This window comes from Streptomyces sp. NPDC048172 (genome assembly GCF_043202595.1).
GTDB lineage: Bacteria > Actinomycetota > Actinomycetes > Streptomycetales > Streptomycetaceae > Streptomyces.
Genome location: NZ_JBIDAT010000001.1, coordinates 615,772 through 673,442, shown reverse-complemented (window position 1 = coordinate 673,442; position 57,671 = coordinate 615,772). Strand labels below are relative to the sequence as shown.

Here is a 57,671-nt window from a genome sequence, read left to right as displayed (position 1 = left end):
GACCTCGGTGAACGTGATCTCGTCACCGGCGAGTTCGATCTGCTCGCCGATGAACTCGCCGGGGTTGTCGAAGGCGTCGGCGGCGAAGTGGCCGATGTCGTCGGAGGCGATCAGCTGGATGGGCTTGTCCGGCTTGACCGGCAGCTCCATCACGCGCTCGCCCTCGGCGTCCGCGTAGCCGAGCAGGTTGTTCATGAAGAACACCGGGCGCAGGACGGTGGCCGGGATGCCGAGTGCGGCGATGTGCCGCTCGATCTCGGCCTTGGTCTCGAAGTGGTCGATGCCGGTGTCTCGTTCGGCTCCGCCCACCGAGCTGTACACGAGGTGTGCGATGCCGCTCGCCTTGGCCATGTCGGCCACGGCCTTGCCCTGGCGGACCTCGGCGGCGAGGGACTCCGGGTCCCAACCCAGCGGCTGCACGCTGTAGACGCCGTGCACGCCGGTCATGGCGCGGCGCAGGGACTCGGCGTCGTCCATGTCGCCCTGTACGAGTGCGGCGCCCCTGGCCTTGAGTTCGTGGGCCTCGGGCTTGTCGGGGTCGCGGACCAGGGCGTGTACGGTCCAGCCTCGGGAGAGCAGTTCGCGGGCGGTGGCGCCGCCCTGGTTCCCGGTGGCGCCGAGGACGAGGACGGTCTTGTTCTCACTCAACGTGGTGCTCCTTGGTAGCCGTTGCTAGCCGTTGAGGAGAGCCTTGAATATGAAGTGGGGTTTAAGTCAAGGCGATATGGCAGTTGGGTCGGCCGGACTGCCCTGACCACTGAGTTCGGAGTTCCTGGATGACAACCGAGGGCCGTGACCTCACCGCCGTCTGCCAGGCGGCGGAGAGCGGATATGTGCTGCGCGTCATGCGCGAGGGCAGCTCCGAGCCACTCGCTGAGAAGGACCTGTCGCACTGGCCGGACTGGCCGGTCTTCCCACCGGACGCCGCCGCCGCGGCAGGGTGCGAGCTCGTCATGCTCGGCTACATGATCTGGCCCGACACCGTCACCCCTGATTCCCTGATCGGATGGCACCGCGTCCCGGGCGAGCGGGCGTGGACGGCTCACGTCGCAAGCCCCAGTCAGCTGAGGGCGGCCGGGCTCTGAGGCTGTTGAAGCTGTTGAGGCTGTTGAAGCTGTTCAGAGGGGGGCGGGCTCCCGGTCGGCCTGGTCGAAGGGGGGATAGCTCTCGCCGCCCAGCCGGTCGGCCGCGTCGATGTAGTCGGCGAGCGCGTCGCGGGACTGGGCGAGCCTGGCCATCTGGTCGTCCAGTCGCCGCAGCCGGGACCGCATCGCGTCCAGCAGTTCGGGGCACCCCGGCAGCCGCGGGACCTCGCCGACCACGCAGGGCACCACGTACGCGATGTCCTCGGAGGACAGACCGGCGGCGAGCAGGTGCCGGATCTGTCCGACCCGCAGCACGGCGCTCTCGTCGTAGTTGCGGTAACCGTTCGCGCCGCGTTCCGCTTCCAGCAGGCCCTGGGCCTCGTAGTAGCGCAGTTGATGGGCGTTGACGCCCGTCCGACGGCTCAGCTCGCCGATCCGCATCGCGACCTCGCTTGACCTTGCTTGACCTTGCTTGCCCTTCATACCGGTATCAACGTTGACGATGCTGCCATGAGCGACAAGAGAGAAGCACCCGTTACCGTCGTCGGACTCGGCCTGATGGGCCAGGCGCTCGCCCGCGCGTTCCTCAGGGCCGGGCACCCCACGACCGTGTGGAACCGGACAGCCGCGAAGGCCGACCAGCTGGTGGCCGAGGGCGCGCGGCTGGCGCCGACGCTCGCCGAGGCCCTGAAGGCGAGTCCTCTGACGGTCGTCTGCGTCACCGACTACCCGGCCGTGCATGAACTGCTTGGTGTGGATGGTGTTCCGCTGGACGGCACGACGCTGGTCAACCTCACCTCGGGCGACTCGGCCCAGGCGCGGGAGGCTGCCCGTTGGGCCGAGCGGCGCGGCGCCCGTTATCTGGACGGCGCCATCATGGCCGTACCGCCCGCGATCGGGACCGCCGACGCGGTGATTCTGTGCAGCGGGCCGCAGGAGGACTTCGAGGCGCACAAGCCCGCGCTCGACGCGCTCGGCACCGCCACCTGCCTCGGTGCGGACCACGGACTGGCGTCGCTGTACGACGTGGCGGGCCTGGCCATGATGTGGAGTGTCCTGAACGCCTGGCTCCAGGGCACCGCCCTGCTCAGGACGGCCGGGGTCGACGCGGCGACGTACGCGCCGTTCGCGCGGCAGATGGCCGCCGCCGTGGCCGAATGGCTGCCGGGGCACGCCGAGCAGATCGACAGCGGTGCCTTCCCGGCCGATGTGGCGTCCCTGGAGACCCACGCCCGGTCGATGGAGCACCTGATCGAGGAGAGCGAGGCGGTGGGGGTCAACGCCGAGCTGCCGAAGCTGTTCAAGGCGATGGCCGACCGCTCGATCGCCGCCGGGCACGGCGGGGAGGAGTACGCCGTGCTGATCGACGAGTTCGGCAAGCCCCACCACGGCTGACCGAGCTCCACGCCGGGCACCACCTCCCGGCACGCACGCGGTGCGGCGGGCCGGGACCGGCGGGCGGTCAGGCGTCGACCGAGCCGTCGGGCGCCGACGGGGACATGGCGCCCGCGTACTCCCGTTCCCGTTCGATCTCCTGGGAGGTGTGGGCCATGCGGCCCGTCACGCGGCGCAGGATGGGCGGTGCGGTGATGGAGGTGACCACGGCCACCAGGACGACGACGGTGTACGAGGCGGTGTTGAGCACGCCGCTGCTCAGGCCCACCGAGGCGAGAACGATCTCCACCACGCCCCGCGCGTTGAGCCCCGCCCCGATGGCCACGGCTTCGTCGTGGCCGAGCTTTCCGGCTCTGGCTCCGGCGTAGCCGCCGATCAGCTTGGCCGCCATGGCGACGAGGACCGTGATCAGGGCGCCCGCGAGGACGGGGGGCTTCGCCAGCGCGGCCAGGTCGACCTGGAGTCCGGCGCTGACGAGGAACACCGGGGCCAGCACGGCCATCACGAAGGGCCGGATCGCGGCGAGGAACCGCCGGGCCTCCGGGCCCACTGTGCCGATGACGATGCCGCACAGGAAGGCGCCGAGGATCGGCTCCAGCCTCAGCGCGTGGGTGCCCGCGGCGGCCAGCAGGATCAGCAGGACCACGACCGCCACGCCGACGTCGTCGCGGCGCTCGGAACGCATGGCTCCGCGCAGCACCCTGGCGAGGACGGGACGTGCCAGGAACACGGTCAGCACGAGGACGAGCAGCAGACAGCCCACCGACTCGAACACGACCTGGGCGCGGAATCCCAGCGTCGCCATGGAGGAGACGATGGAGAGCAGCAGCCACCCGATGATGTCGCTGACGGCTGCCGCGCCGATGATGACCTGCCCGACGTCGCGGTGCATCAGTCTCATGTCCAGCAGGATCTTCGCGATGACGGGCAGCGCGCTGATCGCGATGGCCACGCCCATGAACAGGGCGAAGACCGGCCGTTCGGCGCGGTCGCCCAGCAGGGAGGTCGGGAGCAGGAAGCCCAGGGCGATCCCGACGGCCAGGGGGAAGAGGATGCTTCCCGCGCTCACCCAGGTGATGGCGGTTCTCCTGCGCTGGAAGAGCCGCAGGTCCATGTGGGCTCCGGTCATGCCGACCAGCAGCAGCACGCCCAGTTGCGAGACCGCGGCCAGCAGGTGGGACTGGCCGGGGTCCCGGGGCAGCAGCCAGTCGGTCACGGACGGCGCGATCCCGCCCAGCACGGACGGGCCGATGAGTACGCCCGCGACCAGCTCCCCCACGACCACGGGCATCTTCAGCCGCACCGCGAGCCGCCCGAAGGCGAGGGCCAGGATCAGCAGCAGACTGATCTGTAACAGGAAGACCAGCATCTGATGGTGGCCTATGGGTGACACGTCATCCCTTTCACGGGGCGGCGGCCGGGCGCAGCGCGGACACGACGCCCGTGAAGCGCCGCGCGGCGAATTCCGCCTCCTCCGAGGTCATCGTCAGTGGAGGCATCAGCACCACGGTGTCGGGCGTGTAGTGGACCAGCAGTTCCTGACGGCGGCACGCGGCCTCCAGACGGCGGCGGTCCGCCATCGGGAGCGGCCTGCCGTCGCCGTCCACCAGGTCGATCGCGACATACGCGCCGACGGCCCGGACTCCCCCGAACGCGGGCGCCCCGTCCAGCAGTCCGTCCAGACGGTCGCGGAGGAGACGGCCGAGGTCGCGCCCCCGGGCCACCAGGTCCTCGGACCGGTAGGCGCGGATCGCGGCGAGCGCCGCGGCGCAGGCCACCGGGTGGCCGTCCGTGGTGGACGCGTGGGCGAACACCGTGCTGTCGGTGTCGAACGCACGGTGGATCTCCTCGGTGGCCAGGACGGCGCCGAGCGCCGCGTATCCGGCGGTGATGCCTTTCGCGAGGCACATGAGGTCCGGCGAGACCCCCGAGAGGCCGGCCGCGAACATCTCGCCCATCCGCCCGAACCCCGTGAACGCCTCGTCGAAGATGAGGAGAATGCCGTTCTTCGTGCAGTACTCCCGTGCGGCGCGCAGATACGGGGTGGGGAGGGGCTGCCCGTTCAGCCCCTTCACCGGTTCCAGTATCAGTGCGGCGACGCGCTCCGGCCCGAGCTCGTCCAGGCGTGCGACGAGGTCGGCGCCGGACGCGTCGGCCTCCGGTTCCGGAAGGTGGTGGAACCCGTCGGGCATCGGCCCGTGGAGCCAGTGCATGATGCGCTGCCCGCTCGCCGCCATGGCCGCCATCGGGCTGCCGTGGTAGCTGTCGCGGAGCCCGACGACCAGGCGTCTGTCCCGGTGGCCGGTGTTCCGGTGGTAGGAGCGGGCCATCAGCACCGCGCTCTCGACCGCGGCGCCTCCCGTGTGGCAGAAGCGCACACGGTCGAGGCCGCGGGGCGCGATGTCGGCCAGCTCACCCGCCAGTTCGACGGTCACCGGAGCGGGCAGCTCCGAGCGCACCATGCAGACATAGGGCAGTTCGCGCGCCTGACGGGACATCGCTTCCACGATGTCGTCCCTGCCGTAGCCCAGCAGCACGTTGCCCACGCCCGCGCGGGCGTCGAGGGCACGACGGCCCGCGGCGTCGGTCAGCCAGGAGCCCTCTCCCCTGACCCACATGTCCTCGGGTCCGCTCCGGTCGAGGATCGTGGACGTGGGCGATGTCCCGTGCCAGAGGGCGTACGACTGCCGGTCCCATGTGCCTGGCTTCATGGCCATGCCTTCCCCGGTCTCCGGGCTACTTCACGGGTGCCTGGACCACGGCGCAGGTGAAAGTGTATCCACCGGTGCCTTGGATGAGAATCCCGTATTCTCCCGGTGCGAGGCGTTCCTCCATGTCCACCAGGTTCGCCAGCAGATCTCCCGCTCCGAGACAGCCGGTGTCGCAGTCGAGATAGTGCGGGTCGCCGCCGAGGACCTCTTCCATGGCGGGCCTGAACATGCCGTTCCGCATTCCCTGGGAGAGGCGGGGCAGCGCGCAGGCGCTGATGTCCTGAGGGCCGATGCCGGAGGCGCTCAGGGAGTGCCGGACGAGTTCGTGCAGCTTGGCGACGCCGAGCTTGACCATCCGTGCCGCCGCGCCGGACTCGCGGAACGCCGTGTTGGCGGGCCGGAGGTCGATGGGAGCGCCGTGCCCCAGCGGAACGGAGCTGAACTTCTCGTTCCCGCGCATCTGGGCCTCCCACTCGGCGTCGGTCACCTGGCCGAGCGAGAGGAGGTGGAGCAGGTCGTCGTCCCCTCCGGACCTGCCGAGCACGACCGCGGTCGCCGAGTCCGAGTAGACCGCGTCGTCGTCGCACGCCCAGCGGCTGAAGCCGGGCGGGCAGAACCGGTCCCCGCTCGTGACGAGGGCCGCGCCCGCCTCGGGGGTGGCGACCAGCCACTTGGCCGCGACCTGGAGGGCGACGGCTCCGCCGTTGCACAGCTGCTGGACGTTGATGGGCAGCCCTTCGAGCGCCCCGGAGTGGCGCGCGACGTAGTGCGCGGGCGACCACATGTCGAAGCCCTGGTGGTAGCTGAACGAATGGACCAGGCAGCTCATGGAGTTCGGGTCGATGCTGGTGCCCGCCAGTGCGTCCTTCGCGGCCAGCACCGCCATCTCGGGCGGCGAGATGTCGTCGGGCGCGACATGGAGCTCCGTGACACCGATGCGTTCGAGGTCCGTCGCGCTGAGCTCGCCCTCCGGGGGGCCCTCCTTCTCCGGCGGAAGCCACAGGCTCGCCGCCTTGACGCTCAGCCCCGGTACGGACTGCTGGTTCATCGCCGTCACTGATTCCTCACTCTCTCGTCCCGCTCGTGGATTCACGGGTTCCGCCCTGCCAGGAGAGCTCTCCGGTCCACCTTTCCGGAGCCGGTGAGCGGCAGGCTGTCGCGCAGGTGTATCTCGCCGGGCAGCATGTACTTGGGGATCTTCGTGACGAGCTGGTCGTGGCAGAGGCGGGGCGTGCACGCGTCGTCCGCGGGCACCACGAACGCCACCACGACCTTCTCGCCTGACTCGTTCTCGGCGGTGGTCACGTAGCTCTGCTTGACGTGCGCCACCTCGTTCATGAAGTGGGCGATCTCGCCGAGCTCGATCCGGAAGCCGTTGACCTTCACCTGGTCGTCGAGCCGTCCCTGGAAGACGACGTCGCCGTCCGCCCGGAAGTAGCCGCAGTCCCCGGTGTGGTAGAGCCGCACCTTGTCGCCGTCGAGTTCGTACTCGACGTACTTCTGAGCCGTCAGCTCCGGCATTCCCAGGTAGCCGGGGGAGAGCCCCGGGCCCGCCAGGCAGACCTCGCCGGTCTCGCCCGGGGCGCAGAGCGCGCCGTCGCGGACGAGGTACAGGTACGTGTTCTGCAGGGGCACTCCGATCGGCAGCGCCGAATCGCCCTGGACGGTCTCCCGCACGGGGTAGTACGTGGCGAAGACCGAGCACTCGGTCGGTCCGTAGACGCTGACGACCTTGCCGTCGCCGTAGTGGAGCCGCGCGCGCTCGATGTGCTTGAGGGAGTGCGCCTCGCCGCCGGTGAGGACCGTCCGCACGGTGTCGAAGACGTCCGGGGACTCGTCCACGATCACGTTGAAGAGCGCCGTCGTCACGAAGACGGCCGTGACGCCGTTCTCCCGTACGAGCCGCTTCAGTTCCGAGATCCGTATGTAGTCCGAGGGGTAGAGCACGGCGGTCCCGCCGTGCAGCAGCACTCCCCAGATCTCGAAGGCCGCCGCGTCGAAGAGGACGTTCGCGAGCTGCGGCACGACGGCGTTCTCGTCGAGGGCGACGTAGCAGGAGTTGAAGACCAGGCGGACGATGCCCTCGTGCCGGATCGGGACGCCCTTGGGGGACCCGGTCGAGCCGGAGGTGAAGACGATGTAGGCGAGCGAGTCCTGCGGGACCCGAAGGGAGGGGTTCCGCTCGTCCACGTCCAGCGTGGCGGGGTCGACGGGGATCACCGTCTTCCCCGCGAAGCGGGACGCCATCTCCTCGGGCGCGTCGGTCAGCAGCACGCCGCAGTCCGTCCGGCCGAGGATCCCGCTCAGGCGGTCGTCGGGCCAGCCGCGGTCGAAGGGGAGGTAGGTGGCACCGCACTTGATGACCGCCAGCATCGCGACGATCATCTCCGGCGAGCGCTTGACGCCCAGTCCCACGACGTCGCCCGCGCGCACGCCCGACTCGCTCAGGCGCGCGCTCAGGCTGTTGGCCAGGCCGTTGAGTTCGCGGTAGGTCACCCGGCGCTTCCGGTGGACGACGGCGACGGCGTCCGGCCGGCGGCCCGCCGCCTCCTCGAAGAGTTCCTTGAGGCTCTCCGCCGGATAGTCAGCCCCGGTCCTGTTGATCTTCTGGTGAATGGATAGCGCCTCTTGCGAAGCGGTGAGCTTCTCCATTCGGATTCCCCAGACGTGTGTTGACGATTCTTGTGACGTGCTCCGGGTGGCTGTCCACGAAGAAGTGCCCGCCGGGAACTTCGATCAGCTCGCAGTCGCGCCGGGTGAATCCGCTCCAGCCGCGCATGGTCGCCCGGTCGTCGATCGGGTCCGCGGGGCTGTAGAGGGCGGTGATGGGCACGTCCACCCCGGAGGCGTGGTGGTTCTCCCAGATCTCGGCGAGCCGGATCTCGCTGCGCATCGTCGGCAGGAACAGGCGCAGCATCCGCTCCTGCGCGAAGAGTTCCGCCGCCGTGCCGCCCATCTTCGCGACGGCGTCGGCGAACCCGCTCTCCGTCATCTCGTGCATGTACGGGCGTGCCTGCGGGACGTCCGGGCTCCGGCAGCCGGAGACGAACAGCCGGTGCGTCCGGCCCGGGAACCGGGCCGCCGCCAGCTGGCACAGCTCGTACGCCAGCCGCCCGCCGAAGCTGTGGCCGTAGAAGGCGTGGCGGCGGTGCAGGTACGGCGACAGCGCCTCGAAGACGTCGTCGACCAGGGGCTGCCAGCGGTCGTAGCGCGGTTCCTTCAGGCGGCGTCCCCTGCCGGGGAGGATCACGCACAGCAGTTCCACGTCGGGCGCCAGACCCTCGCCCCAGGCGCGGAACGTCTCGGGGCTGCCGCCCGCGTAGGGGAAGCAGAACAGGGTGGTCGAGGGCTCCGCCGCCGCCGGCTTGAGGGTCATCACCCACTTGTCGCCCGTCGCCGCCACGATGCCCCCTGCCAGTCCGCTGTCGGTCCGCTGCCAGTCCGCTGTCAGTCCGCCACGGCGTCGGCGGGTTCGCTGTTGCGCTGGATGCTGGCCGCGATGTCCGTCATCCGGCTGTCGGTGAACAGCTCGTCCGGGGGCAGGGAGTCCTCGCCGAAGTCCCGCTCCGCCCGCTCGATCAGCTTCACCGCGGTGAGTGAGGTGCCTCCGGCCTCGAAGAAGTCGTCGTCCCCCTTCTCCACCCGCAGTCCGAGTTGCCTGCACGCGTCGATGACCCAGGACAGCATTTTCTCCTGCGACATCTGGTCGCCGCCCGTCTCGCCCATGTGTTGTCTCTCCTAGTGCACCGGAAACCGGTAACCGTTGACCGTGCTCTCAGCAAAGCGATTGTGGCCGTACTTGTCTTCTCCGGACACCAGCACGCAGCCGTACTTGTCCAGGCTCGCCCGCGCCCCGAACTCGTGGAGTTCGTCGGAGTACGGGTAGACCTGGACCTGGGTCGGCAGATAGCGCGAGGCGAATCCGAGCCGCATCTGGTCGGTTGCTCCGCTGTGCGGGTGCGAGGCGTGCATGAGCGTCGACCAGAAGAGAATGAACTGCCCCTGGCGCATCACCTGGGAAACGGCCTTGGACTCGTCGGGGCGCCAGTCGGGGTCCTTCTGCAGCTGGCGGAAATCGTAACCGAAGAGGCCGCGCTTGACGCCGTCCTTGTCCTTCTGGTTGATGATTTCCGGGTCGTACTCCATCGTCTTCGACTCGTCGTAATTCATAGACGTGTGCGTGCCGGGGATGAACTGGAGGCAGCCGTTCTCCACCGAGGCCTCGGTGAAGGCGGTCCAGGCCGTGATCGTGCCGCCGAACTCGGCGTCCTCCGGCCACACGATGTGCGGGTGCTTCGCCCCGTCCACGCTGGAGAAGTTGTCCGCCTGGTGCCAGTCCGTCCCCTCGTCGCCCGGGTACTTCGGGAACAGCTCGGTCCGCCAGCAGAGCGTGTCGGGCCCGAGGAGGCTGCTCACCCGGTCCACGATCTCCGGCCGCGCGATGTGCTCGGCGAGGAAATCGACGTCGAGATGACGGTCGTAACTGGCCGCCAGGTTGGTGTTGCCGGATTCGGTCCTGCCTTCGCTGTAGATGGACGTCTTTGTCCTCAGCAGCTTCGGCCTGACCTGCCTGAGATTCTCTTCCATCTCCTCTTGGGGGTACAGATCGAACGGCCCAATGTAGCCATTCTGCTTGAACTGTTCCACCTCTTCAGCGGTCAGCGCGAATGATTTCGTACGAGCCATTTTCTCTCCTTGATCATGAATTCAGTCGACGCCGGAGATTCAGAAGAGGAACCAGGAAAAACGGTACCCACGCGCTCTCCCCGGCCACAACCCCTATTCTTCCCCGTGCAACCCCTACTCAGAATCCCGATTCCACCGCTTCCCCTGCTTCCACCTCTTCCAGCGCCGCCGAACGCTTCAGCTCCGCGAGCACGTCGTCCAGCACCGCGGGAAAGTGGTGCCGTATGTAGAAGTGGTCGCCCGGATAGTTGTGCAGACTGAAGCTGTCCGGGCCCGGTGCCCATGCCCGCCACCCCGCCATGTCGTCCGGGGCGGCGATGGCGTCACCGTCGCCCGCGAACGCGGCGACCGCACAGCGCAGCGGAACCGGCGGCCGCAGGCCGAGCCCCGTGTAGAGCCGGGCGTCCGTGCGGATCAGGGAGATGAAGGAGTCGAGCGTGGCCCGGTCCTGCTCGATCTGTCCTGGCAGGGCCTCGCCGCCGAGCTTGAGGTAGGCCGTGACGGGGTCGGCGAGCAGGTCCTCCGCCGTGCCGACCCAGTACGGGTGGTCCGGGGCGCCGATCCCGGACGGGCACAGCAACGCCGGTCCGCGGCGCGCGCGTTCCAGAGCCCGGCACACCTCGAACGCGTACCGCCCGCCCGCCGAATGTCCGAACAGCGCCGTCGGCCTGCTCCCGCAGATCCCGGCCAGCGCGTTCGCGGTCTGCCGGACCAGGCGCGACAGGTCCGTGACGGGCAGTTCGGCGGCGCGGGCCTCGCGCCCCGGCGGCTGGACGGCCAGCACCTCCACCCCCGTGGCGTCGGCCCACGGCTGGTAGAACGCGGGACCGCCGCCGGGGTGCGGCAGGCCGACCACGCACAGCGGCGCGTCCGGGTTCGGGGCGATGGGGACGATCCAGTCACTCATGAACGCCGCTCCTCGGCGGGACGGAACCCGGCGGCAGCCACCACGCGGCCGGCGAGGTCGCCGGTGTTCTGGCTGGCGAGGATCTCCAGGGTGGGCAGGTCGATGTCGAGCTGACGCCGCAGCGTGACGGCGAGTTCGGTGGCCAGGATCGAGTCGATCCCGAGGCGGGTCAGCGGCACGGACGGCGAGAGACGTTCCGGTTCGGTGCGCATGATGGTCGCGATCAGACCGGTGATCGCCTGGGTGGCCAGCTCCTGCGCGCCGTTCTCCTGGCTCGCCCGGAGCTGCTCGCGCAGCCCCGCGCCCGCCCCGTCCCGCTCCCCGGACGACGAGGTGATGAGGCCGGAGAACCGGGCGGCGGAGCTCGACGCGAACATCACCCCGGCGCGCTCCCAGTCGACGCGGGCGATCACCGCGCTGTGCGGGGTGTCGCCGGTCAGGAGCTGCCCCAGCCGGTCGAGCGCCTCGCCCGGCGGCATCGGCTCCAGCCCCAGGCTGGTGACGGACTCGCTGAGGCTGTCGCGGACGACGACACCGGTACCGGCGATGGCGCCCCAGGCGACGGAGAGCGCAGGCTGACCGCGGTCGCGCCGTCGGCGGGCCAGGGTCTCCAGGCACAGGTTGGCGGCGGCGTACGAGGCCTGCAGCCGGTTGCCGAACAGCGCGGAGACGGACGAGTAGAGGACGAAGTGGTCGAGGTCGCAGTCCACGGTCAGCTCGTCGAGGTACCGCGCGCCCAGCACCTTCGGCGCCAGGACGCCCTCGAACCGGTCACGGGTCTGCTCCCCGAGGGCGCCGTCGTCGTAGCGCGCCGCGCAGTGGAACACCCCGCGCAGCCCGTGCGGCGCGCACTCCCGGGCGTGGGCGACGACCCTGGCCATCGCCGCCCTGTCGGTGGTGTCCGCGGCCATGGCGGTGATCCGTGGGTGCTCCGGCGGCTCGGCGGGCGTACGGCGCCCGGTGACGACGACCTGCCCGGCGCCGTGCTCGGCGAGCCAGCGCGCGGTGGCGGCGCCGAAGCCCCCGGTTCCGCCGGTGACGAGGTAGGCGCCCTCCGGGTCGAACGCCGCCCGCTGGACGGGCGAGGGGATGTCGGTGGTGTCGATGACGAGCTTGCCGATGTGCGCGGACCGCTTGAGCCGGGTGAACGCCTCGTCGAGACCCGTCGCCGGGAGGACGGTGTGCGGCAGCGGCCCGATACGGCCGTCACCGGCCATCTCCGCGACCTCGCGCAGGGTCTGCCCGGCGCGCTCCGGGCGCCGCTCGATGAGCTGGGCCAGGTCCACGGCGAAGTAGGACAGCGTGTGGAGGAACGGGCGCAGCCGCAGTCCGGCGTCCTCGTACAGGTCCCGCTTGCCCAGCTCCACGAAACGCCCGTCGGGCGCGAGCAGCTCCAGGCACGCCGTGGCCGCCTCCCCGGTCAGGGAGTTGAGGACGATGTCCACTCCGCGCCCGCCGGTCAGCTCCCTGACCTGGTCGGCGAAGAACCCGGAGCGGGAGTCCAGCGCGTGCGCGGCGCCCCGGTCGAGCAGGAGCTGACGCTTCTCGGGCGTACCGGCCAGGGCGATCACCTTCACCCCGGCCAGGCGCGCGAGGGTCAGCGCCGCGAGGCCCACGCCCCCGGCGCCACCGGGCAGCAGCAGGGTCTCGCCCTCCGCCATGCCGGCGAGGACGTTGAGGCTGTAGTGCGCGGTGGCGTACACCAGCGGCAGGGTCGCCGCCTCGTGGACGTCGAGGCCCTCGGGGACCGGGACGGTGACGGCCGCCCGGGTCTTGACGTGCGTGGCCAGCGAGCCGGGCGCGATGGCCATCACGGCCTGGCCCTCGCGCAGTCCGGTGACGCCGGGACCGGTGCTGACGACCACTCCCGCGCACTCCTGGCCGATCAGGGGACCGGCGTTGACCCCGCCGCGCCAGTCGGCCTGCGCGGGCTCGATGGGCATCAGCCCGGTGGCCAGCATCACGTCCTTGTAGTTGAGCGCCGCAGCCCCGACCTCGATGACCACCTCGCCGGGGCCGGGCTCGGGCACCGGCACGGCGGCGGGCTCGAAATCCGGTGTCAGCGCGACGGTGCTGACCTGGAGCGCCGTCGCCTGCCCGGCCGGACGGCCGCGCGGCGCGGTGGCCGGGTCGGCGGACGGCTCGGCGGACGGCGTCAGCGGCCCGACGCGGGCCACGCGCACCTCGTCGGGGAAGACGGCGAACTCGTCCTCCCGGCCGGTGTCCTGGGTGAGCAGTTCGGCGACGCGACCGGCCTGCGCGGGGCGCAGCGACGGCTCGACGGCGATCCTGCTGAGAGCGATGCCGGACGCCTCGTTGCTGATCGTCCGTGCCGTGCCCCAGGCCGAGGCGGCGGCCGCGCCGCCCTCCCCCGCCGGGACCGGGTGCGCCAGGGCGCCGTTCGGCCCGGTGATGAGCGCGAGCCTCAGCCGTGCGCCGGGCGCCGTGGCCGTCAACTCCTCCCAGGCGAGCACCGCGTCGCGCAGGATCTGGCCCGCGTCCGCCCCCGCCGTCACCGGGTCGTCGTCGCCTTCGGAGAGCACCAGCGCGAGCGCCGTCGCCGGTTCCCCGTCCGCGGCCGGGCGTACCGCGTCCGCCCACCCGGCGGCCTCACCGGGGCCGACGGCCGTGGGGGCGGCGGCCCCGAGCGACCCGGCCAGCCGCCGCGCGAACTCCAGGCCGCCCCGGTCCGTCACGACCGTCCAGGCCGCGGGTGCGGCGTCGTCGGACGACGACTGCTCGGTGTCGTCCTCGTCCTCGTGCGCGAGGGGCTCCGAGGTGACCGTCCACGCGCCGAGCGGCGGCTGCGGGTGCCCCTCGATGAGGTGGACGCGCATGTCCTTCATGGTGAGCGCGACCGTGCCGTCCGGTGCGGCCAGCGTCACGTCCCACATGGCCTCACGCCCCGCCTCGGAGCGGCTGACGACGTGGATGACGCCTTCCGTGGGCAGCCGGGACCAGAGGGTGAGCGCGCCGAACTCGACGGGCATGAAGAGCATCGAGCCGTCGCGCACCGCCGCCAGCAGCGGGCTGCCCGCGTGGACCGCGACGTCGAGCAGCACGGGGTGGGCACCGTACGGCGGGGCGGGGGCGTTCATCTCGGCGGCGGGCGCTTCGGGCATCCGGTAGGCGCCGAGGAGCTCGCCGGTGCCGCCCGTCTCGTCGTATCGGAACCGCACGTCCGTCAGCGCGCGGAAGTCGGGTCCGTAGACGGTGCCCGCGCGGCTGGTCATCGCGTAGAACTCGTCCCCGGTCAGCGCCTCGTCGAGGCGCGCGCGTACGGCGTCGGCGTCGAGCGGCGGGGGGACGTCGGCGGACACGGTCCGCAGACGGCCGCGCGCGTGCTGCTGCCACGGCTGGGACGGGCCCTCGGCCCGGGCCCGCCGCGAGGAGATCGTGACGAGGTCCCCGGACACCGCGGTGCTGACGCGCACCTGGACCGGGTCGCCCGTGGCGGCGGGCACGGTGAGGCCCGACATCACCGCCAGGTCGGTCACCTGGACCGTACGGCCGGGGTCCGTCGCGGGCCCCGCGGACAGGGCCATCTCGGCGAACGCGGCGCCGGGCATCACAGTGGAGCCCGCCACCTGATGGCCGCCCAGCCAGGGCACCCGCGAGGGCTCGACGGTTCCCTCCCACTGCGGGTCGGGGACGGGGACCCGCTCCCCCAGCAGCGGGTGGACCAGCTTCCCGTCGCCCGGGCCGTGTCCCCACCACGACGGTTCGCCCACCCAGAGCCGCTCGCGCTGCCACGGGTAGGCGGGCAGGTCGACGATGCGCCCGGGGGTGGCGAACCACGTCGCCATGTCGACGGCGCCACCGGCCGCGAGCACGTTCGCGGCGCACGCGTCGAGGTCCGGCTCCTGGTCGCGGCGCAGCGTCTCGGCCGGGGTGAAGGAGGGGCTGTGCGGCGACTTGGCGATGCGGCGCAGGTAGGTGGCGAGCACCGGGTGCGGGCCGATCTCGACGAGGACCCCGGCGCCCGCGGCGGCCATCGCCTCGGTGGCCTCGGCCATCCTGACGGGCTCCCGGATGTTGCGCCACCAGTACTCCGCGTCCAGCATCCGGCCCTCCGGCACGGCCTCGCCGGTCACCGTCGAGACCATGGGCAGCGCCGCGTCGCGGGTCGCGAGGCCGTCCAGCTCCTCGATGATCCGGTCGCGGACCGGGTCCATCTTCACGCTGTGGAAGGCGTAGTCGAGCGCGAGCACGCGGAAGAAGACATCGCGGTCGGCGAGTATCTTGCCGATCTTCTCCAGCGCTTCGCGGGTACCGGAGAGGGTCACGTCGGTGGGCGAGTTGACCGCGCTGATCTCGGCCTCGGCCCCGCACGACGCGATGAGTTCGGCCGCCTCCTCCGGGCCGATGGCGGCGGCGGCCATCGTGCCGGTCCCGGCCGTCAGGCCCTGCGCGGTGCTGCGGACGGCCACCACCCGGCAGGCCGCCGCCATGTCGAGGATGCCCGCCGCGTGGGCCGCGGCGATCTCCCCGACGCTGTGCCCGGACACCGTCGACGGGCTGATCCCCCGCTCGCGCAGCGACGCGACCAGGCCCACCTGGACGGCGAAGAGCAGGGGCTGGGCGATCTCCGTACGTGTCAGGTCGTACTCCCCGGCGACCAGCGCGTCCGCGACCGACCAGCCGAGCAGCGGGGTCAGGGCCGCGTCCGCCTCGTGCACCACGGCGCTGAACGCGGCGTCGGTCCGCATCAGCGGCGCCGCCATCCCGGCCCACTGCGAGCCGTTGCCCGCGAACACGAAGCCGACCGGTACGCCCGCCGCCACCGCCGTCTCGCAGCGCGCGGCGGCCGCGGGCAGCGTTCCGGCGGAGACGCTGTACAGGTCCTGCGCGGCACCGGCCGCGCTGTCGGCGGTCACCACGGCGGTGTGCTCGTGCCGCTGCCGCCTGCACACCGAGGTGAACGCCGCGTCGTAGAAGCTTCCGGGGTCGTCCTCCAGCCGCTCGGCCATCGCCCACGCGGCCTCGTCGAGCGCCTCCGGGGTACGCGCCGAGACCAGCACCGGCACCCGCGCCGAGGGGGGCGCGGACGGTTCGGCGACGGGCCGCGGGTCCGGCTCGCAGAGCACGACGTGGGCGTTCGTGCCGCCGATGCCGAAGGAGTTGACGCCCACCACCGCGCGGCCCGTGCCCCGGCTGACGGGGATCTCCTGGTCGGCCGGGAGCAGTCCGAGCTCCTCGAAGTCGATCGCGGGGTTGCGCGGATGGCCGTGCAGCGACGGGGGGATCCGGCCGGTGCGGAGGACGACCAGGGTCTTGAGCAGCCCGGCCATTCCGGAGGCGCATTCGAGGTGCCCCACGTTGGTCTTCACCGACCCGATCGGCAGCGGGCGGTCCGGCTGCCTGCGGGTGCCGAGCGCGGCTCCCACGGCCGCGCACTCCACCGGGTCGCCGACGGGCGTGCCCGTGCCGTGGCACTCCAGGTAGACGAGTTCGTCGGGGGCGACGCCCGATTCCGCGTACACCCGCTCCAGCAGGGCCTGCTGGGTGACCGTCGAGGGCTGGCTCATGACGTTCACCGACTGCCCGTCGGTGTTGGTCGCCGAGGCCGGGACGACGGCCAGTACCCGGTCCCCGTCGGCGAGCGCGTCGTCGAGGCGCTTGAGCAGCACGACCCCGCCGCCCTCGCCCCGTACGAAGCCGTCGGCCAGCTGCGAGAACGCGTGGCAGCGGCCGGTCGGCGACAGCAGCGACGCCTTGGCGAAGCCGAGGTAGTCGGCGGGGTTGAGCAGCAGTCCGACACCGGCGGCCACCGCCGTGCGCACCTCGCCGCTCGCCACCGCGCGGGCGGCCTGGTGCACGGCGACCAGCGCGGAGGAGCAGGCGGTGTCGATCGAGCACGAGGGGCCGCGCCAGTCCAGCAGGAAGGAGAGCCTGTTGGCCGCGTTGGAGGTGATGGTCCCGAGCATCGAGTGGGCGTCCACGGCCTCAGGGCGCGCGGACACCAGCTCCCAGTACCCCCGGGTCGAGGTCCCCACGAAGACGCCGCCGTCCGCGCCCGCGAGCGTCGCGGGGTCGATCCCGGCGTGGTCGAACGCCTCCACGGTCATCTCCAGCAGCAGCCGCTGCTGCGGGTCCATGTGCGCCGCCTCGCGCGGCGAGATGCCGAAGAACCCGGGGTCGAATCCGGTGATGTCCTGGAGGAAGCCGCCGGCGCTCGTGTAGCTGAGCCCTGGGCCGGGCTCCGCTTCTCCCGGGGCGGTCCACAGTGCCGTGTCGAACCGGTCGGACGGCACCTCGGTCACCAGGTCGCGGCCCGCGAACAGGGCGGCCCCCAGTTGATCGAGGCTGGCCACGCCGCCCGGCAGCCGACAGCCCGCTCCCACGATCGCCGCGCAGTTCCCGAGACCGCCCCGCACCAGGTCAGCGTCCATGAACCTCTCCTCTCAGAATTCTTCGTCGGGTCGTGGTGAAGGCCCGGAGTCTCACCCTCGTATCGCCACGGCGAACGAAAGGCCCGCGGCGGAGCGGACCCTGACCGGGACCGACTCGCCACGGCAGGTGGCGCTCAACGCGTCGTCGGCCGCCACGAGTTCGGTGCGCCAGAAGACGAAGTCCTGTAATCGGGCGATGGTGTACAGCGCTTTGAAAGCCGCCTCCTTGGCCGCGAACAGCTCACGCGGTGTGCACGCGCCGGCGGGCGGGAGCAGCGCGCCCCGTTCCCGCCCGCTCAGGACGAATCCGGCCGTACGCGGGCCGATGTCCGCGCTCTCGACGTCGACGCCGACGCCCGCGGCACCGGGTGCGACCACCGCGACCGCCAGCCGCTCGGTGTGGGCGATCGAACCGGGGAACCCCCGCGGGAAGCACGGGCGTCCGTCCGGGGCGCGGGGCACGTCCCGCTCGGCGGCGCCCGCCGCCGCCAGCGCGGCCGCCGCGGCCCGGCGGCCCGCCGCCGACTGCTGCGGCGGACCGTACGGGGGCCGCACCGGCCGCCACGCGGTCCGTACACCCCTCGCCATCCGGGCGGGAACGTCCAGCTCGACAACCACCGCGCGCCCTTCAGTTCCGCAGCGCCACGACGTGGTCGGCCAGCGACTCGATCGACCGCAGGGCCCCCGGGTCGACGTCGTCGTCCCATTCGAAGCCGAACGCGTCCTCCATCGCCACCAGCAGACTGACCAGCGCGTTGGAGGACATGCCCGCCTTGCGGAGCGATTCGGTGTCCGACACCTTGCTGACGAACCGGTCGCCGCCGTGCTGTTCCAGCAGCAGGTCACGGATGCGCTGCCGCACCTCGGCCGCTCGCTCAGGCACGTGATTCCACTTCTTCTACGAACTTGCGCACGGACGTCTGGAAGCCCTCGGCGTCGTCGATGAAGGGGATGTGACCGGCCCTCGGGATGATCTCGCAGCGCCCGTCCGGGAACAGGTCCGCGAGTTCCCCGGCGCCCGTCGGGCTGAGCAGGAAGTCGTCGTCGCCGGTGATGACCAGCGTCGGTGCCTGGATACGGGCCAGCACCGCGGGGTCGCTCTTGTCCTGCATGGCGCGCTTGATGCCGTTGGTCATCTCCTCGATGGTGGCCAGCGAGCTGAAGCTCTCGCGGAACCCCAGGAAGCCCGGCGAGCCGATGGTCTCGTTCATCTCCGCGCTGAACACCTCGGGGTACAGGTGCTCGTAGAGCCCTTCGAGGCCGTGGGACTCCAGCGTCCGCAGCCACGCGCGCTGGATCTGCCGCTGGCGCCGCATGCCGCGCGGGCCGAAGACCGGGCCCGCCAGCACCACGCCCTTGATCCGGTCGGGGTACCGCAGGGCCATCTCCCTGGCCAGCACCGTGGAGGTGGAGAGGGCCAGCAGATACGTGGACTCGATCCCCAGCGCGTCGAGCAGCGCGATCGCGTCGACCGCGTGCTCCTCCCAGCTGGGCTCCTCCGCGACCTTCGAGGAGTGGCCGTGGTTGCAGAGGTCGAAACTGACGATGCGGTAGTGCTCGTCGAGCTTCTCGGTGAACACCCGCCACGCCGGTACGGGCAGGAAGAAGGTGTTGAGCAGCGTGATGGTGGTGCCTTCGCCACGGGACTCGTAGTACAGCTCGACACCGTCCCTGGTGGGGATCCGGGGAGTGTCCTCGTGGTACGTCATGTCCAGCCGGGCCAGCTCGTCGTAGTTCGCCATCTACTTCTCTCCACTCAAGGTTTCGGTAATGTCGGCGCACGGCAGGACGGGGGCGAACCCGGCGACGACCTCGGCGGCCGGGACCTCCCCGGACACGGCGTCGCAGGACAGGCCGCAGTACATCGCCATCTCCTCGATCCGGCCGCTGGTCGCCTCGGTCGGCACCGCCGCGCTGAAGCGCGGCACCAGGTACGGCTTGCCCTCCACCACCGTCCGGCCGATGAACTTCTTGGCCTGCCCCGGGTCGCGGGTCGCCGCCGTGGCCAGCACGCGGTGGCGGCGCCCGGGCCAGCCGATCTCGTAGACATCGGTGATCACCGTGTCGGTGCCGCCCGCTGAGCCCACCGCGTCCTTGAAGGAGCGGTGGGCCAGCGATTCGTGGGTGTTGACGAACGCGGTGCCCAGCAGTACGCCGTCGGCCCCGGCGGCGAGGGCGCGGCTCGCCTCGTCCGGCGAGCCGATGCCGCCCGCCGCCACGAGGCAGGCGTCGGGCAGGGCCGCGCGCAGCTGGGCGACGAGCGTGTCGCGCTCCGTCTCGCCGAGCAGGTGGCCGCCCGCCTCGATGCCCTGGACCACGACGACGGCGCCGCGTTCGGCGGCGCGCACGCCGTCCGCCACGGTGCCGACCTGGATCACGAGCTTCCGGCCCGCCGCGGTGACGCGCTCGCACACCCCGTCGCCGGGCATGCCGAACAGCGACACGTGCACGTGCGGCGGCGTCTCGTCGAGCACCTGCGTCACCTGCCGCGCGAGCTCGTCCGGCCCGACGACCTCCGGGATCAGGTTCACGCCGACGGGCCGGGCCGTGCCCGCGGTCAGCCGCCGCAGCACGGCGGACAGCGCCTCGCCGGTCAGCTTGTAGCCGCCCACGCAGCCCCCGGCACCGGCCTCGGACACGGCGCACGCCAGCCCCGGACCCGCGACGCCGCCCATTCCCGACTGGAGCAGGCTGACGCGGATCCCCAGCTCCTCGGCCAACGTGGTGCGCATCAGCCGAGCTTCTCCAGCGCGGAGACCGCCGCCGCGGTGTCGCCGAAGTGCTCGGTCAGGGTGTGCACCCACCGCTCCAGGCCGAAGGCGAGGCAGCTGGTGTGCGCCGTCGCGCCCGCGGCCTCGATGGAGCACCGCTCGCCGAAGAAGTTCCGGTGGTAGTTGACCGAGCCGACCGCCAGGCCGCCCACGACGAACTCCTCCTTCACGGGGAACAGCCGCTGCAGCTTGGCCTTTCCGCTGTTCTTGTCGAAGAACGGGTCGGTCGCGACCTGGACGTCGACGTCCACGCCCAGCTCGTCGAAGAGCGTCAGCACGGTGTCCTTGGCGTTTCGGAGGTGCTGCTTGGCGCCCTCCTCCGGGCCGACGAAGACGATCTCCCGCATGGAGAAGCCCAGCAGCCGCTGGAGGCCGTCGTAGTGCTCCTCGTTGCGGAAGCACGTGCCGACCGTGGTCCGCAGCACCCCGGTGTCGGGCAGGGAGGTGCCCGCCATGTCGGCGTAGAGGGCGTAGCAGGCCGCCGTCGGCAGCGCGAAGGCGGTGGGTTCCATGATCTCGGGCGGGACGCGGTCCAGCGGCCGCGGCGCGTCGGACAGGACCTTGCCGACGCGGTGCGGGTCGATCCTGGTCGCGGCCAGGCCCAGGTGCGGGAAGTTGTCGAAGTAGTCGAACGTGTCCAGGTCCGCGCACCGGATCAGGAAGGGGAAGCGGAACTCGGGCGCCTGCCAGCGCTCGGCGAAGCGGAGGAACACCGCGTCGAGCGCCCGGAACAGACGCAACTGGCCGCCGTCGAGCACGCTCAGGCCCGTGTCGGTCGCTCTGGTCGCTCCGGTCGCGCTGGTCGCGCTGGTCGCTCTGGTCATCACGCCGCCTTCTGCTTGAAGAATCGGGCTTCTATCGCGTCGAGGGTGCGGAAGTCGTCGAGGTCCACCTCTTCGGGGTCGATCGGCTCGCCGGTCAACTCCTCCAGCAGGAAGATGAATTCGACGAAAGCGAGCGAGTTGATCGCCCGGCTGTCGATGAGGTCGAGGTCACCGGCCACGTGGTCGAGTTCGGGATTGCGGCCGAGGATGAATTCGAGGACGGACTCCATGGGTTCGCTCATCGGTCGGCGGGCCCCCCGAGGCCCGCGCCGGACTTGGCGAGGAACCTTCTCGTGCGCTTCAGGACCTGGTCGTGCGCCGCCTTCCGCGCCGGGTGCTCCAGGGCGCGCCGCCGCAGGGCCAGCGCGTCGGGGATGCCCGCGTCGCGGTAGGCCGCGGGGTTGTAGAGGGTGGCGATGCTGTACTGGAGGTAGCTCTCCAGGTATGCGGCGACCAGGGGAATCTCGTCGGGGTCGCGCCGTTTCACCTGGCCCAGCAGGTTGACGAAGACCATCCGGCCGAACGCGACATGCCGGCTCTCGTCCTGGTGGTGCACCCGGTTGATCTCGCGGGCGATGTGCGGCAGCGACTCGTCGGTCGCCATGTACGCGTTGTAGTGGTCGACGATCTCCTCGAAGATCAGGACGCGCGCGAACACGATGAGTTCACGGGCCAGCGGCGAGAGGTGGTCCACGGAACCGGCCTGGAGCTTCGGCTGCGCCGGATACAGTTTGCCGCCGTAGCGCAGGCAGAACTGGGCGAAGAACCACATGTGCTCGTTCTCTTCGCCGATGAAGTGGTGCAGGAACTCCGAGACGCCCGCGTAGGCGCGCTCGTGGATCCGCATGACCACTTCGCTCATCAGCTCACGAATTCCGTGGATGTTGAGGCTGAAGAAATTGACCGCCTCGAAGCGGGTCAGCGCGAGCTGCTGTTCCCGGGTCAGCTCGTCCCACATCTCCGTACCGGCCAGCGTGGTGAGGCTCTCGCTCATCCACGGTTTGTCGGCCTCGATGGAGTCGGGCCACTCGAAGGCGGTGTACGGGTTGTAGTAGCCGGACTCGGCCATCTGCTCCAGCCGTCCCAGGTCCAGCTGGACCGGCTCGATCTCGCTCACAGGCATGTGCAGTCGTCTCCTCAACGCACCGATCGGATGTCCGCGCGCACGTGGACCGGTCTCCGCGAGCCGCATTCGTGAAAGCCCAGGACCGCGTTGCCGGAGGCGGTGGACGGAATGACCTTGTTGTAGACCGAGCCGAGACACAGCTCCTGGAACGCGCCGGTGTCCGCGGAGAGCCGCGCGGCGAGCTGGGCCTTGGCTATGTCCATGGTCTTGAGGCTGCCGTCGTCGTCCTCGACCTCGACGCAGGCGTGCGGCAGGTCCAGGGCGCCGCCGAGCACGCCGCAGAACCAGCCCCGCTTCGCCTCGGCGCGGTACCCGGCCTCCCGGAACCGCTCGGCGAGCAGGAGGCTGGCCGCGATGCAGCTCGTCGCGCCCAGTTCGTGCACCAGTCCGTAGTCCGCCTGCATGGGCACGGGGATCATCTGCCACCGGTAGCCGGCGGACAGGTAGGCGTCGGTGATCTCCCGGAGCACCGGGGAGACCACCGGCGTGCGGGCACCGGTCGTGGTGACCCGCGCCCGGTACTCCGCGGATCCCCGGCCCGGCTCCGGCGCCGTCACGTCGGCGAGGCTCCCGCCGAAGCGGACGACGTCCGGCTCCTCCAGCCGCCACGGGGCCTCACCGGCGCAGTCGGGGCACTCCAGCCGCGCCTGGAACTCCCATGTCCTGGTCTGGAGCAGGGGGTCCACGGAACGGCTCGCGAACCGGAAGAGCATGCGGAAGGCCAGCTCCGGCTGCGTCTTCGCGGTGTTCGAGTACATGCCCAGGTTGTAGAGGTCGTTCGCGTCGAAGTGGCGCGCCCCGGAACGTTCCTCGTACGGCAGCCCGGCGGTGACGAGCCGGTCGATCTCCGCCGTTCCGCAGTGCAGCATCTCCTGCGCCACCGATTCCGGTTCGCTGCGCACCGCATATTCGTCCGGGATGAATTCGATGGAATCCGCGACCCTTTCCCAGGGCGTATCCACCGCTGCAGGTTGACCCGACACAGTCCCTCTCCCCGAGGCAGATTCACGATTTCCGGTACGACCTCCGCGCCCAAGGCATCCGCCCGGCGCAGTACGTCGCACACTTCGTGGTATCCCAGGCCCGGACAGCCCATCAACCCCTACCGGACCCTTACGAGGGCCGACTAGGGGTGCGCGTAGGGGGAAAGGTGGGGTATCGACAGCCCCGAAATCGACGTATGGTCGGGCGGGAATCGGTGAATATTCTACGACGCCGGGAGCCGCCTCCCTGCGAATCGCTGCACAATGACAAAATCACGGGGGGCCGTGCGGTCAATGGCTGATGAAGACAAGCTGCGTCAGTACCTGAAGAAGGCCACCGGAGAACTGCGGCGCACCGCGCGGGAGCTCCAGGACGCCGAGCTCCGGGAATCCGAGCCCCTCGCGATCATCGGCATGGGATGCCGCTTCCCCCCGGGCCTCAACTCCCCCGACGAACTCTGGCGGTTCGTGGCGGACGAGGGCGACGGCATCACCCCGTTCCCCGCCGACCGGGGCTGGGACACCGCCGGTTCGGCCGACGCGCACCGGGGAGGCTTCGTCGCCGGGGCCGACCGGTTCGACGCCGCGTTCTTCGGCATCGGCGAGCACGAGGCCCTCGCGATGGACCCGCAGCAGCGGCTGCTCCTGGAGACCTCGTGGGAGGCCGTCGAGCACGCCGGTCTGGACCCGGCCGCACTGCGCGGCACCCCGACGGCCGTCTACGCGGGAGTGTCCTACTCCCACTACGGCACGGCGCACCAGGGGCACCAGGGTTCGTCACCCTCGGGCGTCGAGGACCAGCTCATCGTCGGCGGCACGCCGAGCACGGTCTCGGGCCGGGTCGCGTACACCCTGGGGCTGCACGGACCGGCCCTCAGCGTCGACACCGCCTGCTCGTCCTCGCTCGTGGCCCTCCACCTCGCCTGCCAGGGCCTGCGCCGCGGCGACTGCGAACTGGCGCTCGCCGGGGGCGTCACGGTCATGGCCACCCCGAACGTCATCCTCGAATTCGGCAGCCGCGGCGCCCTCGCCTCGGACGGCAGGTGCAAGCCCTTCGCGGACGCCGCCGACGGCATCGGATTCAGCGAGGGCGCGGGGCTGCTCGTATTGGAGCGGCTGTCCGTGGCACGGCGGCGCGGTCACGCCGTGCTCGCGGTGATCCGCGGCTCGGCGGTCAACCAGGACGGCGCGACGAACGGGCTGACGTCCCCCAGCCGTCCGGCGCAGGAGGCGGTCATCCGGCAGGCGCTGGAGAACGCCCGGCTCGCCCCCGACCAGGTGGACGCGCTGGAGGGGCACGGGACCGGCACACCGCTCGGCGACTCGATCGAGGCCGAGGCGGTCATGGCCACGTACGGCGCGGCCAGGCCCGCGGACCGGCCCCTGCTGCTCGGCTCGGTCAAGGGCAACATCGGCCACACCCAGACCGCTTCGGGGGTGGCGGGCGTCATCAAGACGGTCATGTCCCTGCGCGCCGGTACGCACGCGCGCACGCTGCACATCGACCGGCCCTCCTCGTACGTCGACTGGTCCGGCGGAACGGTCGCGCTGACGACCGAGTCACGCCCCTGGCCCGCCGACGGCCGCCCCCGGCGTGCGGGGGTCTCGTCCTTCGGGATCAGCGGCACCAACGCGCATCTGATCCTTGAGGAGCCGGAAGCCGCGGACGCGGACGCGGGCGACGTCCCTGCGAGTGACGTCCCCACGGCCGATGTCCCCACGCCCTGGGTGCTGTCCGCGAAGACGGAACCGGCGCTGCGGGCCATGGCCGGGGAGCTGGCCGACTCCCTCTCCGCCCGTCCGCCGTCCGCCGCCGAGGTCGGGATCTCGCTCGCCCGTACGCGGGCGGGGTTCACGCACCGCGCGGTCAGCGTGGGCACCTCCGTCGACGAGCACCTGGCCGCGCTCACGGCGCTGGCCCGCGGGGCGGAAGCGCCCGGCCTGACCACCGGTACGGCCGCGGCCGCGAGGACCGCCGTCGTGTTCACCGGCGGCGGCGAGCCGGGCACCGAAGCGGCGGTCCGCGGGCTCGCGGAGCGCTTCCCCGTCTTCGCCGAGGCCCACGACGCGGTCCGAACGCGCCTCGAAGCCCAGCTCGGCGGGCCGTTGACGGCGTACCGGCACGCCGCCGTCTTCGCCTTCCACCGGGCGCTGTACGAGCTGCTCCGGGCGTACGGCGTGACGCCGGAGGTCGTCGCGGGCTCGGGCGTGGGCGAGATCAGCGCCGCCCACGCCGCCGGTGTCCTCTCCTCGGCCGACGCCGAGGCGCTCGTGGCCGCCGCCGACAGCAACAGCCTGCGGAGCACCGCCGGGCGGATCGCCTGCGCCGCCCCGCGGCTCACCCTCGTGACCTCCGCCGGACCCGGCGCACCGGCCGAAGGACCGGCCGACGGACCGGGCCACTGGGCGGCGGGCGACTTCCTGTGCTCCGGTTCCGGGGACGTCCTCGACCGGGTGCGCGCGCAGGGTGCGACGGCCTGCCTGGAGCTGGACCCCGGCGGCCTCGGCACGGCCCGCGACGTGCTGGCGCGCCTCGCCGCGTGGTACACGGCCGGGGCCACGGTCGGCTGGGAGGCCGCCTTCGCCGGGACGGGCGCCCGGCAGGTCCGCCTGCCCGGCTACCCGTTCCAGCGCAAGCGGTACTGGCTCGAAGCGCCGCCCCGCCGGGGCGGCGGGGACCACCTCGTCCGCGCGGCCGTGCACCCGCTCCTCGGCGGCGCGCTCGACCTCCCCGGCGCGGCCGAACGGCGGTTCGCCGGGACGCTGCCGCCACGGGAGCCCTGGTACGCCGAGCAGTACCGGCTGCGCGGCACGCCCGCGCTGCCGCCCGCGGCCGTCGCCGAATGGGCCCTGGCCGCGGCGCGTCATGGAGCCCACGACGCCGCCGACGACGGCACCCGGACGATCCGGAACCTCACCTTCGGCGAGCCCGTCACGCTGCCCGGCACCGGCCCGCTCGCCGTCCAGGCCGTGGCCGACACCCACGGGGCGGCCCGCCGGATCAGGGGCTTCAGCGCCGGCCCCGGGGACGGCGACCGTGACGGCGGCTGGACCCTCCGGTTCACGGCCTCGACCACGGCCACGGCCTCGGAGGACGCACCGCCGCCCCCCTCCCCCACCGACCTCGACGCGCTGCGCTCCCGGCTGGACGAACAGGACCCGGAGGCGCTGTTCGCGCGGCTCGACACCGCCGGGATCGCCTGCGGCCCGGCCCTCCGGCAGCTTGCCCGGCGCTGGTGGCGGGGGGACGACGAGGCGCTGGCCCTCATCGCGACCGACCCGTCCCGCACGGCCGTGGACAGGTACGCCCTCCACCCCGCGCTGCTGGAGATGTGCTTCCTGACCGCCGTGCCGCTCCTTGAGGACGACGGTCTGTGGCTGCCGTCCGGCCTCACCCGCCTCACCCTCCTCACCTGCCGCCGCGAGCCCCCGGAGCGGCTGTGGTGCCATGTGCGGCGTACCCCGGACGGCGCCTTCGACCTGGAGCTGTGCTCCGACACCGGTGAACCGCTCGCCACCGTCACGGGACTCACGTACGCGCCCTCCGGGCTGGCCGAGTCGGCCGGACCGGCCGGGCAGCCGGTGGACGCGGGCCTCGCGGGGCAGGTCCCGGAGGTCCCGGAGGAGCCGTGGGACGCCGGTGAACTGGCGCGGCTCGCCGTCGAGGAGCCGCAGGCGGCACGGGAGGCCCTCACGGACCTGCTGTTCGCGCGGGTGTCCGGCCTGGTCGGCGGGTTCGCCGAGGACGCGGAGAGTCTGCGCGCCCGGTTCAGCGGCACCCGGCTGGGAGACGTCGGCCTGGACTCGATGGCGGCGATGCGGATCAGGGAGCAGTTCCGCTCGGCGCTGTCCGTCGACGTCCCGCCGCAGCGCCTCCTCGGCGACAGCACCGTGGCGGACGTCGTCGAGCTGGTCTGCCGGTCCCTCGCAGCGCAGCGCCTCGTCGCGGCCCCTGACGAGGACCCGGAGGCCACCGGGCCGCTCGAAGAACTCATCCTGTAACCCGCCAGGAAGGCAGGCACGATGACCACGGACCTCTTCGCCGAGCTGTACCGCCGTGGGGTCAGGTTACGGCTGGACGACGGGCGCCTGCGGGTGACAGCACCGTCCGGCGCCCTGACGCCCGAGCTGCGCGACGAGCTGAAACTCCGCCGGGACGAGCTGATCGGGCACCTCACGCGCGCCGGGGACACGGACGGGCCGACGGCCCTCGTCCCCCGGCCGGAGGAGCGGCACGAGCCCTTCCCGCTGACCGACATCCAGCAGGCGTACTGGGTGGGCCGCACGCCCTCGGTCGAGCTGGGCGGCAACGCGGCGCACGGGTACGTCGAGTTCGACGCCGTCGATCTCGACGTCCCGCGGCTGAGCCGCGCCCTCGACAAGGTCGTCCGGCGCCACGACATGCTCCGGGCGGTCGTCCAGCCCGACGGTCTCCAGCGCGTCCTGCCCGAGGTGCCGCCCTGCGAGATCCGGGTCACCGACCTGTCCGGGGCCGACGACGCCGCGCGCGAGGCCGGGATCGCCCGGGTGCGGGACGCGCTCTCCGCCCAGCTGCTGCCCGCCGACCGCTGGCCGCTGTTCGAGGTCCGCGCGACCCGGCTGGACGACCGGCGCTGGCGGCTGCACCTCAGCCTGGACATGCTGATCATGGACGGATTCAGCATCGGCCTCTTCCAGCGGGACTGGTTCCACTTCTACGAGCGGCCGGACGCCGAGCCCGAGCCCCTCGACGTCACCTTCCGCGACCATGTGCTCGCCGAGCAGCGGCTGCGGGACGACCCGCGGTTCGAGGCCGACAAGCGGTACTGGCTGGACCGGCTCGACCAGTTGCCGCCCGCGCCCGAGCTGCCGCTCGCCGTGCAGCCCGGACAGCTGCCCGCCAGGCCGGAGTTCGCCCGGCTCCACACCCGGCTCTCCCGCGCCGAGTGGTCCGCGCTCAAGGAGACCGCCCGCCGCCGGGGGCTGACCCCGTCCGCCGTCCTCATGGCGGCCTACGCCGACGTGCTCCGGCGCTGGTCGAAGCGGCCCGAGCTCACCCTCAACCTGACCCTGTTCAACCGGCCGCCGCTCCACCCGCGTACGAACGAGGTGATCGGCGACTTCACCTCGGTGATCCTCCTGGAGACGCGGCCCGAGCCGGAGGACTCCTTCACCGGCCGCGCGAAGCGCCTGCACCATCAGCTGCTGGAGGACCTCGGGCACTCCGGCTACTCCGGGGTGCGTGTCCTGCGGGAGCGCGCCAGACGCAGCGGCGGGGGGCCGGGCGCGGCGATGCCGGTGGTGTTCACCAGCATGATCGGTTTCGAGTCCGGGTCCAACCTCACCGAGTCGGCCCAGCTGTTCGGCGACGTCGTGCACGGCGCGAGCCAGACGCCCCAGGTCTGGCTGGACTACCAGGTGCTGGAGGACCGGGGCGAGCTGCTGATCCACTGGGACTTCGTCGAGGCGCTCTTCCCCGACGGCATGCTCGACGCGATGATGCGGGCCCACCGCGCGTGCCTGGAGCGCCTCGCCGGGAGCGAAGCCGCCTGGGACGAGCGCGAGTTGACCGAGCTGCCGGACGAGCAGGCCGCCGAGCGCGGCCGGGCGAACGCGACGGAGGTGCCGCTGCCCCGGCGGACGCTCAGCGAACTGGTCGAGGAGCAGGCCGCGCGGACCCCGGACGCGACCGCCGTGATCTCGGCCGACGGCGAGCACACGTACCGGACGCTCCTCGGCGACGCCTACCGGCTGGCCCACGTCCTGCAGTCGCTCGACGCGGCGCCGGACACCCTGGTCGGCGTCATCGCCGACAAGGGGTACGCGCAGGCCGCCGCGGCCCTCGGCGTCACCCGGTCCGGGGCCGCGTATCTGCCGGTCGAGCCGCGCTGGCCCGCCGCCCGCCGGGAGCAGATCCTCCGGCAGGGCCGGGTCCGGACGGTGGTGACGACGCCGAAGCTGCGTGACGGGCTGACCTGGCCGGAGGACATCCGCCTGGTGACCCTCGACGACGCCGCGGTCCGGGACGCGCCCGCCACCCCGCCGTCCACGGGCCCCGTCCCGGACGACCTCGCGTACGTGATCTTCACGTCCGGGTCGACGGGCACGCCGAAGGGCGTCATGATCGACCACCGGGCCGCGGCCAACACGGTCCAGGACCTCAACAGCCGCTTCCGCGTCACGGCGGACGACCGCGTGCTGGCGCTGTCGGCGCTCAGCTTCGACCTGTCCGTGTACGACCTCTTCGGCCTCCTCGCCGCGGGCGGCACCGTCGTCATGCCGGAGCCGGACCGTGCGCAGGAGCCCCGGCACTGGAGCGAGCTGGTGGACCGGCACCGGGTGACGGTCTGGAACAGCGTGCCCGCGCTGATGCAGGCGTGGACGGACGCCCACGACCCGGCCGTTCCGCCGCCGGGGCACGGGCCGCGGCTGGTCATGATGAGCGGCGACTGGATCCCCGTGACGCTGCCGGACCGGATACGCGCGCTCTACCCGGAGGCCCGGGTGTTCAGCCTGGGCGGGGCCACCGAGGCGTCCATCTGGTCGATCCACCACCCGGTCGGCGAGGTGCCGCCGGAGTGGACCCGGATCCCCTACGGCAAGCCGCTCGCCAACCAGACCATGCACGTCTACAACGAGTCGCTCGACCCGTGCCCGGTCTGGACGACGGGCGAGATCCACATCGGCGGCAGCGGCGTGGCCCGCGGCTACTGGGCCGACCCGGAGCGGACGGCCGAGCGGTTCTTCGTGCACCCCAGGACCAAGGAGCGCCTCTACCGGACCGGCGACCTGGGCCGCTATCTCCCGGGCGGGGACATCGAGTTCCTGGGCCGCGAGGACTCGCAGATCAAGCTGAACGGCTACCGCATCGAGCTGGGCGAGATCGAGGCCCCGCTGCGGCGGTTCCCGGGGGTCCGTGACGCGCTGGTCACCGTGGACGCCAATCCCCGGACGGGGCGCCGCCAGTTGGTCGCGTACCTGGTGCCCGTGGAGGGGGCGGAGGGAGAGGCCGTGGCGGGGCGCCCGCACCCGGACGCGGACGCGCTGCGGTCCGCGCTCGAAGGGGTCCTCCCGGAGTACATGGTGCCGCGCCACTATCTCGTCCTCCCCAGGGTGCCGTTGAGCGCGAACGGCAAGGTGGACGCGTCGGCCCTGCCCGCGCCGCGGGAGCGGGAGCAGCAGACCGCCGGTGAGCGGTCCGCCGCGCCGCGGGACGACCTGGAGCGGAGGCTGCTGGCGTTCTGGCAGGAGGTCCTGGAGCGCGACGACTTCGGGACGGAGGACAACTTCTTCGAACTCGGCGGCGACTCGCTGCACGCGATCGGCGTCCTGGAGCGGATCGCCAGGGAGTTCGGCGCGCCCGAGGACGAGAACCACGGCCTGCGCAGGCTCATGGACAATCCCACCGTCGCCCAGCTGGCGGCGGCCCTGCGGGCCGAGGGCGTGTAACGGCACACGGAAAGAGGCGGAAACGCGTCAGGGGCGGTCCCTCCCGGGGGACCGCCCCTGACGCGTGGTTGGGGGGCTCAAGCGACCGGCGGACGTCTCACCGCTGGTCCGCCGCCGTGGAGGTGAGCGGCTGCTCCAGCTCGGACTCCCGCTGCTCGGGAACGCTCTCCGCCGTCTTCGCGCTCAGGCCGCTCGGCCACCACATGCGGCGCCCGATGTCGTACGTCAGGGCGGTGACGAGGACGGAGCGCACCACGAAGGTGTCGATCAGCACGCCGACCGCGACCGCGAAGCCGATCTCCACGGCGAAGACCAGGGGCAGCGTCGTGAGCGCCGCGAAGGTCCCCGCCAGCACGACGCCGGCCGAGGTGATCACGCTGCCGGTGGCCGTCATGCCGCGCAGCGCGCCGCTCCGGGTGCCGTGCGTCCTGGACTCCTCGCGCACCCGCGTCATCAGGAAGATGTTGTAGTCGACGCCGAGGGCGATGAGGAAGACGAAGATCCACAGTGGGATCGACGGGTCGGTTCCGGCGAACCCGAAGACGTGATCGAAGAACAGGGCGCTCACGCCCATCGCCGCCGCGAAGGAGAGCACGACCGTGGCGAGCAGGATCACCGGTGCCACGAGGGCACGCAGCAGGACGCCGATGATGAGGGCCACGACGAGGAGGATGAGCGGGACCAGCAGGTCACGGTCGCTCTCGGCGCCCTTCCTGTAGTCGAGGTTGATCGCGTTGTCGCCGCCGACCTTGGCCTCCGCGCGCGGGACGTCGTGCACCCTGTCCCGCAGCCGGTCGACCGTGTCGAACGCCTCCTGGCTGTTCGAGCTGGCCTTCAGCGTGCCTTCCAGATAGACCTGGCCTTCCTTGACCACGGGTTTGGACACGGCCGCGACACCGGACGTACCGGCCGCGGCGGAGCGCAGCGGTCCGGCCTCGGACGCCTTGCCGACGATCTGGACCGGATCGCCCTCACCGGCCGGGAAGTGGTGGGCCATCACCTCCTCGCCGGTGACCGCCTCGGGCTTGCTGACGAAGGAGTCCTTCATCTCCATGCTGTTGGCCTTGAATCCCATCAGCCCGAGCGCCAGCACGCCCAGCACGAGGGAGGTCGCGATCCACATGACGCGCGAGTGCCGCGCCACCGCGTTCGCGAGCCACGGCCACATTCCGCGCCGCTCCGGCTCCGGGGTGCCGTACGCGGGCTTGACCGGCCAGAACACCCACCGTCCGAGGATGACCAGGAGCGCGGGGAGGAGCGTGATCCCGGAGGCCAGCGCGCTGGCGACACCGATGGCCATCGAGGGCCCCAGGCTCCGCGTCGAGTTCAGGTCGGCCGCCAGGAAGCACAGCAGGGCGAGGATCAGCGTCGAGCCGCTGGCGACGATGGCCGACCCCGCGCGCCGCAGGGCGACCGCCATCGCCTCGTGCCGGTCCTCGTGCCGCCGCAACTCCTCGCGGTACCGGGCGATGAGCAGCAGGGCGTAGTTGGTGCCCGCGCCGAAGACGAGCACCACGAGCACGAACTCGGTGTCGGAGTCGACCGTCAGCCCCCCGTACTTGGCGCAGAGGTAGATCGCCGCCTGCGCGACGGTCAGCGCCACGCCCACGCACAGCAGCGGCACGATCCAGAGCACCGGACTGCGGTACGTGCACAGCAGGATGACGATGACGATGCCGATGGTGAGGAGCAGCAGCGCCCTGTCCGTCCCCGCGAACGCCTCGGCCTGGTCCGCCGTGTAACCCGCCGGTCCTGTGACGTGCGTGTCGAGCCCCGAGGGCGGGTCGAGCGCCGACCGGATGTCCTTGACGGCCTTCTCGGTCTCCTTGTCGTCGTCCGCGCCTGCCCCGGGCTTGATGGGGACGATGACCTGGAGCGCCCGGCCGTCCTTCGCGGTGGCGGGGCCGAGGACGCGCTGGGTCACGTGGTCGATCCGCGCGAAGCGTTGGGCGTCCGCCTTGGCAGCCGCGCGGTCGTCCGCCGTCACGGCGCCGTCGGCGCGCTCGTAGACGACGACCGCCTGGGTGACGTCCGGCGTGAACTTCTTGGTCTGCTCGACGACCTGGGTCGACTCGGCGTTCTTCGGCAGGAAGGTGAACACGTCCGTCTCCAGGACGCTGTTGAACTTCCCGCTGAACATGCCGCCGACGGCCAGCAGGCCGATCCAGACCACGAGGACGGCCCATTTCGCCTTCCGGCCTGCCGGAAGCGCAGATAGTCGCATGGGAACTCCGCTGAACGGTTCGGGCACGGGCCGGGGCCCGCCCGAAGGGGGGATGGGTGTTCTTGACCACGTGTGCCGACGGTCAGCCCTGTTTGCTGTAGAGCCGGAGCGTGAGGGGGCCGCACACGAGGGCTATGGCGAGGGTCGCGACGAGGGACCAGGTGATCGCGCCGCCCCCGCCGCCGGTGTCGTTCATCAGGTGCCGGGCGGCGCTGGCGACGTGGCTGAGCGGATTGACGTCCACGAAGGCCTGGAGCCAGCCGGGCATGGTGCTGGGCTGGACGAAGATGTTGCTGGCGAAGGAGAGCGGGATCAGCACGGCGTTGGCGATGCTGATGACGACGGCCGGGTCGTGGATGACCAGCGCGAGCGCCGACCACAGCAGGGACACCGCGAGCCCGAAGGCGACGACCAGGGCGACCGCGGCGAGCACGCCCAGGGCGCCGCCGTCCGGCCGGTAGCCCATGACCAGGCCGAGGACGACCACGATGGCGGAGGCGAACACGTAGCGCGCGGCGTCGCTCAGCAGGCCGCCGAGCACGAACGCGCCCTGCCAGAGCGGCAGGCTGCGGAACCGGTCGAAGGCCCCGCTGCCCACGTCCTGGGCGAGACGGGCGCCGCCGTACATGGTGACGATGGCGATGCTCATGGTGAGGACGCCGGGCAGCAGGGACTTGAGGTACTCGCTCGTGGACCCGCTGAGGGCGCTGCCGAACAGGTACGTGAACAGCACGGTGAACAGGATCGGGATGGCGGCCGAGTCCACGAGCTGCTTGGGGTCGTGCTTGATCTTGAGCATGGCGCGCATGCCGAAGGTGAGCGAGGCGGTGAACGCGCCGGCGCGCGACCGCGAGCGGCCCTCGGCGAGCAGGGCGTCGATCGGATCGGCCTCCCCGGCGGCCTCGGGGGCGGGGGTGGGAGCGGGGGTGGGTGCGGCGGAGGTACTCATGCGTTCACGCCCTCCTGCTGGGGTGCGGCCGGCGCGGGCTGGTGGCCGGTCAGAGCGAGGAAGGCCTCGTCCAGGCTGGGCTGGCCCAGAGAGAGATCCGCGATGCCGACGCCGGCCTCCGAGAGCCGGGTCATGGCGTGCCCGACGAGCCCGCCCAGGTCCGTGGCGTCGGGCGGGGTGGCGAGCAGGACCGAGAGCGCGAGCGGGTCGGCGGCGGTCTGGACGGTCCCGTCGAGCGCGTCGCCCAGGATCCGCAGCGCCCGCGGACGCTGCTCGCCGTCGAGGAGCCGGATGTGCAGGGTGCCGGAGCCGACCTGCGACTTGAGCTGGGCGCTGGTGCCCTCCGCCACGATCCGGCCGTGGTCGATGACCGCGATCCGCTCGGCGAGCTGGTCGGCCTCCTCCAGGTACTGGGTGGTGAGCAGCACCGTGGTACCGGCCCCGGCGATGCGGCGGACCAGCTCCCACACGTGGTTGCGGCTGCGCGGGTCGAGGCCGGTCGTCGGCTCGTCGAGGAACAGCAGGTCGGGGGTGACGATCAGGCTGGCGCCGATGTCGAGCCTGCGGCGCATGCCGCCCGAGTAGCCGCTCACCATGCGCCCGGCCGCGTCCGTGAGGTCGAACGTGGCGAGCAGCGCGTCGGCACGCCGCTTGCAGGCCGCCCGGGACAGGCCGTGCAGGCGGCCGAGGATCAGCAGGTTCTCGTACCCGGTCAGGTCCTCGTCGAGGGAGGCGAACTGGCCGGTCACCGACACCCGGGACCTGATCGCGTCCGCCTCGGTCCGCACGTCGTGCCCGAGGACGCGGGCAGTGCCGTCGTTCGGCGGAGTCAGCGTGGCCAGGATGCGGATCGCGGTGGTCTTGCCCGCCCCGTTGGGGCCGAGGAAGCCGAACACCTGGCCCCGCCGGACCGTGAGGTCGATCCCGTCCAGCGCCTGGTTCTCTCCGTACACCTTCGTCAGACCGCACGCCTCGATCGCCGGATGATCTCCATCCAAGCTCTTCTTTGGCATGGTGTAAGACTTAGCTATCTCTTACAGATTGTCAAGGCTACGAGCGACGGCTTAACATTTCGGAATGGGCGCCCCGCACGAAACCTCCGCACCGCCACGACGCCGCCGGTCAGACGCCCGGCGCAGCATCGACGCCATCCTGAACGCGGCCCGGATCCTGCTCGGTGAGGGATCCGGCGCGAGCATGGAGGACATCGCCGCCAAGGCCGGTGTCACCCGCCAGACCGTCTACGCGCACTTCCCCTCCCGTGACGCCCTGATGGCCGCCCTCGTCGAGGGCGCGGCGGCCGAGTACGCGGAGCTGCTCGACGAGGCGGACCTCGACACCGCTCCGCCCGCCGAGGCGCTGGCCCGCTTCCTCGACGCCGGGTGGCGGTTCCTCGGCCGCTACTCCCTGCTGCTGAACGCCACGGCGGCCCGGGTCCCCCGGCCCGACCCCGACCCGCACGACCTCGTGCCCCCGCGGCTCGAACGGCTCATCGAGCGGGGCAAGCGCTCCGGCGACTTCGACGTGTCGCTGCCCGTCGGCTGGCTCGCCGCCGCCGTGCTGGGGCTCCACCACGCCGCGGCCGGGGAGGTCGCCGCGGGCCGCCTCACCTCCGCCGAGGCCGAGGAGCTGTGCCTGGCCAGCACGTTGCGCCTGTGCGGCGCGGAATCGCGCCGCTAGCCCCTTCTCCGGCGGATCGTGATTGCCCCTACCTGTGTGTCGCGGACTGCGGCTGCGTCGTGGCTTGTCGCGCAGTTCCCCGCGCCCCTGACGGGGCGCTCCGAGGAGCGCCGCGTACCTCCAGGGGCGCGGGGAACTGCGCGCGCAACCACCCACAACCCGCAGCCTGCGAAGGACAGGCGGGGCAGCCCCTGCCCAGCCCTGAGAAGAGGGCAACCAAGGCGTCACGGCTCACGCCGTGGCGTCGGGTGCCTCGCCGTCGATGAGGGCGAACAGCTCGTCGTCGGTGGCCGCTTCGAGCGTGATGTCCTCCGCCTCACGGAGCGGCGCCCCGGCGCCCGGGCCCGGGCCCGGCTCCGGGTGGGCATCGTCCCAACGGCTCAGCAGTTCACGCAGGCGCCTGGTGACACGGTCCCGCAGCTCCTCCTCGGGCTCGGCACGCAGCAGGGACCTCTCCAGACTCTCGATCTCGTCGAGCACCGGCGCCGTCCGGGGCGCGGCGCCGGACGTGAGCCGCGTGAGCAGATGGGCGGCGAGTCCGGCCGGAGTGGGGTGGTCGAAGACCAGCGTCGCCGGGAACCGGCAGCCGGTCGCGGCGGCCAGCCTGTTGCGCAGATCGACGGCGGTGAGCGAGTCGAAGCCGAAGTCGCGGAACGGGCTGTCCGCGTCCAGGGCCTCCGCGTCGCCGCCGCCCAGCGCGATCGCGGCGTGCGACCGGACGAGCTGGAGCAGGAACTGCCGCTGCTCGGCCTCGTTCTGCGACGCCAGCTGCCGGGCCAGCCCCTCGGCGGGGTCGGCCGTCGCGGCCCGGGGGCGGGGCGCGGCGTGGACGAGTCCGTGCCAGAGCGCCGGGAGCGCGCCCTCCCGGGCGAGGGCCCGCAGCCGCCCCGCGCGGACGGCGGACGCCAGCAGGACGGGTTCGGCGGAGCCCCGCGCGGCGTCGAGGAGACTCAGCGCCTGCCCCGTGGACAGCGGCGCGAAGTAGCCGCCGATCCGCGCCCGGTTGGCGCTGGTGATGTCGGCGGTCAGCTCGCTGGTCTCCGCCCACAGGCCCCACGCGATGGACGTCGCGGGCAGCCCCCGCGCCCTCCGGTGGGCGGCGAGCGCGTCGAGGAAGACGTTCGCGGCGGCGTAGTTGCCCTGCCCCGGGGCCCCGGTCAGTCCGGCGCCGGAGGAGAACAGGACGAACTCGGCGAGGTCCGCTTCCGCGGTCAGCTCGTGCAGGTGCAGCGCCGCGTCGGCCTTCGGCCGCAGCACCGTGTCGATCATGTCCGGGGTGAGCGAGGACAGGATCCCGTCGTCGAGGGCCCCGGCGGCGTGCACCACCGAGGTCAGCGGACGGTCGGCGGGGACCGTCGCCAGCACCCGGGCGAGCGCGGCCCGGTCGGCGACGTCGCAGGCCACCAGCTCAGCGCGGGCGCCCAGCTCCCGCAGCTCGTCCTGGAGCGCCCGCGCCCCCGGCGCCTCGGGGCCGCGGCGGCTCACCAGCATGAGGTGCCGGGCCCCGCGCCGGGCGAGATGGCGTGCGACGCGGCCGCCCAGGGTTCCGGTGCCGCCGGTGACGAGCACCGTGCCCTCGGGGTCCGGCGCGGCGGGCAGCGTCAGCACGTTCTTGCCGACGTGCCGGGCCTGGCTCATGTACCGGAACGCGGGAACGGCCCGGCGGACGTCCCAGGTGGTCACCGGCGGCAGCTCCAGCTCCCCGGCCCGGAACAGGCCCAGGACCTCCGCCAGCATCTCCTGGACCCGGTCCTCCCCCGCCTCGCGCAGGTCGAAGGCCCGGTAGCGCACCCCGGGGTGGTCGCCGGACACCTCCTCGGCGGCGCGGATGTCCGTCTTGCCCATCTCGATGAAGCGCCCGCCCGGCCGCAGCAGCCGCAGCGACGCGTCGACGAAGTCCCCGGACAGCGAGTTGAGCACCACGTCGAAGCCCTGTCCGCCGACCGCCTCGCCGAACTTCCGCTCGAAGTCCAGGGTCCGGCTCGACGCGAGGTGCGCGTCGTCCACGCCGAGGGCCCGCAGCACCGGCCACTTGCTCTCGCTGGCCGTCGCGAACACCCGGGCGCCGCGGTGCCTGGCCAGCTGGACCGCGGCCATGCCGACCCCGCCGGCGCCCGCGTGGACGAGCACGGATTCCCCGGCGCGCAGCCCCGCCAGGTCGAAGAGGCCCCAGTACGCGGTGAGCAGGGACACCGGCACCGCGGCGGCCTCCTCGAACGACCACTCCTCGGGGACCTTCGCGAGCAGCCGGTGATCGGTCACGGCCACCGGTCCGAACCCGTGCGTCCAGAACCCCAGGACCCGGTCCCCGGGCGCCAGGTCCCGCACGTCGTCACCGACGGCGGTGACCACTCCGGCCCCCTCGCTGCCCAGGTCCTTCTCACCCGGGACCATCCCCAGCGCGGTGACCACGTCGCGGAAGTTGAGCCCGGCCGCGCGCACGGCCACCCGTACCTCGCCCGGCCCGGGCGGGCCCTCCGGCAGCGGGAGTTCCGTCACCGTCAGGCCCTCCAGGGTCCCGGCGCCGGTGGCCTCCAGGCACCAGGCGGTGCCCGGGCCCGGCAGCGTCAGGCTCTCGCCGTCCCCGGCCCTGGCCAGGCGTGGCGCGAGCGACTCGTCCGACCGGAGCGCGAGTTGGGGTTCGTCCCCGGCCGCCAGCGCCGCCCAGGTCTTCCCCGAACCGGCGTCCTCGGGACAGGTGCCGTCGTCGACCAGGAGGAACCGGTCCGGGTGCTCGGTCTGTGCCGTGCGCACCAGCCCCCACACGGCACTGGCCGCCAGGTCCGCGGGGCCCTCACCGGCGCCCGTAGCCACGGCGCCCCGGGTCCTGACGACCAGGCGGCCCGCGCCGAATCCGTCGTCCGCCAGCCACGTCTGCACCACCTCCAGCGCCGCCGCGGTGACCGCCCGGGTCCGGGCTGCCAGTCCGTCACCGCCCTCGCCGCCGTACCCGTTCCCGAGTCCGGGGACGCTCCACACCACCAGGTCCGGCGCGGGGGCTCCCTCCGCCAGCGCCGCGCGCAGCCCGTCCAGGCCGGGGTACGCGTCGACGGCCGCGCCGGACTCGGCGAACGGGGCCGTGTCCCCCTCGCCGTCCGCACCGAGCACCGCCCAGCGCTGCCCGGCAGCCACCGGGCCGGTCCCGGGTGCGGAGACCGGGGTCCAGGTGAGGCGGAACAGCGCGTCACGCGCCGCGTCCGCGGCCGTCGCGCCGCGCTGCCCGGCCGACACGGGCCGTACGACGAGGGTGCCCACCGAGATCACCGGGCGCCCGTCGGGGTCGGCGGCCGAGAGCGCGACCCGGTCCGGGCCGAGGCGCCGCACCCTGACCCGCAGATCGGTGGCGCCGGGCGCCAGCAGGGCCACGTCGCCGAAGAGGAACGGCAGCCGGATTCCCTGGTCCTGCTCCGCCGCCGGGTCCCCGTCCTGGACGGGGATACCGGCCGCCTGCGCCGCCGCGTCGAGCAGCGCGGGGTGGACGCCGAAGCGTCCGGCGTCGCCACGCTGCTGGGAGGAGAGGCCGACCTCGGCGTAGATGTCGTCGCCCCGCCGCCACGCGGCACGTATCCCGCGGAACGCCGAGCCGAAGGCGTATCCGCGCTCGGCGTATCCCGCGTAGAGGCTCTCGGTGGGCAGCGGCTCGGCGCCGGGCGGCGGCCAGAGCACGAGGTCGCCGAGGTCCTCCGGCTCGGAGGCCCCCGTCAGTTCGCCGACGGCGTGCGTCGTCCACCCGCCGTCGAGGGACGCCTCCTCCGGCCGTGAGTGAACGCTCACCGGGCGCTTCCCCCACCCGTCCGGGGCCCCGGCGACCACCTGGACCTGGACCGCTCCCGTCGGCGGCACCACCAGGGGTGCCTCCAGGGTCAGTTCCTCGATCCCCTGGCACCCGGCCTCCTGCGCGGCGCGCAGCGCGAACTCGACGAACGCCGTGCCGGGAAGCAGCGCCTCGCCGTCGACCTGGTGGTCGGCGAGCCACCGGTGGGTCTGCAGCGACAGGCGGCCGGTCAGTACGACCGCCTCGCTGTCGGCGACGTCCACCGCGGCGCCGAGCAGGGGGTGTTCACCTGCCCGCAGCCCCGCCTTGCCGAGCGCGTCGCCCGTGGGCGCCGTGGGGTCCTGCCAGTAGTGCCGCCGCTGGAAGGCGTACGTCGGCAGGGTGACGTGGCCGTTCCCGCCGTGGCCGTTCCCGCCGGGCCCGGTCACGCTGCTCCAGTCGACCGGCACCCCGCCGACGTAGGCCTGTGCGAGCGAGCCGAGGAAGTCGTCGAGGCCGCCGCGGTCGCGGTGCAGCGTGCCGAGCACGACGGCGGAGGCCCCCGCGTCGGCGACCGTCTCCTCCACTCCCATGGTCAGCACGGGGTGCGGGCTGGCCTCCACGAACAGCTCGTAGCCCCGGTCGAGCAGCAGCCGGGTCGTCTCGTCGAAGCGCACCGGCTGCCGGAGGTTGCGGTACCAGTAGTCGGCGTCGAGCCCGGCGGTGTCCAACTGCCCGCCGGTGACCGTCGAGTAGAAGGGGATGTCGGCGGAGCGGGGCGTGAGGCCGCGCAGGCGCGTGAGGATGTCGTCCCGGATCCGCTCGACGTGCGGCGAGTGCGAGGCGTAGTCGACCGGGAGGCGCCGTATGCGGGTCCCGGACTCCTCGCAGGAGTCGACCAGTTCGGCGATCGCGTCGCTGTCGCCCGACACCACGACCGACCCGGGACCGTTCACGACGGCGACGGCCAGCCTGCCGTCCCAGCGCGACAGCCGCTCCTCGGCCTCGTCGCGCGACAGGCCCAGGGACGCCATCGCGCCCTGCCCCGACAGCGCGCCCAGGGCGCTGCTGCGCAGCGCCACCACCCGGGCGGCGTCCTCCAGGGACAGGGCTCCCGCCACGCAGGCGGCGGCGATCTCGCCCTGGGAGTGCCCGACCACAGCGGCGGGCACGAGGCCCGCGTGCCGCCACATGTCGGCCAGCGCGACCATGACCGCGAACAGCACCGGCTGGACGACGTCCACCCGCTCCAGGCCTGGCGCGCCGGGCCCGCCGCTGAGCACCTCGCGCACCGACCAGCCGGTGAGCGGGGCCAGCGCCTCGTCGCAGGCGGCGAGCCGGTCGCGGAAGACCGGGGAGGTCTCCAGCAGTCCCAGTGCCATGCCCTCCCACTGGGTGCCCTGCCCGGGGAAGACGAGCACCGCCTCCGCGGAACGGACACGGGCCGTGCCCTGGACCACCCCCGCGGCGGGGCGTTCTGCCGCCAGGTCCCGCAGGCCGCCGATCAGTTCGGCCCTGTCGCCGCCGAGGACGACGGCGCGGTGGGACAGCGCCGAGCGCCGGACCAGCGCGCCCGCGACCTCGCGCGGCTCCAGTTCGGGCCGTTCCTCCAGGTGAGCGGCCAGCCGCTCGGCCTGTCCGCGCAGCCCCGGCTCGCCCCTTCCCGACAGCACCCACGCCACGGCCGTGGGCGCGGCGTCCGGCTCCGCGCCGTCGGAAGGTTCCTCCACCGGTGCCTGTTCGAGGACGAGGTGGGCGTTCGTACCGCTGATGCCGAAGGAGGAGACGGCGGCGCGGCGTGGGTGGCCGTTCTCCGGCCAGGACGTGGCCTCCCGCGCCAGCCGTACGGCGCCGGAGGACCAGTCCACGTGCGGGCTGGGCTCGTCCACGTGCAGCGTCTGCGGCACCACCCCGTGCCGCATCGCCAGCACCAGCTTCATCACACTCGCGGCTCCGGCGGCGGCCTGCGTATGGCCGATGTTCGACTTCACCGACCCCAGCAGCAACGGCCGCTCCTGGGGCCGCCCCTGCCCGTACGTCTCCAACAACGCCTGCGCCTCGATCGGATCGCCCAACGACGTCCCCGTACCGTGCGCCTCGACCACATCCACCTCACCCGCACCCACACCGGCCCGCGCCAACGCCGCCTGGATCACCCGCCGCTGCGACGGACCATTCGGCGCCGTCAGACCGCTGGAGGCGCCGTCCTGGTTCGTGGCCGACCCTCGTACGACCGCGAGGACCCGGTGTCCCCGGCGGCGTGCCTCCGACAGCGTCTCGACGAGCAGCAGCCCGACGCCCTCGGCGAAGCCGAAGCCGTCCGCGGTGGACGCGAACGCCTTGGACCGCCCGTCGGGCGCCAGCGCGCCCATCCGGCTGAACTCGGTGAACACCTTCGGGGTCGACATCGCGGCCACGCCGCCCGTCACGGCCATCGTGATCTCGCCGGACCGCAGCGCCTGGCACGCCTGGTGCAGCGCCACCAGCGACGACGAGCACGCCGTGTCGACGGTCACGGCCGGGCCCTCCAGCCCGAACACGTACGCGAGGCGGCCCGACACCACGCTCGGCGTGGTGCCCGTGACGACGTACCCCTCGACGCCCTGCGGGTAGTCCGAGGGGCCCGCGCCGACGAAGACTCCGGTGCGGCTTCCCTTCAGGCCGCCCGCGTCGATGCCCGCGTCCTCGAACAGCTCCCAGCACGTCTCCAACAGCAACCGCTGCCGCGGATCCATCGCCAACGCCTCACGCGGGGAGATCCCGAAGAACCCGGCATCGAAATCCGCCACGTTCTCCAGAAACCCGCCCTCACGCACGTACGACGTCCCCGAACGCTCAGGATCCGGATCGAACAGCCCCTCCAGGTCCCACCCCCGGTCCTCCGGAAAACCACCCACCGCGTCACGGCCCTCCACCAACAGCCGCCACAAACCCTCCGGAGACACCACACCCCCCGGATAACGGCACGCCATGCCGACGATCGCCACCGGCTCGGCGGTCCTCGCCTCCAGCGCGTCGTTGCGTACGCGCAGCCGCCGGATCTCCTTCACCGACTCCCGCAGCGCTTCGGTGATCTCCTCGGTCGATGCGGCCATTGGGCTGCCCCTCACTCCTCGATGCTGTGCACGGCGCGGATGAGTTCGTCCACATCCATGGCTTCAACCGCGGTGATCTCGTCGTCCTCGGCGGTGTCGCGGAGACCGTCGTCGCCGGGCCCGGCCGCTTCCGGCTCCTCGTCCTCCTCGTCGTCCGGGCCGACCTGCTCGTGCAGCCGGTGGGCGAGCGCCGCGGGAGTCGGGCAGTCGAAGATCAGCGTCGCGGGCAGCCGCAGTCCGGTCGCCGCGGCGAGCCTGTTGCGCAGTTCGACGGCCGTCAGCGAGTCGTAACCCATCTCCAGGAAGCCGCGGTCCGCGTCCACGGCGGACACCGAGCCGTGGCCCAGCACCGCGGCGGCGTGCTTCCTGACGAAGTTCACGAGCGTCTGGCGCCGTTCGGCGGGCGCCATCCCCGCGAGCTGCCCGGCGAGCCCTCCGGACGTACGGTCCTCCTCCTGGGCCGGTGCGGTCCGCCCGCCGCGCGGCACCAGGCGGCGCAGCACGGCGGGGAGCGTCCCCTGCTCCGCCCGGACCCGCAGCGCGTCGCGGTCGATCCGCGCGGCCACGGCCAGCGGATGGCCGGACCCGGCTCCCTCGTCCAGCAGCGCCAGGGCCTCGGGGACGGACATGGCCTCGGCACCGGACCGGGCGAGCCGTCCGCGGCCGCCCTCGTCCAGCTGGCCCGTCATTCCGCTGTCGGGCGCCCACAGGCCCCAGGCCAGCGACGTACCGGCCCGTCCCCGTGCGCGCCGGGACGCGGCGAGCGCGTCGAGGAAGACGTTGGCCGCCGCGTAGTTGGCCTGCCCGGCGTTGCCGAGGACCCCGGCCGCCGACGAGAACATCACGAACATGCCCAGGTCGAGGCCGCCGGTGAGCGCGTCGAGGTGCGCGGCGGCGTCGATCTTGGGCCGCAGCACGCCCGCCAGCCGCTCACCGGTGAGCGAGGTGAACACCACGTCGTCCAGCACGCCCGCGGTGTGGACCACCGCGGTGAGCGGATGGTCCTCCGGCACCCCGGCGAGCAGCTCCGCCACGGCCGCGCGGTCGGCGACGTCGCACGCCGCGAACCGCACCTCGGCGCCCAACTCGGTGAGCTCCGCCTCCAGTTCCGCCGCGCCCGGCGCCGCGGAGCCCTGGCGGCTGGCCAGCAGGATGCGGCTCATGCCCCACGGTCCGGCCAGGTGTTTGGCCACCAGGGCGCCGAGCGTCCCGGTGCCGCCGGTGATCAGCACCGTGCCCTCGGGGTCGGGAACGTGCGGGATCGTGAGGACGAGCTTGCCGATGTGCTGGGCCCGGGCCATGAAGCGGAACGCCTCCGGCGCCTGCCGGACGTCCCAGCCGCGGGTGGGCAGCCGCGTCAGGGAGCCGTCGCCCAGCAGCCGCAGGACCTCGGCCAGCATCGCCCGCATCCGCTCCGGCTCCGTGTCCCGCACCAGGTCCAGCTGCCGGTACGTCACGCCGGGGTGGGCCTCGGCGATGTCCTCCGGGTCGCGGGGGTCGCTCTTGCCCAGCTCGATGAAGTGGCCGCCCTTGGGCAGCAGCCGCAGCGAGGCGTCGATCAGCTCGCCCGTCAGGGAGTTGACGACCACGTCGACCCCCGCGCCGTCGGTCGCGGCGAGCATCCGCTCGGCGAAACCGGAGTCCCGGGACGAGGCGATGTGGGCGTCGTCGAAGCCCGTACGCCGCAGCTCGTCGTGCTTGCCCGGACTGGCCGTCGCGAAGACCTCGGCCCCCAGATGGCGGGCGATCTGGACCGCCGCCATGCCGACGCCGCCGGTCGCCGCGTGCACCAGGACCCGCTGTCCCGCGCGCAGGCCGACGGTCTCGGCCAGGGCGAAGTAGGCGGTCAGGAAGACGGAGGGGACCGAGGCCGCCTCCTCGAAGGTCCAGCCCTCGGGCACCGGGGCGAGCCAGCGGTGGTCGGTGACCGCCTCCGTCGCGAACGCGCCCGGCACCATGCCCATCACCGGGTCGCCGGGCTTCAGCCCGGTCACGCCGGGGCCGGTCGCCTGGACGACGCCCGCGCCCTCGCCGCCGATGAACTCGCCGCCGCCGGGGGACATCCCCAGCGCCACCATGACGTCGCGGAAACTGACCCCGGCCGCCCGCATCCGCACCCGCACCTGGCCGGAGCCCAGCGGCTCGCCGGTCTCGGGGCACGGGACGAGGGACAGGGCGTCGAGGACGCCGGAGCTGTCCGGATCCAGTCGCCACCGGCCGCCGAGCGGCGGCGTCAGGCCGGACGGCGGCGCCGCCGCGGCCAGTCGGGGGATCAGCGCGACGCCGCGCCGGACCGCGAGCTGCTCCTCGTCCCCGGCCAGCGCCCGCGCCAGCGCGGGCACCCCGTCCCGCGCGTCCAGGTCGGCGAGGACGATCCTGCCCGGGTTCTCGGTCTGTGCCGAGCGAAGCAGTCCCCACACCGGCGCGGCGGCGAGGTCGCGCACCTGCTCGGGCCCGCCCGCCGCGACCGCGCCGCGGGTCACCACGACCAGCCGGGCGTCGGCCGTACGGTCGTCGGCCAGCCACTCCTGGACGTCGCGCAGCACCCTCTCGGTCAGGCCGAGGGCCGAACCGGGCAGCAGCCCGTCGTCCCCCGCCGCGCACGGCAGCACGACGAGGCGGGGGCAGGGCGCGCCCCCGTCCAGCGCGGCGCGGAGAGCGGCCAGGTCCGGGTGGGACGCGGTGCCGGAGCCGGTGCCGGTTCCAGCACCGGACCCAGTGCCGGTCCCGGAGGCGTGCAGTCCGTCGTCCAGTCCGAGCGTGTCCTCGCCGAGGAGCGCCCAGTCGTCGGTGACGTGGCCCCCGGGCTCCGCCAGCGGCACCCACTCCACGTGGAACAGGGACCGGTCGGCCGACTCCGTGGCGGGGGCGAGCTGTTCGACGGGGACGGGCCGCGAGACGAGGCGCTCGACCGTCAGGACCGGGGCGCCGGTCTCGTCCGCCGCGGTGATCGTCACCGTGTCCTGGCCGGTCGGCGCGACACGGACCCGCAGGGCCCGGGCGCCGGGCGCGAACAGTGACACGCCGGTCAGGCTGAACGGCAGCCGCACCGTCCTGCCGGGTCCTTCGCCCCGCTCGCCGGCGGGCATGGCCAGCAGCATCGTCTGGAGGGCCGCGTCGAGCAGGGCTGGGTGCACGCCGTAGCGGCCCGCCTCCTCGGCCACCTGGTCGGGCAGCACCACCTCCGCGTACGTCGCGCCGTCCTGCTGCCATGCCCGGCGCAGCCCGCGGAACGACGGCCCGTACACATAGCCCGCGTCCGCCTCGGCCGCCGCGTAGAAGGCGTCCGGGTCCAGCGGCACCGGCTCGGCGCCGGGCGGGGGCCAGGCGGCCGTCGGCGCGGGCGCCGGTGCGGTGTCGGCGGCCAGGGTCGCCGAGGCGTGCCGGGTCCAGCCGCCCGCCTCGCCGTTCTCCGCCTCGGCCCTGCTGTGGACGGTCAGCCGCCGGTGCCCGGAACCGTCGGGCGGGCCGACGACGAGCTGGAGGCTCACGGGGCTGTCGCCGGTCAGGAACAGCGGTGCCTCCATGGTCAGTTCCTCGACCCGGGGGCAGCGGGCCTCGCTCCCCGCGCGCAGGGCCAGCTCGGTGAAGCCCGTCCCGGGGAAGAGGCACCCCCCGTTGACGGCGTGCTCGGCCAGCCAGGGCCGGGTACGGGTGGAGAGCCGGCCGGTGATCACCAGGCCGCCGCCGTCCGCGAGTTCCACGGCGGCGCCGAGCAGCGGGTGGTCCGCCGCCGTCACCCCGAGCGCCGCCGGGTCCAGGGCGGCGGGGCGCTGGCCCTTCCAGTAGCGCTCCCGGTCGAAGGCGTAGCGCGGCAGCTCCGTCCGTGTGCCGCCGGGGACCAGCTTGTCCCAGTCCAGGTCCACGCCGCTGACCCACGCCTCGGCGAGCGAGGCGGTGAACCGGGCCATGCCGCCGTCGTCGCGGCGCAGCGAGCCGACGGTCACCGGCTCGGCGCCGTCGGCCGCCGCGGCGGTGCCCAGGACGGCGGCGCCCAGCACGGTGTGCGGGCTCGTCTCGACGAACGTGGTGAAGCCGTTGTCGAGCAGCGCCCGAGTGGCGCGCTCGAACAGCACGGGCTCGCGCAGGTTCCGGTACCAGTACTCGGCGTCGAGCCGCGTGGTGTCGGCCGGTTCGCCGGTCACCGCGGAGTAGAACGGGATGCGGGCCCGCTGCGGGGTGATCCCGTCCAGGTCCGCGAGGAGGCCGCCGCGCAGCGGCTCGACCTGCGGCGAGTGGGACGCGTAGTCGACCTCGATGCGCCGGATGCGGATCTCGCGCCGTTCGCACGCGGCGGTCAGCTCGTCGAGCGCCCCGGTGTCCCCGGCCACGACGAGCTGCGCCGGGCTGTTGACGGTCGCGATCGACAGCCGTCCCTCCCAGGGGGCGAGCAGCTCCGCCGCCCGCTCGGCGTCCGCGTGCAGCGAGGCCATGCCCGCGGAGCCGGTCAGCCCCGCCAGCGCCACCGCCCGTACGGCCACCACGCGGGCTGCGTCGTCCAGGGACAGGGCACCGGCCACGCAGGCGGCGGCGATCTCGCCCTGGGAGTGCCCGACGACGGCGGCGGGGTTCACCCCGTAGTGCTGCCACAGCCGGGCCAGCGAGACCATCACCGCGAACAGCGCGGGCTGCACCACGTCGACCCGTTCCATGCCGGGTGCCGCGTCCGGGTGGCGGAGCACCTCGGTCAGGGACCAGTCGGTGTACGGGGCGAGCGCCCGCTCGCACTCGGCGATGTACCCGGCGAACTCCGGTGAGGAGTCGAGCAGTTCCGCGGCCATCCCGGACCACTGGGTGCCCTGCCCGGGGAAGACGAAGACGATCCGGGGCTTCCGCTGCGCGGTGCCCTGGACCAGCCCGGGCCCCGGCTCGCCCTCGGCGAGGCGGGCGAGCAGGGCGGAGTGGTCGTCCCGCCCGGCCCCCAGCACCACCGCGCGCTGCGGCAGTGCGGTGCGCGTGGCGGCCAGGCTCCAGCCGATGTCCCGGGAGCGTACGTCCGGCTCGTCGTCGAGCAGTTGACGCAGCCGGGCGGCCTGCCCCCGCAGCGAGGCGGGGGTGGCGGCGGAGACGGGCCACGGGATGGTGGCCTCTTCCCCTTCCCCGCTGTCGTCGCCGTCGGCGGCGGGGTCCGCGACGGGATCGGCACCGGCGGCGGGTTCGGCCGCCGCTTCAGGTTCCACCGCCGGTGCCTGTTCAAGGACGAAATGAGCGTTGGTGCCGCTCATTCCGAACGCGGAGACGCCCGCGCGGCGGGGGTGCTCGTTCTCCGGCCAGGGCACGGCCTCCCGCGCGAGCCGCACCGCCCCCGACGACCAGTCCACGTGCGGGCTGGGCTCGTCCACGTGCAGCGTCTGCGGCACCACCCCGTGCCGCATCGCCAGCACCAGCTTCATCAGACCCGCGGCTCCGGCGGCGGCCTGCGTATGGCCGATGTTCGACTTCACCGACCCCAGCAGCAACGGCCGCTCCTGGGGCCGCCCCTGACCGTACGTCTCCAACAGCGCCTGCGCCTCGATCGGATCGCCCAACGACGTCCCCGTACCGTGCGCCTCGACCACATCCACCTCACCCGCACCCACACCAGCCCGCGCCAACGCCGCCTGGATCACCCGCCGCTGCGACGGACCATTCGGCGCCGTCAGACCGTTCGAGGCGCCGTCCTGGTTGATCGCGGAGCCGCGGATCACCGCCAGCACCTCGTGGCCGTTCCGGCGTGCCTCGGAGAGGCGCTCCACGAGCAGCAGCCCGACGCCCTCCGCGAGGCTCATGCCGTCGGCGGCGGCGGCGAACGCCTTGCACCGGGCGTCCGGCGCCAGCGCGCCGAGCCTGCTGAACTCGGTGAACTCCTTGGGGCTCGACATCGCCGCGGCGCCACCGGCCACGGCCATCGTGATCTCGCCCGAGCGCAGCGCCTGGCACGCCTGGTGGAGCGCCACCAGCGACGAGGCGCACGCGGCGTCCAGCGTGACGGCGGGGCCCTCCAGCCCGAACACGTACGACAGGCGGCCGGACATCACGCTGCCGGTGCTGCCGGTCGCCGCGTATCCCTCGGCCCACTCCGGTACCTGCGGTGCCCCGGTCGCGTAGTCCGTGGGGTTGGCTCCGATCCAGACTCCGGTGCGGCTGCCCTTCAGGCTGCCCGCGTCGATGCCCGCGTCCTCGAACAGCTCCCAGCACGTCTCCAACAGCAACCGCTGCCGCGGATCCATCGCCAACGCCTCACGCGGAGAGATCCCGAAGAACCCGGCATCGAACTCCGCCACGTTCTCCAGAAACCCGCCCTCACGCACGTACGACGTCCCCGAACGGTCAGGATCCGAGTCGAACAGCTCCGCCAGGTCCCACCCCCGGTCCTCCGGAAAACCGCCCACCGCGTCGCGGCCCTCCGCCAGCAGCCGCCACAGCCCCTCCGGAGACACCACGCCCCCGGGATAACGGCACGCCATGCCGACGATCGCCACCGGCTCGGCGTCGTCGGCCGGGAGGTCCAGGGGCACGTCGGCCGGGGCGTCCAGTTCGCCGACGGCCAGTTCGAGCAGGTGCTCGGCGACGGCCGTGGCGGTGGGGAAGTCGAACGCCAGGGACGTGGGCAGCGTGAGTCCCGTGACGGCGTTCAGCCGGGTGCGGAACTCGACCGCGGTCACGGAGTCGGAGCCCATGTCCGTGAAGGGACGCTCGGGGTCCACGTCGGCGGCGCGCTCGTACCCCAGGACGGCCGCGGCCTCGGTGCGGACCAGGTCGAGCACGGCCCATTCGCGCTCGGACTCGGCCACGCCGGACAGCAGCCTGCCGAGCGCCGTCTCGCCGCCCGCGCCCTGCCCCGGCGTCCCGGAGGCCGCCTGCGCCTCCGGGATCCCGTCCAGGAGGGGCCGGGCGCGTGCCGCCGCGAAGAGCGAGGCGAACCGGTCCCACTCCACGTCGGCGACGACCACCGACGTCTCGTCCCGGTCGATCACCTGCCGCAGGGCCAGCAGCGCCTGGTCCGGGTCCAGCAGCGGCAGCCCCTGCCGCTCCGACTGGCCCGCGAGCATCTCCAGCAGCTCCGGGTCGTCGTCCGGCTCGCCGAACGGGTTCCAGACGCCCCAGGCCACGGAGGTGCCCGCCAGCCCCCGGGCACGCCGTCGGACGGCCAGTGCCTCCAGGTGCGCGTCGGCGGCGGCGAAGACGCCGTGGTCGGCCGCGCCCCAGACACCGGCGACGGACGAGTACAGCACGAAGGAGTCCACAGTCTCCGCGGAGTCCGCCCCCAGCAGCTCGTCCAGCACCTCGGCGCCCGTCACCTTGGCGTGCAGCGCGTGGGCGAGCTGGGCGGGCGTGGTCTCGCACAGCGGGGCGCGCTCCGGGCCCACAGCCGTGTGGACGACGGTGCGCACCGGATGCCCGGCGGACCGTGCCTGGCGCAGCACCTCCGCCATCGCCGCCCGGTCGGCCACGTCGCAGGCGGCCAGCGTCACCGAGGCGCCGGACCGTACGAGTTCCGCCTCCAGCTCGGCGGCGCCCGGCGCGTCCGGGCCCCGGCGGCCGACCAGGACGACGTGCTCCGCGCCGGACGCGGCCAGCGACCGTGCCAGGCGACGGCCGAGCCGTCCCGTACCGCCGGTGATCAGCACGCTGCCGCCGGGTGGCCCGTTCCGCACCGCGGGCCGGTCGGCGGCCGGATCGCGCACCAGCCGCCGTACGTGCAGGCCGCTGTCGCGCACGGCGGTCTGGTCCTCCGCGCCCAGGGCTCCGCCCAGCACGGCGCACAGCAGTCCGGCCGTCTCCTCGCCCGGTGTGCCGGGCAGATCGACCAAACCGCCCCAGCGCTGCGGGAATTCGAGGCCCGCGACCCGGCCCATGCCCCAGACCTGTGCCTGCGCGGGCGAGACCGGGCCGTCGTCCCCGCCGTCCACGCCGTCCACGCCGACGGCGCCGGTGGTCGCGAGCCACACGGGGACGTCGGCGCCGACGTCGTCCAGCGCCTGTACGAGCGCCAGCGTGGCGCTCGTTCCCGTGGGGACGTCCGGGAACTCCGGGTGCGGGCGCTCGTCCATCGCCAGCGTCGACAGCACTCCCGCCGCGTCCGCCGCGGCCTCGTTCCCCAGCAGCGCGGCGAGGTGCGCCCGGCCGCCGTCCGCGGGGCCGAACGTGAGCAGCCGTGCCTCGGCGCCGCGTTCCGTGAGGGCCCGGCAGGCGCGCGCGGCCCAGTCCTGCCCCGGCCCCTCGGCGGGGGCCAGGACCAGCCAGCGTCCGTCCGGCGAGAACTCACCGGCATCGACGGGGCCGTCGGCGGGCCGCCACTCCACGCGGTAGCGCCAGGCGTCGAGTTCGTGCCCGGCGAGGTCCGGGACCGGGGCCGGTGCCGGTTCGGTGTCCGGGGTGCCGCAGACCGACGGCCAGTCCACGTCCGCGCCCTTGGTCCAGGCATCGGCGAGGGAGGTCAGGAAGCGCCCGGTGCCGCCGTCGTTCCTGCGCAGCGTGCCGAGCGCGCGGGCGGCGCCGCCCGTCCGTTCGACGGTCTCCTCGATCGCCGGGGTGAGCACCGGGTGCGGGCTCGCCTCGATGAACAGGTCGTGCCCGGCGGCGAGCAGCGCACCGACCGACTGGTCGAAGCGCACGCTCTGCCGGAGGTTCCGGTACCAGTACTCCGGGCCCAGTTCGGCGGTGTCCAGCAGGCCGCCGGTGGTCGAGGAGTAGAACGGGACGTTCCCCTGCCGGGGCCTGATCCCCGCGAGGACGTGGCCGAGGCGCTCGCGGATCCGCTCCACGTGCGGCGAGTGCGAGGCGTAGTCCACGTCGACGCGCTTGAACCGGACGCCGGACTCCCGGCAGACGCCCTCCAGTTCGTCGAGGGCACCGGTGTCACCGGCCACCACCACGCTCTCCGGGCCGTTGACCGCGGCGAGCGACAGGTGTCCGGAGAGGCGGCGCAGCATCCCGTCGACCGCCTCGGCGCCGAGCGACACCGAGGCCATGCCGCCCTGGCCCGACAGGCGCGTCAGCTCGGCGCTGCGCAGCGCCACGACCCGGGCCGCGTCCCGCAGGGACAGCGCGCCGGCGGTGTACGCGGCCGCGATCTCGCCCTGCGAGTGCCCGACGACGGCGGCGGGCACGACGCCGTACGCGCGCCACAGGTCGGCGAGCGAGACCAGCACGGCGAAGAGCGTGGGCTGGACGACGTCGACCCGGTCGAGCGAAGCGGCGCCCGGCTCGCCCGCGATCACCGGGCCGAGCGGCCAGTCGGTGAACTCGGCCAGCGCCTCCTCGCACGCGCGCAGCCGCTCGGCGAAGACCGGTTCGGCGTCCCGCAGTTCCGCGGCCATCCGCGGCCACTGCGCGCCCTGCCCCGGGAACACCAGGGCGGTCCTCGCGGCGTCGCCGACGATTCCCTGGATCAGCTGGGCCGCCGTACGGCCCGCCGCCAGCGCGGACAGCCCGTCGCCGAAGCCGCCGGTGTCCGACGCCAGGACGACGGCGCGGTGCGCGGCGGAGCGGGGCAGCGCCGCCAGGGAGGAGCCCACGCCGAGGGGGCCGGACTCCGGGCTGTGCGCGGTGAAGTCCGCCAGGGCCGCGGCGCGTGCGCGCAGCCCGGTGGCGCTGGAGGCGCTCAGCACCCAGGGGGCGGGCGGCACCTCGCCGGGGAGCTCGGGCGCCTCGCGGTACCAGAAGCGGCGCCGCTGCCACGGGTAGGCGGGCAGGCGGACGGGGCGGCGCGGCACCGTGACCGGGGCGGGCACGGCTCCGGTCACGAAGAGCTCGGCCGCCGTGGCCGACAGCCGGGCCACCGGGTCGCCGGTGCCCGCCTCCACCCCGAAGCGGGGGGCGAGTCCGGCGGGCAGGTCGCGCGGCAGGACGTCGAGGAGCGCGTCCACGCCCGTCGCGGCGAGATCGTCGGCGAAGCCCTCCCACCGGTCGGCGGGCACGCCGCTGTGCACACCGCCGTGCGCCCGCCGCAGCAGGTCGTCGGGAGACGTGGCGACGCCACCGTCGCCCTCGCCGTCGCCCTCGCCATCTCCGTCGTACAGCGGTGTCTCGGGCAGGCGGCCGGGCCGGAGGGTGACGCCGGACGGGTGCCCCGCGGCGAGGCGCAGCGCGTCCTCCAGGTCCAGCCGTCCCGCCGCCCAGGCGGCGCCGAGGTGTCCCGCGCCCGCCCCGGCCACCGCTTCCGGCGCCAGCCCGACGGCGGCCCACAGCCGGGTCGCCGCGACGTGGTGGCAGAGCAGGTACGCCGTCGGGAGGTGGTCCGAGGGCTCGCCGAACGGATCGACACGCTCGCCCGTCAGCGCCGTGAGGCGCTCGGCGCAGGAGCGCAGCGCGGCGGCGTACTCCGGCAGTTCCGCCAGCCGCTCGCGCAGGTCGGGGGCGGGCGGTTCGGCTCCGTACCAGAACCCGACGGTGCGCTCCGCGTCCTCGGCCACCTGTCCCGTACGCGCGTTAGGTGTGCCGCTGCCCCGCGCCGCCGTCTCCAGGGCCGTCGCGAGCGCGGCGGCGTCCCGGCCGGTGACGGCCAGCCGGTGGCTCAGCCAGGCGCGGCGGTAGTTGGCGGTGTGGACGATGTCGTCCAGTTCGGCCGGGGCCTCGCGCAGCCGTGCGGCGAGGCGGGCCGCCGCCTGGCGCAGCGCCGGTTCCGCCGCCGCGGTGACCATCAGCACGTACGGCGCCTCGCGGGGCGGCAGCGGCGCCGGCCCGGGGAGCTCCGGGGGCTGCTCGACGATCACATGGGCGTTGCTGCCGCTGAATCCGAACGAGCTGACGCCCGCCCGCCGGGGGCCGTCGCCCCGCGGCCACGGCTGCCGCTCGGTCACCACGGAGACCGGGAGCCCGTCCCAGTCGATGTGCGACGAGGGCCGGTCGAGCGGGTGCGGCGGCAGTTCCCCGTGGTGGACCGAGAGGATCGCCTTGAGCAGCCCGGTGGCCCCGGCGGCGGCCTCCAGGTGCCCGATGTTGGCCTTGGCGGCGCCGATCAGCAGCTCCTCGCCCGGCGCGCGGCCGGTGCCGAGGGCCTCCGCGAGCGCGCGGACCTCGATCGGGTCGCCGAGGGGCGTTCCGGTGCCGTGGGCCTCGACGTAGTCGATGTCGCGGGGGGCCAGGCCCGCCGCCTCGACGGCCTGCTCGATGACGGCGACCTGCGCGGACGCGTTGGGGACCGTCATGCCGCCGCTGGCGCCGTCCTGGTTGACCGCGGTGCCGCGGATCACCCCGTAGACGCGGTCACCGTCCCGCCGTGCCGCGCCGAGCGGCTTGAGGATGAGCGCCGTCGCGCCCTCTCCCCTGCCGTAGCCGTCGGCCGCGTCGTCGAAGGGCTTGCACCGGCCGTCGGGGGCCAGGGCACCGGCCCCCGACATGGACACCGAGACGGTGGGGGCGAGGATCACGTTGGCCCCGCCCACGACGGCGACCTCGCAGTCCCCCTGCCGGAGCCCCTGGCAGGCGAGGTGGACGGCGGACAGGGACGAGGAGCACGCCGTGTCGACGGCGATGCTGGGGCCGCTCAGTCCGAGGAAGTACGAGAGCCGTCCCACGGCGGCGGCGAACGTCGTGCCGGTCCCGTAGAAGTGGTTGACGTCGGCCACGTCGTGGGCGAGGAGCTGCTGGTAGTCGGCGGTGTTGAGGCCGAAGTAGACCCCGGCGGGACGGCCGTGGAGCGCGGGAGCGGGCTGACCGGCGTCCTCCAGCGCCTCCCAGGCCAGCTCCAGGAGCAGCCGGTGCTGCGGGTCGAGCGCCTTCGCCTCGCGCGGCGAGACCCGGAAGAACTCCGCGTCGAACCGCTCCACTTCGTCGAGGTAGCCGCCGCGGGTGGGTACCCCGTCCTCGACCTCCGCCCAGACCGGGTCGGCGCGGCGCGCGGCGGGCAGCTCGCGGACCGCGTCGCGTCCCTCGGTGAGCAGGGTCCAGAACTGCTCGGGCGAGTTCGCGCCGGGCAGGCGGCACGCCATGCCGATCACCGCGATGCCCTCGTCCGACGGCGGGCCGTCGTCCGCGGGGCCTCCCGGCGGCGCGGCGGGCGACGCCGCCGGGTCCTGGTCCTGGCCCTGGTCCTGTCCGCCGGTCTCCGGTGCGGCCTCGGCCAGGTACGCGCCGAGCGCCTCGACCGTCGGGTTCTCGAAGACGACCGTCGTGGGCAGCTCAAGGCCGAACTCGGCGGCGAGGCGGTCCCGCAGCTCGACGGCGGTGAGCGAGTCGAGGCCCTGCTCGAACAGCCCGCGCCGCCGGGCGGGCGGCCGGTCGCCGGAGAGGCCGAGCACCGCCGCGACATGCTCCTCGACCCGCCGCAGCGGACCGCGCGCGGGGCGCCGCCGTACGGGCGCGGCCCCGCTCTCGGCCCTGCCCTCGGCCCCGGCGGCCCCGGCGGGGGCGGGTACGTCCGGCGCGGTCCGAGCAGGGGCTGCCCCGTGACGTGCGTCGCGGACCGCAGGTGCGTCGTGGTCGCGCGCGCAGTTCCCCGCGCCCCTGGCGGGGCGCTCCGCGCCCGGGAAGCTGCCCCGAAGGGGCGCTTCAGGGGCGCGGGGAACTGCGCGACAAGCCACGACGCACCCGCAGCCCGCCTCGGCACCGCAAGGGGCAGCCCCTGCTCGGACCGCGCCGGACGTACCCGCCGGGCCGGTGACAGCTGCCGGTTCCGGCCCGGTGGACGGTTCCGGCCCGGTGGACGGTTCCGGCCCGGTGGACGTGGCGTCGTCCGCCGGAAGCGCGATCATCTCGCCGATCAGCGCGCCGTCGTCGTCCAGCAGGCTGAGGCGGACCCGCGCCGGAACCCTGGCCCCGGTGCCGCCCTGTTCGCCGGGCTCGACGCCCGGGAGCCAGTGGCTGTCGCCGCCCCACGACGGCACCGGGAGCGTCCGGTACCGGCCCGGCGTTCCGGTGACCGCCGTCCAGTCCACCTCCACGCCGTCGACGTGCAGTTGGGCGAGCGTCCTGTGCAGGGCGAGCGGTCCGGGTTCGCCCTGGCGCAGGGTGGCCGTCACCGGTCCCCGGCACCCGCGGTCCCGGACGGCGTCCGTGAGCGGGCGCACCAGGGTGGGGTGCGGGCCGATCTCGACGAACGGCCGGTCTCCCTCGGCGAGAAGCCGGTCGACCGCGGGCCACAGGAGGACGGGGTCGGTGAGGTTGCGTTCCCAGTAGGCGGCGTCGAGCGGGGCGTCCACGTCGTCCGCCGTCACGCTGGAGAGCATCCGGGCCGAGGGCGCGACGGCCGTGAGACCGGCCAGCGCCTCCCGCAGCAGTGGGCCGCACCCGGCGACCACCGGGCTGTGGAACCCGTATCCGCCGGACAGCCGTTTGCACCGCAGGCCGTGCTCCCCGAGCGTCTCCGCCGCCGCGTCCACGGCGTCCCCGGGGCCGCTGAGCACCACCGTGCGGGGCCCGTTGACCGCCGCGACCACCACGGGCAGGCCCGTGTCCGCGAGCGCCGCCCCGACGGTGTCCCGGTCCGCGCGGACGGCCAGCATGCCGCCCTGCCCGTCGGTCTCCTGGAGGATCCGGCCCCGGTGGACGGCCAGCCGCACGGCGTCCGCACGGCTGAGCACGCCCGCCGCGTGCGCGGCGGCGATCTCCCCGACGCTGTGTCCGAGCACGGCTGCGGGCCGTACGCCGGAGGCCGCCAGCCAGTCCGTCACCGCCATCTGCACGGCCAGCAGCGCTGGTTGGGCGATGTCCGTACGGTCCAGTCCGCTGTCCCCGTCACGGCGCAGCTCGTCGAGGAGCGACCACGGCGCGTCCCGCCGGATCAGCGCCTCGCAGGCGTCGAGCGTCTCCCTGACCACGGGCGAGGTGTCGTACAGGTCCACGGCCATGCCCGCCCACTGCGCGCCCTGGCCCGAGTAGACGAAGACGGGCTCGGGGGATTCCGAGGGGTCGGCGGCGCCGATGTACGCGCCTTCCGGGGCCTCTTCGGCCTCGTCGAGCGTCTCCGCCAGCTCCTCAGGGCCGGAGACGACGGCGGCGAACCGGTGCTGTTCGTGGGTCCGCCGGGTGGCGGCGGACGCGAGGAGGTCGCCGAGCCCGTCGGGTGCGTCGGCCACCCGCTGTCCCATCCCGGCGATCTGCTCGACCAGGCCCGCCCGGTGCGGCGCCGAGGCGAGCAGCACGTACGGGCCGCTCGGGGGACCGGCTACGGACTCGGCGGGCTCCGGCTCGACGCCCTCGGCGATCACATGGACGTTGGTGCCGCTGAGCCCGGACGCGCTGACGCCGACGCGGACGGGCCGGTCCTGGTCCCCGAGGACGGCCGCGCCGAGCGGCACCGCCATCGTGCCCCGCTCCCAGGGGACGGCCGAGGTGAGCCGCCCGGGGTCGGGCTGGGCCGGCACCTGCCGCGCGTTGACGGCCCAGAGTCCCTTCAGCAGGCCCGCGACCCCGGCGGCGGCGTCGGTGTGCCCGAACACCGCCTTGTTGGAGCCCACGTAGAGCGGCGGACGGTCCGGGTCCCGGTGCCTCGCGTAGACCTCCTCCAGGGCCCGGAGCTCGACCTGGTCGCCGAGCGGGGTCCCGGTGCCGTGCGCCTCCACGTAGTCGAGGCCCGAGGGGCCGATCCCGGCGGTGTCGAGCGCGGAGCGCAGCAGCTCCGCCTGGGCGACGCCGTTGGGCGCCGTGATGCCGAGGCTGCGGCCGTCGTGGTTGGCGACCGAGGCGCGGACGACCCCGTACACCCGGTCGCGGTCGGCGACGGCGTCGGAGAGCCGCTTGAGGACGAGGACGCCGCATCCGTCGCCGCGCAGGATGCCGTCGGCGTCGGCCGCGAACGGACGGCAGCGCCCGGTCGGCGAGATCGCGCCGATGCTGTCCATGTAGACGCTCAGCTCGGGCGTGATCATCAGGCTGACGCCCCCGGCCAGCGCGATGTCGCTCTCGCCCGAGCGCAGGCTCTGGCTCGCCAGGTGGACGGCGAACAGCGAGGAGGAACAGGCGGCGGTGAGGGAGGCCATGGGGCCGTGCAGATCGAAGAGGTAGGCCAGCCGTCCGGCCCCGAAGCTGAACTCGTTCCCGCTGGCGTAGTGCGGGCCGATGCCCGGGATGCCCAGCGTCTTGCTGTGCAGCATCCAGTAGTCGTGGGAGAACATCCCGAAGAACCCGCCCGTGCGCGTGCCGTGCCAGGCGTGCGCGGGCCGCCCCGAGTCGCTCATGGCCTCCCAGGCCACCTCCAGCAGCAGCCGCTGCTGGGGGTCCATCGCGCGCGCCTCGCGGGGCGAGATCCCGAAGTAGGCGGCGTCGAACCGGTCGATCTCCTCCAGGAATCCGCCGACGTGACCGGCGGTGGACGTCGCGGAGCCGTCCGCGGCGGCGGTCCCGCCGCCCCAGCGCTCGGCGGGGACGTCCCGGAAGACGGGGCTCGCGGAGCTGAGCACCCTGCCGAAGGAATCGAGGTCGCGGGCGCCACCGGGAAACCGGCAGCCGACGCCGACGACGGCGATCGGTTCGGCGTACGGACTCTCCAGCGGTCGTTCTGCCATGGAAGGAATTCCTTGCCCTAGGGTGATCTTCCGCATTTCGGCACGGGGACTTGTTCGACACGGGGGACTTGGGGGGACTCGGGGACGTGGGAGGTTCCGGTTCCGTCGTCGTCTGGGTGGCGTCGGGCGCGGCGCCGTCGGAGGCGCCGTCCGACCTGGCCCGGCGCGCCCGCCGGTACCGCCACGCCCGGGCCGCCACGCACCGGCTCGGCAGGCGGTTGGTCGCGGCGTAC

At 73.5% G+C, this 57,671-nt stretch carries 30 protein-coding genes (2 of these 30 only partly in view); 6 read left to right on the top strand and 24 right to left on the bottom strand.

The genetic code is table 11. The annotated features are described in order from the left end of the window. Window positions 1-648: the 5' portion of an NmrA/HSCARG family protein gene (locus tag ACGF3A_RS03055; RefSeq protein WP_393725156.1), read on the bottom strand. It extends 186 nt beyond the left edge of the window; the window shows 648 of its 834 coding nt (coding positions 1-648); its start codon is at window positions 646-648; its stop codon lies beyond the left edge, outside the window. 128 nt (window positions 649-776) lie between these two features. On the opposite strand from ACGF3A_RS03055, the gene ACGF3A_RS03050 reads away from it, so the two are divergent. Then, the gene (locus ACGF3A_RS03050; RefSeq protein ID WP_393725154.1) at window positions 777-1,085 is read left to right on the top strand and encodes a hypothetical protein; all 309 of its coding nucleotides are present in this window, start codon (window positions 777-779) and stop codon (window positions 1,083-1,085) included. Window positions 1,086-1,118: 33 nt separating this feature from the next. Here the strand turns inward: ACGF3A_RS03050 and ACGF3A_RS03045 are convergent, their stop codons facing one another. Next, window positions 1,119-1,526 (bottom strand): MerR family transcriptional regulator, encoded by a 408-nt coding sequence (locus ACGF3A_RS03045; RefSeq protein WP_393725152.1) that lies wholly within the window; start codon window positions 1,524-1,526, stop codon window positions 1,119-1,121. Window positions 1,527-1,595: 69 nt separating this feature from the next. Between ACGF3A_RS03045 and ACGF3A_RS03040 the strand changes: the two genes are divergently transcribed. After that, the gene (locus tag ACGF3A_RS03040) at window positions 1,596-2,480 is read left to right on the top strand and encodes an NAD(P)-dependent oxidoreductase (protein WP_393725150.1); all 885 of its coding nucleotides are present in this window, start codon (window positions 1,596-1,598) and stop codon (window positions 2,478-2,480) included. Window positions 2,481-2,547: 67 nt separating this feature from the next. On the opposite strand, the gene ACGF3A_RS03035 is transcribed toward ACGF3A_RS03040, so the two are convergent. The 17 genes from ACGF3A_RS03035 to ACGF3A_RS02955 form a co-directional block, all read right to left on the bottom strand. Next, window positions 2,548-3,873: a cation:proton antiporter gene (locus ACGF3A_RS03035; protein WP_393725148.1), complete on the bottom strand. Its 1,326-nt coding sequence runs from the start codon at window positions 3,871-3,873 to the stop codon at window positions 2,548-2,550. Between the two features lie 10 nt (window positions 3,874-3,883). Beyond that, window positions 3,884-5,191: an aspartate aminotransferase family protein gene (locus ACGF3A_RS03030; RefSeq protein ID WP_393725147.1), complete on the bottom strand. Its 1,308-nt coding sequence runs from the start codon at window positions 5,189-5,191 to the stop codon at window positions 3,884-3,886. A gap of 25 nt (window positions 5,192-5,216) precedes the next feature. Continuing rightward, window positions 5,217-6,239, bottom strand: a complete 1,023-nt coding sequence (locus tag ACGF3A_RS03025) for a 3-oxoacyl-ACP synthase (protein WP_393725145.1) — start codon at window positions 6,237-6,239, stop codon at window positions 5,217-5,219. 41 nt (window positions 6,240-6,280) lie between these two features. After that, entirely contained in the window at window positions 6,281-7,843 is a 1,563-nt protein-coding gene (locus tag ACGF3A_RS03020) for an amino acid adenylation domain-containing protein (protein WP_393725143.1), read from the bottom strand. Further along, window positions 7,776-8,594 (bottom strand): thioesterase II family protein, encoded by an 819-nt coding sequence (locus tag ACGF3A_RS03015; RefSeq protein ID WP_393725141.1) that lies wholly within the window; start codon window positions 8,592-8,594, stop codon window positions 7,776-7,778. The genes ACGF3A_RS03020 and ACGF3A_RS03015 overlap by 68 nt, the downstream gene beginning before the upstream one ends. Before the next feature lie 44 nt (window positions 8,595-8,638). After that, the gene (locus ACGF3A_RS03010; RefSeq protein WP_393725139.1) at window positions 8,639-8,917 is read right to left on the bottom strand and encodes a phosphopantetheine-binding protein; all 279 of its coding nucleotides are present in this window, start codon (window positions 8,915-8,917) and stop codon (window positions 8,639-8,641) included. A gap of 12 nt (window positions 8,918-8,929) precedes the next feature. Continuing rightward, complete coding sequence (locus tag ACGF3A_RS03005; RefSeq protein WP_393725138.1) at window positions 8,930-9,877, bottom strand: chlorinating enzyme; 948 nt, start codon at window positions 9,875-9,877, stop codon at window positions 8,930-8,932. 118 nt (window positions 9,878-9,995) lie between these two features. Next, window positions 9,996-10,784 carry a thioesterase II family protein gene (locus ACGF3A_RS03000; RefSeq protein ID WP_393725136.1) on the bottom strand — a complete coding sequence of 263 codons (789 nt, stop codon included), beginning with the start codon at window positions 10,782-10,784 and terminating at the stop codon, window positions 9,996-9,998. After that, window positions 10,781-17,176 (bottom strand): type I polyketide synthase, encoded by a 6,396-nt coding sequence (locus tag ACGF3A_RS02995; RefSeq protein WP_393725134.1) that lies wholly within the window; start codon window positions 17,174-17,176, stop codon window positions 10,781-10,783. The genes ACGF3A_RS03000 and ACGF3A_RS02995 overlap by 4 nt, the downstream gene beginning before the upstream one ends. Before the next feature lie 51 nt (window positions 17,177-17,227). Next, on the bottom strand, window positions 17,228-17,794 hold the full coding sequence (locus tag ACGF3A_RS02990) for a 4'-phosphopantetheinyl transferase superfamily protein (RefSeq protein WP_393725132.1): 567 nt from the start codon (window positions 17,792-17,794) through the stop codon (window positions 17,228-17,230). A 10-nt stretch (window positions 17,795-17,804) separates the two neighbouring features. Further along, a complete protein-coding gene (locus tag ACGF3A_RS02985; RefSeq protein ID WP_393725130.1) occupies window positions 17,805-18,059 on the bottom strand; it encodes a hypothetical protein in 255 nt (84 codons plus the stop codon). Then, window positions 18,052-18,918 (bottom strand): alpha/beta fold hydrolase, encoded by an 867-nt coding sequence (locus tag ACGF3A_RS02980; protein ID WP_393725129.1) that lies wholly within the window; start codon window positions 18,916-18,918, stop codon window positions 18,052-18,054. Before ACGF3A_RS02980 ends, ACGF3A_RS02985 begins: the two co-directional genes overlap by 8 nt. Next, window positions 18,919-19,908, bottom strand: a complete 990-nt coding sequence (locus ACGF3A_RS02975; protein WP_393725127.1) for an NAD(P)H-dependent flavin oxidoreductase — start codon at window positions 19,906-19,908, stop codon at window positions 18,919-18,921. It abuts the gene before it with no gap. Further along, window positions 19,908-20,771 (bottom strand): aminoacyl--tRNA ligase-related protein, encoded by an 864-nt coding sequence (locus tag ACGF3A_RS02970; protein WP_393725125.1) that lies wholly within the window; start codon window positions 20,769-20,771, stop codon window positions 19,908-19,910. Before ACGF3A_RS02970 ends, ACGF3A_RS02975 begins: the two co-directional genes overlap by 1 nt. Beyond that, window positions 20,771-21,013 carry an acyl carrier protein gene (locus ACGF3A_RS02965; protein ID WP_393725123.1) on the bottom strand — a complete coding sequence of 81 codons (243 nt, stop codon included), beginning with the start codon at window positions 21,011-21,013 and terminating at the stop codon, window positions 20,771-20,773. Before ACGF3A_RS02965 ends, ACGF3A_RS02970 begins: the two co-directional genes overlap by 1 nt. Then, window positions 21,010-21,894 (bottom strand): diiron oxygenase, encoded by an 885-nt coding sequence (locus ACGF3A_RS02960; protein ID WP_393725121.1) that lies wholly within the window; start codon window positions 21,892-21,894, stop codon window positions 21,010-21,012. The genes ACGF3A_RS02965 and ACGF3A_RS02960 overlap by 4 nt, the downstream gene beginning before the upstream one ends. Before the next feature lie 14 nt (window positions 21,895-21,908). Beyond that, window positions 21,909-22,799 (bottom strand): hypothetical protein, encoded by an 891-nt coding sequence (locus ACGF3A_RS02955; protein ID WP_393725120.1) that lies wholly within the window; start codon window positions 22,797-22,799, stop codon window positions 21,909-21,911. A 375-nt stretch (window positions 22,800-23,174) separates the two neighbouring features. Here ACGF3A_RS02955 and ACGF3A_RS02950 point away from each other — a divergent pair, with 375 nt between their 5' ends. Both ACGF3A_RS02950 and ACGF3A_RS02945 read left to right on the top strand, forming a co-directional pair. Beyond that, a complete protein-coding gene (locus ACGF3A_RS02950; protein WP_393725118.1) occupies window positions 23,175-26,882 on the top strand; it encodes a type I polyketide synthase in 3,708 nt (1,235 codons plus the stop codon). A gap of 21 nt (window positions 26,883-26,903) precedes the next feature. Continuing rightward, entirely contained in the window at window positions 26,904-30,308 is a 3,405-nt protein-coding gene (locus tag ACGF3A_RS02945) for an amino acid adenylation domain-containing protein (protein WP_393725116.1), read from the top strand. A 97-nt stretch (window positions 30,309-30,405) separates the two neighbouring features. On the opposite strand, the gene ACGF3A_RS02940 is transcribed toward ACGF3A_RS02945, so the two are convergent. The 3 genes from ACGF3A_RS02940 to ACGF3A_RS02930 all read right to left on the bottom strand — a co-directional run bounded on the left by ACGF3A_RS02940 (window position 30,406) and on the right by ACGF3A_RS02930 (window position 34,494). Next, window positions 30,406-32,532, bottom strand: a complete 2,127-nt coding sequence (locus ACGF3A_RS02940; protein WP_393725114.1) for an MMPL family transporter — start codon at window positions 32,530-32,532, stop codon at window positions 30,406-30,408. A gap of 82 nt (window positions 32,533-32,614) precedes the next feature. After that, a complete protein-coding gene (locus tag ACGF3A_RS02935) occupies window positions 32,615-33,481 on the bottom strand; it encodes an ABC transporter permease (RefSeq protein ID WP_393725112.1) in 867 nt (288 codons plus the stop codon). Beyond that, window positions 33,478-34,494, bottom strand: a complete 1,017-nt coding sequence (locus ACGF3A_RS02930) for an ATP-binding cassette domain-containing protein (protein ID WP_393725110.1) — start codon at window positions 34,492-34,494, stop codon at window positions 33,478-33,480. The genes ACGF3A_RS02935 and ACGF3A_RS02930 overlap by 4 nt, the downstream gene beginning before the upstream one ends. A 64-nt stretch (window positions 34,495-34,558) precedes the next feature. Between ACGF3A_RS02930 and ACGF3A_RS02925 the strand changes: the two genes are divergently transcribed. After that, entirely contained in the window at window positions 34,559-35,161 is a 603-nt protein-coding gene (locus tag ACGF3A_RS02925) for a TetR/AcrR family transcriptional regulator (protein ID WP_393725108.1), read from the top strand. A 231-nt stretch (window positions 35,162-35,392) separates the two neighbouring features. Here the strand turns inward: ACGF3A_RS02925 and ACGF3A_RS02920 are convergent, their stop codons facing one another. Together ACGF3A_RS02920 and ACGF3A_RS02915 are read right to left on the bottom strand one after the other, a co-directional pair. Then, on the bottom strand, window positions 35,393-42,010 hold the full coding sequence (locus ACGF3A_RS02920; RefSeq protein WP_393725106.1) for an SDR family NAD(P)-dependent oxidoreductase: 6,618 nt from the start codon (window positions 42,008-42,010) through the stop codon (window positions 35,393-35,395). Window positions 42,011-42,021: 11 nt separating this feature from the next. Next, entirely contained in the window at window positions 42,022-57,438 is a 15,417-nt protein-coding gene (locus ACGF3A_RS02915; protein WP_393725104.1) for an SDR family NAD(P)-dependent oxidoreductase, read from the bottom strand. A gap of 86 nt (window positions 57,439-57,524) precedes the next feature. Between ACGF3A_RS02915 and ACGF3A_RS02910 the strand changes: the two genes are divergently transcribed. Further along, a protein-coding gene (locus ACGF3A_RS02910) for a 4'-phosphopantetheinyl transferase family protein (RefSeq protein ID WP_393725102.1) crosses the window boundary here: on the top strand, window positions 57,525-57,671 show its 5' end (the start). It continues 537 nt past the right edge of the window; 147 of the gene's 684 nt are visible here — the first part of the coding sequence; the start codon lies at window positions 57,525-57,527; its stop codon lies beyond the right edge, outside the window.

Coding starts and splice junctions, on each gene's coding strand:
- ACGF3A_RS03050 (WP_393725154.1), top strand. CDS start 777: ATGACAACCGAGGGCCGTGACCTCACCGCCGTCTGCCAGGCGGCGGAG.
- ACGF3A_RS03045 (WP_393725152.1), bottom strand. CDS start 1,526: ATGCGGATCGGCGAGCTGAGCCGTCGGACGGGCGTCAACGCCCATCAA.
- ACGF3A_RS03040 (WP_393725150.1), top strand. CDS start 1,596: ATGAGCGACAAGAGAGAAGCACCCGTTACCGTCGTCGGACTCGGCCTG.
- ACGF3A_RS03030 (WP_393725147.1), bottom strand. CDS start 5,191: ATGAAGCCAGGCACATGGGACCGGCAGTCGTACGCCCTCTGGCACGGG.
- ACGF3A_RS03025 (WP_393725145.1), bottom strand. CDS start 6,239: ATGAACCAGCAGTCCGTACCGGGGCTGAGCGTCAAGGCGGCGAGCCTG.
- ACGF3A_RS03020 (WP_393725143.1), bottom strand. CDS start 7,843: ATGGAGAAGCTCACCGCTTCGCAAGAGGCGCTATCCATTCACCAGAAG.
- ACGF3A_RS03010 (WP_393725139.1), bottom strand. CDS start 8,917: ATGGGCGAGACGGGCGGCGACCAGATGTCGCAGGAGAAAATGCTGTCC.
- ACGF3A_RS03005 (WP_393725138.1), bottom strand. CDS start 9,877: ATGGCTCGTACGAAATCATTCGCGCTGACCGCTGAAGAGGTGGAACAG.
- ACGF3A_RS03000 (WP_393725136.1), bottom strand. CDS start 10,784: ATGAGTGACTGGATCGTCCCCATCGCCCCGAACCCGGACGCGCCGCTG.
- ACGF3A_RS02995 (WP_393725134.1), bottom strand. CDS start 17,176: ATGGACGCTGACCTGGTGCGGGGCGGTCTCGGGAACTGCGCGGCGATC.
- ACGF3A_RS02980 (WP_393725129.1), bottom strand. CDS start 18,918: ATGGCGAACTACGACGAGCTGGCCCGGCTGGACATGACGTACCACGAG.
- ACGF3A_RS02975 (WP_393725127.1), bottom strand. CDS start 19,908: ATGCGCACCACGTTGGCCGAGGAGCTGGGGATCCGCGTCAGCCTGCTC.
- ACGF3A_RS02970 (WP_393725125.1), bottom strand. CDS start 20,771: ATGACCAGAGCGACCAGCGCGACCAGCGCGACCGGAGCGACCAGAGCG.
- ACGF3A_RS02965 (WP_393725123.1), bottom strand. CDS start 21,013: ATGAGCGAACCCATGGAGTCCGTCCTCGAATTCATCCTCGGCCGCAAT.
- ACGF3A_RS02960 (WP_393725121.1), bottom strand. CDS start 21,894: ATGCCTGTGAGCGAGATCGAGCCGGTCCAGCTGGACCTGGGACGGCTG.
- ACGF3A_RS02950 (WP_393725118.1), top strand. CDS start 23,175: ATGGCTGATGAAGACAAGCTGCGTCAGTACCTGAAGAAGGCCACCGGA.
- ACGF3A_RS02945 (WP_393725116.1), top strand. CDS start 26,904: ATGACCACGGACCTCTTCGCCGAGCTGTACCGCCGTGGGGTCAGGTTA.
- ACGF3A_RS02940 (WP_393725114.1), bottom strand. CDS start 32,532: ATGCGACTATCTGCGCTTCCGGCAGGCCGGAAGGCGAAATGGGCCGTC.
- ACGF3A_RS02935 (WP_393725112.1), bottom strand. CDS start 33,481: ATGAGTACCTCCGCCGCACCCACCCCCGCTCCCACCCCCGCCCCCGAG.
- ACGF3A_RS02930 (WP_393725110.1), bottom strand. CDS start 34,494: ATGCCAAAGAAGAGCTTGGATGGAGATCATCCGGCGATCGAGGCGTGC.
- ACGF3A_RS02925 (WP_393725108.1), top strand. CDS start 34,559: ATGGGCGCCCCGCACGAAACCTCCGCACCGCCACGACGCCGCCGGTCA.
- ACGF3A_RS02920 (WP_393725106.1), bottom strand. CDS start 42,010: ATGGCCGCATCGACCGAGGAGATCACCGAAGCGCTGCGGGAGTCGGTG.
- ACGF3A_RS02915 (WP_393725104.1), bottom strand. CDS start 57,438: ATGGCAGAACGACCGCTGGAGAGTCCGTACGCCGAACCGATCGCCGTC.